At 63.6% G+C, this 57671-nt stretch carries 49 protein-coding genes and 3 pseudogenes (2 of these 52 cut by a window edge); 22 read left to right on the plus strand and 30 right to left on the minus strand.

The features are described from left to right. From YU9_RS0114590 to YU9_RS41440, 5 genes are all read right to left on the minus strand, one after another. On the minus strand, positions 1-816 hold the beginning of the coding sequence (locus YU9_RS0114590; protein ID WP_051380390.1) for a DEAD/DEAH box helicase family protein. Its footprint begins 1056 nt before the window's first position; the window shows 816 of its 1872 coding nt (coding positions 1-816); it begins with the start codon at positions 814-816; its stop codon lies beyond the left edge, outside the window. Positions 817-973: 157 nt separating this feature from the next. Further along, complete coding sequence (locus tag YU9_RS41430) at positions 974-1624, minus strand: hypothetical protein (protein WP_051380391.1); 651 nt, start codon at positions 1622-1624, stop codon at positions 974-976. A 593-nt stretch (positions 1625-2217) separates the two neighbouring features. After that, positions 2218-2379, minus strand: coding sequence for a DNA-directed RNA polymerase sigma-70 factor (locus tag YU9_RS41435; RefSeq protein WP_036017282.1), 162 nt, complete (start codon positions 2377-2379; stop codon positions 2218-2220). A gap of 789 nt (positions 2380-3168) precedes the next feature. Then, positions 3169-3837: a tyrosine-type recombinase/integrase gene (locus YU9_RS0114610; RefSeq protein ID WP_198028242.1), complete on the minus strand. Its 669-nt coding sequence runs from the start codon at positions 3835-3837 to the stop codon at positions 3169-3171. Between the two features lie 201 nt (positions 3838-4038). Continuing rightward, positions 4039-5283 (minus strand): AAA family ATPase, encoded by a 1245-nt coding sequence (locus YU9_RS41440; RefSeq protein ID WP_051380392.1) that lies wholly within the window; start codon positions 5281-5283, stop codon positions 4039-4041. A 181-nt stretch (positions 5284-5464) separates the two neighbouring features. Here YU9_RS41440 and YU9_RS44600 point away from each other — a divergent pair, with 181 nt between their 5' ends. The 3 genes from YU9_RS44600 to YU9_RS0114625 all read left to right on the plus strand — a co-directional run bounded on the left by YU9_RS44600 (position 5465) and on the right by YU9_RS0114625 (position 7125). Next, positions 5465-5647: a hypothetical protein gene (locus tag YU9_RS44600; RefSeq protein ID WP_051380393.1), complete on the plus strand. Its 183-nt coding sequence runs from the start codon at positions 5465-5467 to the stop codon at positions 5645-5647. Between the two features lie 684 nt (positions 5648-6331). Continuing rightward, positions 6332-6559 carry a DUF2945 domain-containing protein gene (locus YU9_RS0114620; protein WP_027573516.1) on the plus strand — a complete coding sequence of 76 codons (228 nt, stop codon included), beginning with the start codon at positions 6332-6334 and terminating at the stop codon, positions 6557-6559. A gap of 29 nt (positions 6560-6588) precedes the next feature. Then, entirely contained in the window at positions 6589-7125 is a 537-nt protein-coding gene (locus tag YU9_RS0114625; protein WP_027573517.1) for a DUF488 family protein, read from the plus strand. Between the two features lie 39 nt (positions 7126-7164). Here YU9_RS0114625 and YU9_RS0114630 read toward each other — a convergent pair whose 3' ends face one another. From YU9_RS0114630 to YU9_RS0114645, 4 genes are all read right to left on the minus strand, one after another. Next, positions 7165-7626 (minus strand): NUDIX hydrolase, encoded by a 462-nt coding sequence (locus YU9_RS0114630; RefSeq protein ID WP_027573518.1) that lies wholly within the window; start codon positions 7624-7626, stop codon positions 7165-7167. 246 nt (positions 7627-7872) lie between these two features. After that, positions 7873-8964, minus strand: a complete 1092-nt coding sequence (locus YU9_RS0114635) for an enolase C-terminal domain-like protein (protein ID WP_027573519.1) — start codon at positions 8962-8964, stop codon at positions 7873-7875. Between the two features lie 396 nt (positions 8965-9360). Further along, positions 9361-10584 (minus strand): ABC transporter substrate-binding protein, encoded by a 1224-nt coding sequence (locus YU9_RS0114640; protein ID WP_027573520.1) that lies wholly within the window; start codon positions 10582-10584, stop codon positions 9361-9363. A gap of 153 nt (positions 10585-10737) precedes the next feature. Next, positions 10738-11667: a carboxylesterase family protein gene (locus tag YU9_RS0114645; RefSeq protein ID WP_027573521.1), complete on the minus strand. Its 930-nt coding sequence runs from the start codon at positions 11665-11667 to the stop codon at positions 10738-10740. Positions 11668-12123: 456 nt separating this feature from the next. Between YU9_RS0114645 and YU9_RS49005 the strand changes: the two genes are divergently transcribed. Then, positions 12124-12264, plus strand: a complete 141-nt coding sequence (locus tag YU9_RS49005) for a hypothetical protein (protein ID WP_164936762.1) — start codon at positions 12124-12126, stop codon at positions 12262-12264. Here the strand turns inward: YU9_RS49005 and YU9_RS0114660 are convergent. From YU9_RS0114660 to YU9_RS0114670, 3 genes are read right to left on the minus strand one after another with little or no spacing between them, the layout of a single operon-like run. After that, positions 12261-13847 (minus strand): ATP-binding protein, encoded by a 1587-nt coding sequence (locus YU9_RS0114660; protein WP_027573522.1) that lies wholly within the window; start codon positions 13845-13847, stop codon positions 12261-12263. The two genes, YU9_RS49005 and YU9_RS0114660, sit on opposite strands and share 4 nt — an antisense overlap. Further along, positions 13844-14548, minus strand: coding sequence for a response regulator transcription factor (locus tag YU9_RS0114665; protein ID WP_027573523.1), 705 nt, complete (start codon positions 14546-14548; stop codon positions 13844-13846). The genes YU9_RS0114660 and YU9_RS0114665 overlap by 4 nt, the downstream gene beginning before the upstream one ends. Positions 14549-14563: 15 nt before the next feature. After that, positions 14564-16072 carry a DUF4173 domain-containing protein gene (locus YU9_RS0114670; protein ID WP_036017288.1) on the minus strand — a complete coding sequence of 503 codons (1509 nt, stop codon included), beginning with the start codon at positions 16070-16072 and terminating at the stop codon, positions 14564-14566. Between the two features lie 189 nt (positions 16073-16261). Here YU9_RS0114670 and YU9_RS0114675 point away from each other — a divergent pair, with 189 nt between their 5' ends. Next, positions 16262-17605, plus strand: coding sequence for a glycoside hydrolase family 3 N-terminal domain-containing protein (locus tag YU9_RS0114675; RefSeq protein WP_027573525.1), 1344 nt, complete (start codon positions 16262-16264; stop codon positions 17603-17605). Here the strand turns inward: YU9_RS0114675 and YU9_RS41450 are convergent. The 3 genes and pseudogenes from YU9_RS41450 to YU9_RS0114690 all read right to left on the minus strand — a co-directional run bounded on the left by YU9_RS41450 (position 17602) and on the right by YU9_RS0114690 (position 21470). Continuing rightward, positions 17602-19247, minus strand: a pseudogene (locus YU9_RS41450) (ABC transporter substrate-binding protein). The gene YU9_RS0114675 and the pseudogene YU9_RS41450 sit on opposite strands and share 4 nt — an antisense overlap. A 62-nt stretch (positions 19248-19309) precedes the next feature. Continuing rightward, positions 19310-20763: pseudogene (gene hydA, locus YU9_RS41455) on the minus strand (dihydropyrimidinase). A gap of 80 nt (positions 20764-20843) precedes the next feature. After that, entirely contained in the window at positions 20844-21470 is a 627-nt protein-coding gene (locus tag YU9_RS0114690) for a TetR/AcrR family transcriptional regulator (RefSeq protein WP_027573526.1), read from the minus strand. A gap of 102 nt (positions 21471-21572) precedes the next feature. On the opposite strand from YU9_RS0114690, the gene YU9_RS0114695 reads away from it, so the two are divergent. The 3 genes from YU9_RS0114695 (at position 21573) to YU9_RS0114705 (ending at position 22957) form a co-directional block, all read left to right on the plus strand. Next, a complete protein-coding gene (locus YU9_RS0114695) occupies positions 21573-22268 on the plus strand; it encodes a PspA/IM30 family protein (RefSeq protein WP_027573527.1) in 696 nt (231 codons plus the stop codon). A 41-nt stretch (positions 22269-22309) separates the two neighbouring features. Next, the gene (locus YU9_RS0114700; protein WP_027573528.1) at positions 22310-22585 is read left to right on the plus strand and encodes a YiaA/YiaB family inner membrane protein; all 276 of its coding nucleotides are present in this window, start codon (positions 22310-22312) and stop codon (positions 22583-22585) included. A gap of 165 nt (positions 22586-22750) precedes the next feature. Further along, complete coding sequence (locus YU9_RS0114705) at positions 22751-22957, plus strand: hypothetical protein (RefSeq protein WP_025033895.1); 207 nt, start codon at positions 22751-22753, stop codon at positions 22955-22957. A gap of 156 nt (positions 22958-23113) precedes the next feature. On the opposite strand, the gene YU9_RS0114710 is transcribed toward YU9_RS0114705, so the two are convergent. Then, the gene (locus YU9_RS0114710) at positions 23114-23959 is read right to left on the minus strand and encodes an SDR family oxidoreductase (RefSeq protein ID WP_027573529.1); all 846 of its coding nucleotides are present in this window, start codon (positions 23957-23959) and stop codon (positions 23114-23116) included. 180 nt (positions 23960-24139) lie between these two features. On the opposite strand from YU9_RS0114710, the gene YU9_RS0114715 reads away from it, so the two are divergent. The 4 genes from YU9_RS0114715 to YU9_RS0114730 all read left to right on the plus strand — a co-directional run bounded on the left by YU9_RS0114715 (position 24140) and on the right by YU9_RS0114730 (position 29490). Next, positions 24140-25636, plus strand: coding sequence for an aldehyde dehydrogenase family protein (locus YU9_RS0114715; RefSeq protein WP_027573530.1), 1497 nt, complete (start codon positions 24140-24142; stop codon positions 25634-25636). A gap of 118 nt (positions 25637-25754) precedes the next feature. After that, on the plus strand, positions 25755-26882 hold the full coding sequence (locus YU9_RS0114720; RefSeq protein WP_027573531.1) for an alkene reductase: 1128 nt from the start codon (positions 25755-25757) through the stop codon (positions 26880-26882). A gap of 154 nt (positions 26883-27036) precedes the next feature. Beyond that, positions 27037-27540 carry a GFA family protein gene (locus YU9_RS0114725; protein ID WP_027573532.1) on the plus strand — a complete coding sequence of 168 codons (504 nt, stop codon included), beginning with the start codon at positions 27037-27039 and terminating at the stop codon, positions 27538-27540. Positions 27541-27828: 288 nt separating this feature from the next. Further along, a complete protein-coding gene (locus YU9_RS0114730) occupies positions 27829-29490 on the plus strand; it encodes a thiamine pyrophosphate-binding protein (RefSeq protein WP_027573533.1) in 1662 nt (553 codons plus the stop codon). 107 nt (positions 29491-29597) lie between these two features. Here YU9_RS0114730 and YU9_RS0114735 read toward each other — a convergent pair whose 3' ends face one another. Continuing rightward, positions 29598-30977 carry an LLM class flavin-dependent oxidoreductase gene (locus YU9_RS0114735; RefSeq protein ID WP_027573534.1) on the minus strand — a complete coding sequence of 460 codons (1380 nt, stop codon included), beginning with the start codon at positions 30975-30977 and terminating at the stop codon, positions 29598-29600. 254 nt (positions 30978-31231) lie between these two features. On the opposite strand from YU9_RS0114735, the gene YU9_RS0114740 reads away from it, so the two are divergent. From YU9_RS0114740 to YU9_RS0114765, 6 genes are all read left to right on the plus strand, one after another. Continuing rightward, on the plus strand, positions 31232-32617 hold the full coding sequence (locus YU9_RS0114740; RefSeq protein WP_027573535.1) for a M20 family metallopeptidase: 1386 nt from the start codon (positions 31232-31234) through the stop codon (positions 32615-32617). Positions 32618-32704: 87 nt separating this feature from the next. Then, positions 32705-33616: an amino acid ABC transporter substrate-binding protein gene (locus YU9_RS0114745; RefSeq protein WP_027573536.1), complete on the plus strand. Its 912-nt coding sequence runs from the start codon at positions 32705-32707 to the stop codon at positions 33614-33616. 277 nt (positions 33617-33893) lie between these two features. Continuing rightward, entirely contained in the window at positions 33894-34625 is a 732-nt protein-coding gene (locus YU9_RS0114750; RefSeq protein ID WP_027573537.1) for an amino acid ABC transporter permease, read from the plus strand. 3 nt (positions 34626-34628) lie between these two features. Next, positions 34629-35321, plus strand: coding sequence for an amino acid ABC transporter permease (locus YU9_RS0114755; protein ID WP_027573538.1), 693 nt, complete (start codon positions 34629-34631; stop codon positions 35319-35321). A gap of 10 nt (positions 35322-35331) precedes the next feature. Beyond that, positions 35332-36063 (plus strand): amino acid ABC transporter ATP-binding protein, encoded by a 732-nt coding sequence (locus YU9_RS0114760; protein WP_027573539.1) that lies wholly within the window; start codon positions 35332-35334, stop codon positions 36061-36063. A 180-nt stretch (positions 36064-36243) separates the two neighbouring features. Further along, positions 36244-37104, plus strand: a complete 861-nt coding sequence (locus tag YU9_RS0114765; protein WP_027573540.1) for a D-amino-acid transaminase — start codon at positions 36244-36246, stop codon at positions 37102-37104. A 248-nt stretch (positions 37105-37352) separates the two neighbouring features. Here the strand turns inward: YU9_RS0114765 and YU9_RS0114770 are convergent, their stop codons facing one another. The 3 genes from YU9_RS0114770 to YU9_RS0114780 all read right to left on the minus strand — a co-directional run bounded on the left by YU9_RS0114770 (position 37353) and on the right by YU9_RS0114780 (position 40750). Continuing rightward, positions 37353-37814 carry a carboxymuconolactone decarboxylase family protein gene (locus tag YU9_RS0114770; protein ID WP_027573541.1) on the minus strand — a complete coding sequence of 154 codons (462 nt, stop codon included), beginning with the start codon at positions 37812-37814 and terminating at the stop codon, positions 37353-37355. Positions 37815-37843: 29 nt separating this feature from the next. Beyond that, positions 37844-39451 carry an MDR family MFS transporter gene (locus YU9_RS0114775; protein WP_027573542.1) on the minus strand — a complete coding sequence of 536 codons (1608 nt, stop codon included), beginning with the start codon at positions 39449-39451 and terminating at the stop codon, positions 37844-37846. A gap of 117 nt (positions 39452-39568) precedes the next feature. Then, positions 39569-40750, minus strand: a complete 1182-nt coding sequence (locus tag YU9_RS0114780; RefSeq protein WP_027573543.1) for an HlyD family secretion protein — start codon at positions 40748-40750, stop codon at positions 39569-39571. Between the two features lie 211 nt (positions 40751-40961). On the opposite strand from YU9_RS0114780, the gene YU9_RS0114785 reads away from it, so the two are divergent. After that, positions 40962-41873, plus strand: coding sequence for a LysR family transcriptional regulator (locus tag YU9_RS0114785; protein WP_027573544.1), 912 nt, complete (start codon positions 40962-40964; stop codon positions 41871-41873). 12 nt (positions 41874-41885) lie between these two features. Here the strand turns inward: YU9_RS0114785 and YU9_RS0114790 are convergent, their stop codons facing one another. Next, on the minus strand, positions 41886-45317 hold the full coding sequence (locus YU9_RS0114790; protein ID WP_027573545.1) for an indolepyruvate ferredoxin oxidoreductase family protein: 3432 nt from the start codon (positions 45315-45317) through the stop codon (positions 41886-41888). A gap of 153 nt (positions 45318-45470) precedes the next feature. Between YU9_RS0114790 and YU9_RS0114795 the strand changes: the two genes are divergently transcribed. After that, positions 45471-45926, plus strand: coding sequence for an Lrp/AsnC family transcriptional regulator (locus YU9_RS0114795; protein WP_027573546.1), 456 nt, complete (start codon positions 45471-45473; stop codon positions 45924-45926). Positions 45927-46117: 191 nt separating this feature from the next. Here the strand turns inward: YU9_RS0114795 and YU9_RS0114800 are convergent, their stop codons facing one another. Next, entirely contained in the window at positions 46118-46618 is a 501-nt protein-coding gene (locus YU9_RS0114800) for a hypothetical protein (RefSeq protein ID WP_027573547.1), read from the minus strand. Between the two features lie 67 nt (positions 46619-46685). Further along, positions 46686-47159 carry a hypothetical protein gene (locus tag YU9_RS49885; RefSeq protein WP_156951888.1) on the minus strand — a complete coding sequence of 158 codons (474 nt, stop codon included), beginning with the start codon at positions 47157-47159 and terminating at the stop codon, positions 46686-46688. 62 nt (positions 47160-47221) lie between these two features. On the opposite strand from YU9_RS49885, the gene YU9_RS0114810 reads away from it, so the two are divergent. Continuing rightward, complete coding sequence (locus YU9_RS0114810; protein ID WP_027573549.1) at positions 47222-48142, plus strand: LysR substrate-binding domain-containing protein; 921 nt, start codon at positions 47222-47224, stop codon at positions 48140-48142. A gap of 1 nt (position 48143) precedes the next feature. On the opposite strand, the gene YU9_RS0114815 is transcribed toward YU9_RS0114810, so the two are convergent. The 3 genes and pseudogenes from YU9_RS0114815 to YU9_RS47685 form a co-directional block, all read right to left on the minus strand. Then, complete coding sequence (locus YU9_RS0114815; protein ID WP_027573550.1) at positions 48144-48929, minus strand: fumarylacetoacetate hydrolase family protein; 786 nt, start codon at positions 48927-48929, stop codon at positions 48144-48146. Positions 48930-48944: 15 nt separating this feature from the next. Then, positions 48945-50310, minus strand: a pseudogene (locus YU9_RS51055) (LLM class flavin-dependent oxidoreductase). Between the two features lie 21 nt (positions 50311-50331). Continuing rightward, a complete protein-coding gene (locus YU9_RS47685; protein ID WP_245266386.1) occupies positions 50332-50490 on the minus strand; it encodes a hypothetical protein in 159 nt (52 codons plus the stop codon). A 310-nt stretch (positions 50491-50800) separates the two neighbouring features. Here YU9_RS47685 and YU9_RS0114830 point away from each other — a divergent pair, with 310 nt between their 5' ends. Then, entirely contained in the window at positions 50801-54907 is a 4107-nt protein-coding gene (locus tag YU9_RS0114830) for a GAF domain-containing protein (protein WP_027573551.1), read from the plus strand. On the opposite strand, the gene YU9_RS0114835 is transcribed toward YU9_RS0114830, so the two are convergent. The 4 genes from YU9_RS0114835 to YU9_RS0114850 all read right to left on the minus strand — a co-directional run. Further along, entirely contained in the window at positions 54881-55222 is a 342-nt protein-coding gene (locus tag YU9_RS0114835; RefSeq protein WP_027573552.1) for a hypothetical protein, read from the minus strand. The two genes, YU9_RS0114830 and YU9_RS0114835, sit on opposite strands and share 27 nt — an antisense overlap. A 230-nt stretch (positions 55223-55452) precedes the next feature. After that, complete coding sequence (galE, locus tag YU9_RS0114840) at positions 55453-56445, minus strand: UDP-glucose 4-epimerase GalE (protein ID WP_027573553.1); 993 nt, start codon at positions 56443-56445, stop codon at positions 55453-55455. 19 nt (positions 56446-56464) lie between these two features. Continuing rightward, complete coding sequence (locus tag YU9_RS0114845; RefSeq protein ID WP_027573554.1) at positions 56465-57268, minus strand: WecB/TagA/CpsF family glycosyltransferase; 804 nt, start codon at positions 57266-57268, stop codon at positions 56465-56467. Then, a protein-coding gene (locus tag YU9_RS0114850; RefSeq protein WP_027573555.1) for an exopolysaccharide transport family protein crosses the window boundary here: on the minus strand, positions 57261-57671 show its end. 1962 nt of this gene lie beyond the right edge of the window; 411 of the gene's 2373 nt are visible here — the last part of the coding sequence; its start codon lies beyond the right edge, outside the window; the stop codon is at positions 57261-57263. Before YU9_RS0114850 ends, YU9_RS0114845 begins: the two co-directional genes overlap by 8 nt.

Consider the following 57671-nt stretch of genomic DNA (forward strand, 5'->3'; position numbering starts at 1 on the left):
TCCAAAGCCAAAGACATGCTTCACCTGGTCGTCAGATGACGCAATGTAATCGTTCGCCTGTTCGGAGTTGAACCAACTCAAATCGATTCTACCGGCTTGCAGTATCTCATCGAATGAAGCCTTGCCGGATGCGGTCTGCCAAACGGCCTCAAGATGGTTATGAAGCTTGGTCAGTTGAGGAACGTGTTCCAAGTTCGACGAGTGCTTCTCCGCGAGCTTGTCTCGGACTGATTTGATAAGCCCGGTGTCCACGTCGAAGATGGTAACGTCAGCGGCCTTTTCATCGACGAACGTCAGCCTGCGAGGCTTGCCGCGATACTCTGTCGCCTTGTCAGCCCGCGACCCCATGTAAAACCTGTGGGTGGCAACGATGGCAGGGTAGTTGGCAAGGTCATCGACCGAGAAACGGTGTTCGGGGACAAACCCGTGTTGATGCTCGATGTTGTCCCGCGAGGCGCGGCTGTCATGGGCGCTGGTCCAGATAGCGACGTTCGCGTTGCCGAGGAGGGCTGACATCTCTCGGAACATGTCCTCCGCCTGCTGGATTGTCTCGACAAGGAAGAGAACGGAGCCTTCGGGGTGAACTTCGATGAAGGCCTTGGCAAAAGCCTGCGTATAACTGGACTTGCCGCTGCCTGTCGGGGCCGACACGACCCTGTACTGAGCGACGCCGCGTTCACTGTCCTCGATTGCCAAGAGACCAGCCGTGAAGATTGACTGTGAGACTTTACTGTCGAATGCCGTGATCTCGCGATTGCGTAGCCTCGCCTGCTCCTGAATGGCTGCTTCGTATGCGTTCTCTAACTGTGTCAGCATCGGCTCTCTCGGAACCAGCGGGCAGGAAGCCAGACTGGTGAGGGTGATGAATGGGGGTGTCGGATGGGACTTGGACGAGCCCGAAAACTCCTCACCTGCTAAAGAAAATCAGCATGTTGAGGGGGTTTAGGAGTTCTCCCTGTGGGAGCCACGCATCTCACTGCACTTCCCCAAGCGCCGCGTAGTAGGCCAGCCGCTCCTTGCGCTGGTCCTCCTCCTCACGCCGTTCAAGTTTGGCGATCCGCACTCCAGCAGGGCCGAACAGTTCCACCAGCAGCCCACTCAAATACTCGGCGGTTCTCGGCTCCAACTCCTTCATGGCTCGCCGCTCGCGACCATCGCTGGCCCCGCTCCAGTGGGAGAAGCTGGTGTTGGAGAGGGTTCGCACCCTTCTGACCAGTTGGGTGCGGAAGGCCGTTTCGTCCTTGAACAGGCGAGGGTCATAATCCTGGAGCAGGTACATCGCGATGACAGTGACAGCGACCTCGCGACCTGACACGCTGTCGGCCAGCCGAACCAGTTCCTTCATTCCCGCTCGCACGTAGCGATAGATCGTCTTGGGTAGCTCTGCTCGCCAGTTGTTCGTCACGATGTCCCACCGCTGATCACAGATGGACCAGAGCTTGGCATCGGGCTGTTTGGCGATCCTCGCCTGAACCTTCTCGATGAACGGTTTCAGGTCGGACTTGCTGATAGTCCGCTGTTCTTCGTGACCGTGACGGCGTTTGCGGGACCTATGCTTGGAACACAGGAGTGAGTGACCGGCGCGAGCGTTCGCGCAGCCGTTCACACGGCAGCGTGGTTTCATAGTGGACCTGTTAGTTGCCCTGAGATGTGCGGCCATACCCCAACAGACAGACGCGAACTGTTGGATCAGGCTGTTCCGAAAAGACGTGCACGAATCGCGCAAGTCGGAGCGAGATGGCTTCTCTATCCCGCCCAAGGCGGAATTATGGCGCAACTTAGGGTAAGTCGTTGACATTATTGCATAATCTATCCACTAGTGGATAGGTCTCGCTGGTGGAAGGGTCGCAGGAACGTAACTATCCTCACGCTTCAATGAGAGGCACCGCTATTCCTGACCGCCATCCCCAGAGAGCCCGTGGGGGTTGCCGACTGGAACTTTGCCTGCGCCTCGTGGTGGGGACGTGTGTCCCGCATGGTGGCGGCGATCAGCATCCGGTCACAGCGCCGCAGCAGCAGCCTCCCGCGACATTCGTCGCAGCAGCCCGCGACATCACCTGCTCAGTCCCAGCACCGCAGCCGACGCCTCGAACGTAACGTTGGCCGTGACCCGACAAGTTACAGGCGGGTCGTGTTCAGCAAGATGTCCGCTCTTGGAGATGCTGCGGTCCTGTCCAGTCAGTTCGGATGGTGTCGCGTGTTGACCCAGTTCAGACCTCAGTCTCCCTCGACCCAAATTCCTGCTTCGCTAAGGGCGCTCATAATCCGGTCGGGGTCGAGTACTCGGCTGTCACACAGCTCATTCAGCTCATCGAACGTAATCTTACCGTCACGTTGACCGATCTCGATGGCTCGTCGAATGATTTCTGGCACGCTCATGTTCTCTCCATTTCAGCAGCCTCTACTATACTGGGAGAGAGTCGGGTTGTGGCCCTTAGCCGGATAAGTTTGACTCTGTTGCGATGTCGGCTATCGGTGGCAGACCGGAAGCCGCGCCGCCCTAGCCGTGACCGCTGCTTTTGACCCATAGCCGTCGATTGCCCTTTTCGGCCTCCATGGCTTACGTTCGGAGCAAAGCACGATCCCGCAAACCAGCCGAAAGCCAGAATGCCTAGACTTGTGTCGTTCACACACTTCCTTGCGCTGATCGCTGTTGTTCAACCGACCGCTGCTTTTGCCCAAGACAAGGAATGCGTTCCAATTTCTTGCCGCGCAGTATACCGACTTACGACATGCGATAAGCCAAGGTCGGGCGCCACGATCTTTTCGGGACGCGTGGTCAGCGTGTCGAGAGAATGCTCGAATGATGTTGTCCAGGTGCAAATTGAGGATGGGGAGACGAACAGGGTGCCGCCAGTGGTCGAGATCATCGTTCGGCCCTGCGGGCACTTCGTGGGAAAGGTCGGTGATCTTACTCGGGTTGCTGTGATGAACCCAACACCCACCGTCCGGCGCTATGATCTCGCTTGCAGATACTATTGAGGTGCGATTTCCGCTTCTGGCCCTTTGCAGAACACCATCTCGCACTCAAGCGGCGTCCGCACTTGAACGCGAAGCAGACCCTCTGCATCGGCACTGACTACGAAGCGCTCATCGCCTTGTAGATCGCGCCCCGTGAACACCCAAGCTGCTTCGCAATCGCGGTCGCGCCAAGCCCTTGCGAGCGCCTTAGCTTCTCCAAAAATCTTTGAACCGATTGGGCGACAGCTCCGTGTACCTGACCGTGTGCTGAATGTTCTTGTGGCCAAGATAGGCTTGCAAGGCTCGCGTATCGTGTCCCTTGTTGGCCAGCGCGAAACCGCAGGCGTGGCGCAGCATATGCGGGTGGACCTTGAACGGCATTCCAGCCTCCACCCCAGCCCGCTCCATCATGCGAGCAAATCCGGCAGTGGTGAACGGGCCTGCCCGCTCGCTAGTGAACACGAACGGCGACTTCGGCTCCTGCTCCCGCTGCAAGCGACGCAAGGCCCGTAGCTCATCGCCCATGATGGGATGGGTGCTTGGTGTGCCCTGCTTCACCCTGCGAACGTGCAGGGTGGCGCTGGCGAAGTCGATCTGATCCCAGCGCAGGTCCACAAGTTCGGACACCCGCAACCCGTGCCGCCAAGCCACAAGGATCATGGTGCTATCGCGATGGCCCCAACGGTTGGTCTTTGCGGCCTGAACGACCTTGTCCACTTCCGTCTCGGTCAGGTGTTCGCGGCTGCGCAGGTCGGCGTTGGGGCGACGCTTCGGGGTGACTGTTCGTTTTTCGGTGGCTGGCGTGACGAGCTTGAGATGCGATTTCGCCATAGTTTGCTGCGCCTCCATGAAAATGACTGTTCGGATAATGATCATAAAACGAACAGTTGACAAGCTCCTTGGAAGAGGAGGGACTCCGACGAAGCTGCCATGGGATGGGCAACTCTGGCGCAAGCCGCTCGACACCCATTATCTCAATGGGGGCCGAGGGGGGTTGATCGCCCCGCGATCACCCGGAAGCCCTTTCACATTTTTGCTAAAGAATCTGGAGTTGCCAGCGCATCGGAAAAGCCGCCGTTATGCCGAAGCGGCTTCCTTGCTAAATTTACTCTCGGCTCGCTGGGTAGGATCACTCGAACGGGCTCTGGCCCAAATATGAGAGACAAATTCTCTAGCTTCTTTCAGCTCTGGGTCTGTCTCCAAATTTCTCTCCTCTAGCACTTTGGCGACAAAGCCGGGCCCATGGCCGCCTTCTATGCTTCGGCAGAATCCTTCTATTTCGCCGACAGGGACGATCCAAAGCCCGACTGCGGCCATTTTGGCGAGTAGGTCATCATAGTGCTTGATCGCCTGTCCAGCAGGTACGGCAGATCGACCAGCTCGTTTCACATCGTCCCATGGAGAAATTCCTTTAAAGACAGCCTTAATTTCTCTTTCTTTGCTCTTGGGGAACTCACCTGTGCCCCCTACGTCATTGAGCTTTTCGCGTAGTAGACCCGCGACCTGTTCGGCATTCATGGGCGGACGCCGTTGTTCAATGGCCGTCTTGAGCGCCTTGAAATTGCTGCTGGCGTCTGACCAATCCCCGCCCATCGTTTCGAATAGCTGCTTGCAGGTGTTCTCTTCCTTAAACAGATCAACGTCGGCGATAACCGAAACGGGCACGTCAAGCTGACGCAGCGTCTCCGCAAGCTGTGCCATTCGATGCTTTCCAGCCGTGTGGATAAACAGCACGTCTGCGCGGCGATCTCCAGAAATCGCCTTCGTGTTGAGAATGGAACTATAGAATAGGCAGTCTGCGTCTGCCTCGCAGATCACGACGTGCTGATAAAAAATGCCATCAAAGACACGGGAGTACCGGGCCAACGTGTCATTGACTATCGATGCTGTCTTCGACTTGCTCAATTCCTTGACGCGGTTGACGGCGCCATCGCGCTGAATGCGAATGATGCGCACCTTTTCCGCTCCGCCTGAAATTAGCCCATCCAAGATGTCAGTGCTGTGCGTAGCGATGAAGAGCTGGGACTTCGATGTACGCTTCGCCGCGATAAATTCGCCTACGAGTCGAGCTTGCGGGGGGTGCAAGAAGGCCTCTGGCTCATCCAGGAACTGGATCGAATGATGGTCCGACGCCAGCACATACAGCAATACGGACGCGAAGCTGCGCATACCGTCGCCTTGCTCTTGTAACGGAACGGCCTGAGTTCGTAGCCTCTCGATGAAAGTGCGTGAAAGCTCGTCTTCTCCAGAAGCAAGAAGCGGCCTCTCTCCGACGTACAGTGGAAACGATCCACCCCCCGCTCGAAACGGCATTAAGTCCATTCCAAAGGCGTGTAAATAGCTCGCTGATTTTTTTTGCGAGAACGTTGTCCATCAACAGCTGATGGATGGGATGAGACGGCGGTTCTGAAAAGAGCGCGATAGCGTTCGCAGGGTTTGCCCCGGAAAGCCTATCCTCTGTGCCAAGCCGTTTGCAAAAGAAACTTGCTACCGGGTGTCGGTCATGAGGTTGATCAAAATAGCTCAGATGGCTGTGATGAATGTTGTAGCCCATACCAGCGTAGCTATGCTGACCCGTTGGACCCATGGTCATGGCATTTCTGACAAGGTAATCTCGCAGCTCGGTTTGAGTGCCAAGGCGACGAAGCTCAACTGCGGTTATGACTTTCTGCGGTACATTCCTTGAAACGAACTGTTCTAACTCGCGAAGCGCTGCACTCTTGCCAGCATTGTTCGGCCCGACAAAGACGACTATTTCGTCTTCTTCGAAGGTAAGAACGTCCCCGTTGGAGAATGTAGCTGATGCTATCGAGAGCTTCGGCTTTGCGATCTGACCCTTCTGCTCTGTTTCTGTTGGCGGCGAAATTGCGTTCATGGTGTACCTTCGGCAGACAGGGCGTCCAGCGGCATGGGGTGATTAGTTGCAACATACCTCATCTCCACCGCAAGCTGCGCTATTCGTAATGAGTGATCCACAGCTCGCATTGATCCCCGGTGCCAAATTGGTCCCACATGGGCTGGGGCAAAGACTTGCTTGCCCACCGCAATCGCAATAGATTTGGTCTAACCAGTTGAAGGTTGGGGTTTTTCGGTCAAGGGCACTAGGCTCAGCATAGGGCACACGCGTTGACATGGTAGGGGTCACAGGTTCGATCCCTGTCGTGCCCACCATCCTTCGCTCGCAAAGCGAGAGAAGGATGCCACGCCGCAGCCCAAAAGGCGCAGGCGGGCTGCCGCCGCGAGCTTCCGCTCGGCAAGCCACCCGTCTTGAATGCGAAGCGTGTCCGGCGTAGCTCGCAGAGCGAAGACGGACTGGTGCGTCTAGTTCGTTATCCTGGAACACGCCCAAGTCCCTCGGCATTGTTCCGTCATGCCGAAGCCCTCCACAAAATCCTTCAAGCGCGGCGACCACGTCAGCTGGAATTCCGAAGCCGGCCGCGTGCGCGGCCATATCCTGCGCGTCCACACGGAGGACGTCGACTACAAGGGCCACACTCACCACGCCACGCCGGACGATCCGCAATACGAGATCAAGAGCGACAAGACCGACCACGTCGCCCTGCACAAGGGCCGGGCGTTGCGGTTGCTGCGAAGCTGAGCGGCACAAGGGGAGTCGATGAGCTCATCATGGCTCATCCGTTCTTCACCATCGGCCATGCCACACATTCGATCGAGGAATTCGTCGAATTGTTGCAAGGCAGCTCGGTTACCTTCGTCGCCGACGTCCGCACCGTGCCGCGCTCGCGCACCAACCCGCAGTACAATCGCGAGACCCTGCCGCAATCGCTCGCGGCCGTTTCGATCGGCTACGAGCACATGGCCTCGCTCGGTGGCCTGCGCAGCCGCAAACGCGAAGTGCCGCGCGAGACCAATGCGTTCTGGCAGAACGGCAGCTTTCACAATTACGCCGACCACGCCATGAGCCCGGCCTTTCGCGAGGGTCTCGCGCATTTGCGCGACCTCGGGCAGACGCAGCGCTGCGCCATCATGTGCGCGGAGACGTTGTGGTGGCGATGCCACCGGCGGATCATCACGGATTATCTGCTCGCCGCCGGCGAGACGGTGTTTCACATTCTCGGGCCCGGGCAGGTCAAACAGGCTGAAATGAATCCGGCGGCGCGGGTCGTGGCTGGCGGCCGCCTGGCCTACCCGGCCGAGAATTAGCCAACCGTCGCCGTCGAGGTTATGCGAGGCAGCATCGCTTCAATTCGTCTTGTTCCCGCGCAGCACGTCCTTCAGGCCGGTCGGATAGAGGCTCGGGCCGCCGTCCACGTCGAGATCGGCGAGGTCGAACCAGCGGGCCACGATCTCGGCCCCGTTGTCCTCCCTGAAGTCGATATGGTCCTGATCGCGGAACGCAGGCTCCGGAAACTCAACTTCGGAGATGAATATCACCTCGTGCCCGGTTGCTCCCTCGTGCACGAAGATATTCTCCAGCATCAAGGGCTCGCCCTTGAGGATGACGTCGATGCCGAGCTCTTCGTTGAATTCCCGCACCAGGGCGGCGCGCCAGCTCTCGCCGAACTCGATCTCGCCGCCGAGCGGACGCACGCCCTTGATCCGACCGGCATCGTCACGAACCTCGGCAGCGAGCAGGCGCCCGTCCCGCCAGTGCAGGCCGATTGCGACGACGCGGATGTGGGGATGCGGGCGCCAGGTGGTCATGGGGGATCGTTAGTCCGTGTCGCACGCTTTCGCAACGAGGGAGGGAGATCGTGTGCCCGGAACGGCGATATGGGAAATCCGTCACCCCCGCGCAACGGCGAAGCCGTTGTCGCTGGAGGTGGCCGCTTCTTCAGCGGCCCTCGAAGGGCGACGGCCCGATTGCATCCGGGCCGTGCACCCTTCGAGGCTCCCGGCGCGATGCTTTTGCATCGCGCCACTCGCACCTCAGGATGGCGGGACCCGTCATCACTCCACCAGATACTTCTTCACCGCCGCCTCGTCCCAGGCGATCCCGTTGCCAGGCTCCTCGCTCGGCAGCGCGAAGCCGTCCTTGATCTTGAGCCGCGCTGCCAGCACAGCGTCGGCCCAGTCGACATATTCCAGCCAATGCGCCGTCGGCGTCACGCAGAGCAAATGCGCGCTCACTTCCGAGAACAGATGCGTCGACATCTCGATGCCGGAGGCATGCGCCAGCGCGGCGGCGCGGAGCCAGCCGGTAACGCCGCCGATGCGCTGGACGTCGGGCATCACGTAATCGCAGGCTTCCGCCGAGAGCGCGGACTGCATCGCAAAAGCGCTGTCAAAATTCTCCCCGATCTGGACCGGCGTGCGCAGCGCATCGGCAATGCGGGCGCAACCGGCATAATCGTCATGGCGGATCGGCTCCTCGATCCAGGCGAGGCCCTCGTCGTCGAGCATCTCACCGCGGCGGACGGCCTCGGTCACCGTCAGTGCCTGGTTGTAGTCGCACATCAGCGTCACCTGGTCGCCGACGGCCTTGCGCACCGCGCGCACCACCGCGAGGTCCTCGCGCGCATCGGGCCGGCCGATGCGGATTTTGGCGGCCTGAAATCCTTCGGCCAGCAGCTTGTGGGCTTCCTCGACAGCGGCGCCGGCCGGCATAATGCCGAGCCCTTTCGAATTGTAGGCGCGCACCGGCTTCGGCGCGCCGCCAAGCAGGCGGGCGAGCGGCAGGCCGCGTGTGCGGGCCAGCGCGTCCCAGGCCGCCATGTCGATGCCGGATTGCGCCAGCCGTTGCAGCCCGGCGAGGCCCAGCAGGGTGAAGCGCTGGGCCAGCTTGCGTTCGATCTCGAGCGGCAGCAGCTCGTCGCCGGCGAGCAAGTCCGACATTTCCGCGACCATCGCCGTCAGCGGTTTCAAGGCAGACGGCGTGATCGAGAACAGATAGGCATGGCCCACCGCGCCCTGGTCGGTCTCGCAGTCGATCAGCACCAGCGGCGCTTTGGCGACCGCGCCGGTCGAGGTCTGGAGCGGCAGGTTCATCGGCACGATCACGGGGCGCGCGTGGAAGCGCTTGATGCGGATGGCTTCGGTCATGGGATCTCCCGGCGGAGCGGATGGACGGGCCGATCTTAAACATCCGTGATGAAACGAAAAGGCGCCTGACCACTACTTCGGCGGCACCGACCGCATGGACCACACCATCATCGGTGCGGAGGCGAACTTCGCCGCGCGCCTGCAATCCATCGCCGAGCCCCGGCGGCATGAGTTTGCCGCGAAACGCCGTCTCTCACCCTCCCCTGGAGGGGGAGGGTCGATCGCGCGCAGCGCGAGCGGGGTGGGGTGATCTCTCAACACGGGCAGCGTTCGATACGGAGAGACCGTCACCCCACCCCGACTCACATTTCGCTGCGCTCAATGTGAGTCGACCCTCCCCCTCCAGGGGAGGGTAAGCGCCGACCTCTCGCGAGGCTCAAGCCTGCCTAATTCACTTCACCGCGCCGCACCTTCCGTGAACGCTGTCTCGATCACCTCGCCGAACGGCTGCCACGAACGGCCGTCGAACTGGACGAGCCGCATCTGCCTGATCGGCAGATAGTTGCTGGGGGAGGTGTTCATCCTGACGTTGGGCAGCGCCACGGACGGATGATGGTCTCTGAGTGACGCCGCCTGACGCATGATGTTGTCGCGCGAGAAATCATCGCCGCATTGCTTCAGCACCTGCGTCAGCGCCTCGGCCGCGGCGTAGCCATAGAGCGCGGCGCTGTTGTTGGTGCTTTCGACCTGATGGTATTTGTCCATGAAGGCGAACCAGTCCTTCATGGCGGAATCGTCCTTCCAGGCGGGATCGCTCGGATCCTTCAGAAAGGCCGCCGAGATCACGCCCGCCGAGTTCTCGAGGCCCGCGGGCGCCATCGCATTGGCGATCGAGGCGGAGGCATCGTTGACGATGAAGACCGGGTGCCAATGGAGGGACGCAGCCAGCTTGATCACCTTGGACGCGGTCGACGGAACGCCGAGAAAGACGAAGATGTCGGCGCCGGCGCGCTTGAGGATCGAGACGTGCCCCTCGAGATGCTCGTCGGCAAGGTCGAAGGCGATGTCGACGAGGACGTGACGGTTGAGATCGCCAAGGCCTTCCTGGATGCCCTTGTAGAGCATGCGCCCGAACTGGTCGTTCTGCCAGAGCACCACAATCTTCTTTCTGGGATAATAGGCCTGGATGTAGTTGGCGTAGATGCGCCCTTCCGACCTGAACGACGGCTGCCAGCCCATGGTCCAGGGAAACGCGCTCGGCTGGCTCAGCTCCTCGTCGCCGGAGGCGACGAACAGCTGCGGGATCTTCTTCTCGTTCAGATACCGGCGCGTGGCGAGATTGCCGGGCGTGCCGAACGAGCCGAACATCAGGTGGACGTCCTCGCTCTCGACCAGATTGCGCGTCAGCTCCATCGCAGTCGCTGGGTCGGAATTGTCGTCGCGGGTGATAAAGCGGATCTTGCGGCCGTTGATGCCGCCACGCGCGTTGACCATGTCGAAATAGGCGGCCTCAGCCTGGCCGATGGCACCGAACTCCGACAGCGGTCCCGAATACGGCATGACATTGCCGATGCGGATTTCCTTGTCGGTTGCGGGTTGCTCGGCGTGTTGCAGTGACATCGCCCCAAGCGAGGCCAAAGCAACGATCAGAACGAACAGCAGTCTGCCGGTGACGCGCATGCTCGACACCTTGTCGTTGGCCCCAACGAGGTCGGCTCAGTCCGCAGCGAGGCGGGTTGGTGTAGGTCGAGCATTTGTCAATCGTGTGGCTTCGGCGGCTCCGCTTCAACGTGGCGCAGGGCCGAACGAAATGGCAGGCGTGTTGACACGCCGCTACGGCAGCCCCCGCGCTTCCAACTGATGCACCAGCAGCAGCGTCGGCTCCGCAAGACTGTCGCCGGAGCCGTCGAGGCCGAAGGCGCTCGCGATGCCGTCGCGGCTGCGCAGCAATGCGCTGCGTGGGCAATGGCCGGCGCCGCAGAGCGTCCTCTTCAGGGTCTCGCCCTGCGCCACGAGGCCGACGGAATCGTCCGCGGCCCAGGCCAGCACGATCGGCACGTCGACATTGAGGATGCCGGGGAAGACTGATCGCTTGTCGTACTGGACGGCATCTAGGCCGAGATAGGCCTTCTCGCTGTCGCTGGCGTCCTTGCCGACGCGGTAGATCCCGGACACCAGCACGACGCCGGCGACGTCGGCGCCGTCGGTCTGCAGCTCGGGATGCGCCAGCAGGGTGGCGACATGGAAGGCGCCGGCGCCGTAGCCGACCGCGACGATTTCGCGGGCATCGCCGTTGAAGAGGTCGATATTGCCGTGGACCCAGGACAGCGCCGCCGCCACATCGGACGCGCCGGCCGGCCAGGTCGCCGACGGCGCCAGGCGATAGTTGACGCGGACCCCGATCATGCCGTTGCGCGCGGCAAAGCACATGGCCTGGTCCTGGATCTGGCGGGCCAGCTCCGGCGCGGCGCGGTCGCCGGTGAAGGTGTCGCCCGCCACGAACAGCAGCACCGGCCGCGGTGTGTCCGCCTTGGTGGCGCTGGCCGCGACATCGAGCACATTGGCCTCGCTCTCGCCATAGCGCAGGCCGCGCGAGAAGGTGACCTGCTCGCACAGCCGGGCGGTGCCGCCGAAGGTAGTGTCGGAATCGGTGAGGCCCGCCTGCACGAGATCGGACGGCGGCGAGAGCCGGCCCGGCACAGGTCCGTGCGCGGAGGCCGTGGTCATGGTCAGAAGCAGGAAAAATGTCAGATAATTCTTCATGGTGATGCCGGCCTTGCGGGGCTCATATTGGCTCGCTGATCTGGCCTGTCTTTTCAATTCGCCTCATTAGTCAGCTGGCCTTGAGGCGAATTCGCGGCACCTTTGGCCGGCACGCGTCTGGCGCGAACGGCGCTCTCCTCGTATGCAGCCGCATTTGGAACACAAGGTCGCACGGCCCCAGGGGATTGCGCGGAGCGACCGTTTTGTCTCGATCGGTCAGGCCGTTGTCCGGCGCCGCCCAGCCTCGAGCCGGAAACGGCCTTCTACTGTGCATGGGGTTGTTTTCGCAGTTTTTGTTTTGGATGACCCGTCAGGCCCGCTTCATCGTCCGGAAGGTGAGGGAGCAGCGGGTCGCCTCGACCGGCGGGATGCTGTGCTCCTCGCATTACCGTGATGGAACCTAATCGCGGCTGGTGCGACTTACAGATGACGCGGGAAGAAACGTGCGAGGCTGTCATGGCAGAGAAGCATACCGCCGATCCGGTTGAGATCATGCGGGCGACCGGTCATCCTGAGCTGGAATACGCCGCCGGCTGGACCATTGCTGGTCTCGTCACCATCGGCGCCATCGTTGCCGCCTGGGTGTTCGCGATCTAGGCCAGAGAGAATTGGAGCTCGAAGGTCGCACCCTCGTCGGTCGGCTTCAGCCTGATCGAGCCGCCATGGCTCGCCATCACCGCACGCGCGATCGCCAGTCCCATCCCGGTGCCGCCCTGGTCGCGGCGGGTGGTGAAGAACGCGTCAAAGATCCTGTCGCGGTTCGGGGCCGAGATCGCCTCGCCGTCATTGCTCACGGTCAGCCGCAGGGTCGTACGTTCGTCCGCCGCCTCAAGCCTGATCGTCTGCGCCTTGTGCCGCATCGCGTTGTCGGCGAGATGCGACAGCACGATCAGCGCCTTCTCCGAGGACATGCCGATCGTCCGGTCGAGGCTGCCGCTGGCCTCGATCGAGCTTGCCGGAAACCTGGTCCTGAGATCGGCGATCACGGGCGCAAGCTCGGTGCGCTCGTTCTGCGGCAGGCTCTCGGCGCGGGCGAGCTCGCGCAACCGCTGCGCCATCGCCTCGAGGCGCTGGGTGTCGGACAGGATGTTGGCGATAAACGTCTTCTGCTCGGCCGGCGTCAGGCCCTCGGCCCTGCCTTGAAGTGAATCCTGCAACAGCTCGGCCGCGCCCTTGATCGAGGTCAGCGGCGATTTCAGCTCGTGGGTCAGGTGGGCCGAGAACGTCGCGATGTAGTCGGAGCGCCGTGCCAGCTGCTCGGCCATGCCGAGGAAGCTGTGCGAGAGCTGCGCGAACTCGCGCGTGCCGTAGTGCTTCAGCGGTTGGAACGCCTCGCGGTCGCCGCGGCCGATTCTGACGGCGCGATCGATCAGCTCGCGCATCGGCAGCGTGATGGTGCGTGAGAACACGAGGCCGATCGCGATGGTGCCGAGAACCACGGCGAGCCCCGCCAGCACGAACTTGGCCCGCTCCTGATAGAGATGGTCGAAGATGTTGCTCGGCGTCCGCGTGGTGTAGATCACCCCGGCGACACGGTTGTTGACGATCACGGGCATCGCCGAGAACACGTGCACGCCGAGGCCGCGGCTGAAGGAATAGATCGGCGGCGGCGGCTTGTCCGGCACGCGGTTGCGCAAGGTGGCGCGGTATTGCCCGTGCAGGGCGTCAGCGACCTCCTCGATATGCGCGAGTGACTGCCCGACCTCCTGCCGCCCGGCAATCACCACGCCTTGGGGATCGAGGATGCGAAAGCCCGCCAGTGTCACCTTCTGGGTCTCGCGGATGACCGGCGTCAGTTTTGCGCCGATTTCGACATAGGCTGCTTGCGCCGGCTGGAGCGCGGGCAGCGCATCGGGCCGCCGCCGCAAGAGGTCGTTCGCGGTCAGATCAAGCGAGGGGCGGATCGGCGTGACCTGGTCGCCGGGATCGGGCAGCACGCCCGGCGGCACCTCGGCCCCGAGCATGAGGCCGCCGTCGAGCCTTGCCGCGACTTCCTGTGCATAGATCGTCGCCAGCACGCGGCTCTGTGCGATCAACTCGGCCTGGGTCTGGCGGATCAGCTGGTTGTCGTAGAGGCGGAAGAAGAACAGGCCGACCAGCGGCAGGATGGCGACGGTGGCGAGCACCGTGAAGATGACGAGCCCAAGCGACGGCCGCCATTTGTCTGGCGCCGTGCTCATGCCTCTTTCTCGCAGCGGCCGAGCTTGAAGCCGACGCCGTGAATGGTCTCGATGACGTTGTCGCAGGCGAGCGCCGCGAGCTTGGCGCGGATGTTGCGGATATGGCTGTCGATGGTGCGGTCGGAGACCTGGATGTTGAGCTGATAGGCGGCCCGCATCAGCTGCTCGCGATTGAACACCGACGTCGGCCGGGTCAGGAATGCGCGCAGGATGCCGAACTCGATCGCAGTCAGCTTCAGCGGCGTGCCGGCAAAGGACGCCAGGTGCTGCTCGGGATCGATCAGGAGATTGCCTTGCGTTAGCGCGGCCGGCCCGGCCTTGGCCTCGCCATTGCGCGCACTGAGGCGGCGCAGGATGACATTGACCCGCGCCACCAGCTCGCGCGGGCTGAACGGCTTGGTCACGTAGTCGTCGCCGCCGATCTCGAGGCCGAGGATGCGATCGATCTCCTCGTCGCGCGCCGACAGGAACAGGATCGGCACGTCGGACCTCTTGCGGATCTCGCGGCAGACGTCGAGACCGTCGAACTCGGGCATGCCGATGTCGAGCACGATCAGATCGGGCCTGTCGGCGGCAAAGCGGCTGAGCGCCTCCTTGCCGTCGCGCGCCTCGATCACGTCCATGCCGGCCTTCCTCAGCGCGACGCGGATGACCTCGCGGATGTGGCCCTCGTCGTCGACGATGAGAATGCGATGCGCCAAGAAACTCTCCGCTTCTTATCCTGCCGACCGGCTGCCGGCTCGATCGTTCGCCTGGGCGTCCAGCCTGCGCTGGAGCCGCCAGTTGCGAAAGCTCCAGCTTCGCCAGGCCAGGTCCTGACGCTGCTGTTCTACAAGGCGGTCGCGGCGTGACACAAGGCAGCCCTCGCTGGCGCCCGGCCGCAGCGCGATCGCCTTGTCGATGGCGGGCAGCGCTTGCGGCCCGAGCGTCAGGAGATAGTTGATGTCGACCTGCACGCCTTTGCCCGATGCTTCCCGGCTGTGGGCGACATTGTAGTCGGCGATAAGGGCGTCGAAGTTCACGAGCGAGCAGCCATAGAGCACGATCGCGAGCGCGATCAAATTGGCGCCGACGAGCCACAGGCTGGACCGGTCAAGCGCGATGCGGACAACGATCAGGATCAGGCCGAGCGCCACCAGCCCCATCCAGATGAAGGCCGCGATCCGCCAATAGGTCAGCATGTAGATGTCGACGTAGAGATCGAGGCGAAGGATGGAGGAGGCGACCAGCAGCACGTTCTGTCCCACCCAGAGATAGACCAGCGGCCGGATCACCTTCGATTTCTCGGCCGGCCCGCCCGGTCGGATCGCGACCAGCACGAAGGCCGCGGCGAGCAGGGCGGTCGCGATCAGTGGATAGGCGCCGCGATGAGCATAGGCCGCGTAGGTCAAATTGTCGGGCAGTGCCACATGGCCCCAGAGATAGATGCCGTCGAGACCGGACTGCGCCGCGAACAGCAGATTGAACAGGATCAGCGATCGCAGAATGGTGGAGGGGCCTAAAAACTCCGCCGAGACGAAGGGCGCGAGGGGCTCCGGTTCTGCGACTTCGGTTGCGGCGGCAACAGCGATCTTCCGGCGCCGCCAGCGCACATGGATGAATGGCCAGACCAGCGTCAGCATCAAAGCCCAGAACAGCACGCGCGGGACACTGATATACTCCAGGATGATCTTCGGATTAAGCAGGGACACCCATTGCTCGATCACCGGATTGGCCGCCGCGAACAGCGCGACGAACACCGTGCTCAGGACCATCGGCGTCAACCACAGCGCGATGCCCCGAGTGAAGGCCGACATATTGAAGATCTGGAGCGCATCGGGAAAGAAGCGCAAGAAGCCGAACAGAACGAAGTTTCGCAATGCGCGGGCGCGATCCGCGAGCCCGATCGTCTCCGGATTGGTCGCTAGCAGCAAGGCGATGAGCAGCGCCGCGATGAGGATTAGAAACGAGAGCGTGTTGAGCTCTTCGACGGTCGGTGCCAGGCCGAGTGCGACGATCGCGCCTCCGATCGCAGCGCGCCGAACATCGAGCGTCGCATGGTTGGCGAGCAGAGAGGCACAGGCGATTGCGGCCGCAAAGATCGCCAGCGACAAGCCGATCCGCTGGCCATAGAAGAGCCAGTCAGCGAGCGCGGCGAGCAGCAGCGCCATCGCGAGCTTGGCCGACAGGCCGGAAGGCTTGATGGATTGGATGTCCGTCCTCGACGTCGAAGCCAGGCTCGTCATGTCCTGAAGACCTTTCGTGATAAGTGGCATCACGAAGTCTGAACGGCACTTGTGCAGAAGGCGGGATCATCGTCTGCACGGTTTCAGGAGTCTTTTGCAGATTTCGTGCAGGCGCGCGTTTGCCTCTCGTACAGCGCAAATCGCTTTGTTAGGTGCGAAGCATTCGCCACTTCCAGCGCGTGACGCATCATGCAATTTCTCCGCCCTATCGGTCTCATCCTGCTCTGGCTGGCCGCGCCTGTCGCTGCATTCGCAGCCGCAAACAAGAACGATCCCTATCTGCTCGTGTTGCGCGGCGCCGGAAACGTTGCGCTTGTCGTCGCAAGCATTGTCGTCGTGGTCGTCCTGCTGCGGAGAGGGCGCTGGCGCACCATCGCCGGCAAGGCGCTCGTCATGCTCTGGTGCCTGCCGGCAGTCCTGATGTCCGCCGCGCATCTCAAGTTCGAGCTGCGCAAGCACGAGGTTCTCGGCGCCAGCGCCGCCGAGGCGCACCAGCTAGGGCCCCACTTCATGGTCGGCTATTCGTCATTTCCCGAGGTCGCGCGTCTCGCCGGGCAGGGCCTGATCGGCGGCGTCTATGTCACCCGGCACAACATCCGCGACCGGACCGTCGAGGCGCTGCGCGCCGAGATCGCGGCGCTCCAGGATATCAGGCGCGCCGCCGGCCTGCCGCCGCTGGTCGTCGCCGCGGACCAGGAGGGCGGCATCGTCGGGCATCTCGCACCGCCGCTGACGAAAGTGCCGGCGCTGGCGACACTCGCTGGGCTGGCTCCCGACGACCAGCAGGCCAAAGCGGAGGAATTTGGCCGCATCCATGGACGCGAGCTCGCCGGGCTCGGCGTCAACCTCAATCTCGCGCCGGTGCTGGACCTCAAGCCACCGGCGCGACGTAACCGCCTCGATTTCCACACGCTGATCGGCCAACGCGCGATCGCGAGCGATCCCGCCGTCGTCAGCACCATCGCGAGCGCCTATGTGCGCGGGCTGGAAGAGTCCGGCGTCGGCGCCACGCTCAAGCATTTTCCGGGCATCGGCCGCGTGCGCACCGACACGCATCATTTCAGTGCCAATCTCGATACACCGGTGAAGGAGCTGGAGGCAACAGACTGGCTCCCGTTCCGCGCGGTTCTGTCGCATTCGCGCAGCGCGCTCATGGTCGGCCATGTCACGCTCACCGCCGTCGATCCCGATCGCGCCGCGTCACATTCGAAGCGCGTCGTCGAGGGAATCATTCGCGAGAAGTGGGGTTACCAGGGCGTGGTGATGACCGACGACCTCGTGATGGGCGCGATCTACCAGAACGATGTCTGCAAAGCCGTGGTGGAAGCGATCAACGCCGGTGTCGATCTGCTGCTGGTCGCCTATGACGGCGCGCAGTTCTACCGCGTCTTCGCCTGTGCGCTGGAGGGATCACGGCAGGGCAGGCTCGATGCGGTGATGTTGCATGCGAGCGCGGCGCGGCTGGAGCGCGGCTCTCCGATCGCGCAGGCGCGGACCTCTTCGGGTGAAATCAGCGTCGCTCGTCAGGACTAGCCCTTGGCAAATTGACGATAGTCCGGCTCGCGGTGAAACCAGAATTCGTAGCCGCTGACGCTCTTCTGCATGGCGACGTCGTGGATCGGCTGGTTGAGCGGAATGACGGGAACCTCGCGCATGCAGAGCGCGATGAAATCCTTCACGGTCTTGTCGTACTCTGCGGCATCCGTGGTGAAGCGTGCCTTGTCGATCAGCGCGTCCATCTGCTTGTTCTGGTAGGAGGAGATGTTGAAGATCGAGTTGTTGCCGTGGAAATTCCAGTAGAAGTAATATTCGGGATAATCCAGCCAGCCGCTGAAGCGATTGAGCGCGAGCGGCAGCTCCTTCTTGTTCAGCGTCGTGCGCCAGTTCGCACCGGGGATCTTTTCGATTCCCGCCTTGATGCCGATCTTGGCGAGGTTCTCCTGGATCAGGATCGCAGTCGGCTCGCCGACGGTTGCCGTACCCGTGTCGAGCGACAGCGTCGTCTCCAGGCCGGATTCGAATCCTGCTTCCTTCAGCAGGGCCTTGGCTTTGTCGAGATCGGTGACGTAGGGAAACGGCTGCGGCCAGACCGGCTTTGAGACTTCGGCGGCCCCGCCATACATGGGAATGGCGCGGCCGAAGAAGGCGCTGGTCTGGATCTGTTCATAGGGCATCGCCCAGGCGATGGCCTGACGCAGCTTGGCATTGTCGAACGGCGGCTTCGCGGTGTTCAGCGCCACGTACCAGAGCGCGTTCGGGATCGGCACGCCCGAGACCTTGACCTTGCCTTCCTTGATGATCTGCTCGAAATCGCGCGGCGCAAAGCCGCTGGAAATGTCCGCATCGCCACGCTCCAGCATGGCGCGGCGGGTGCCGGCGGAGGGGACATCGCGCGCGATCACGCGCTTGACCTTCGGCAACGGTCCGCTTTTCCAGTCATCAAAGCGCGCCAACACGGTCTCGCTGCCCGGCTTCCAGCTCTCGATCTTGTAAGCGCCACCGCCGGCCTCGTTGTTCCTGAGCCAGGCCAGCGCCCACGGGTCTTCCGCCGTCGCGTTCTTCTTCGCGAGCTCGGAATTGATGATGAAGGGCACGACGACGGCGACGTTGAACAGCAGCAACTTGTCCTTGCGGACATAGTCGATGCGGAAGGTGTGGTCGTCGACCACCACGAACTGCTCGGGCTTCTCCAGCGATCCCGCCGACATCTGGAAGGTCGGGAAGCCGCCGACCTTCACGGCGCGGTCGAACGACCATTTGACGTCTTTCGCGGTCACCGGCGTGCGAATTTCGCGTCCTTGCGAAGCTTGAAGGTGCAGGACATGCCGTCGGCGGCGACCTCCCAGCTCTCGGCGAGCTCCGGCGCGAGCTTCTCACGGTCGTACGAGACCGTTCCATCGGGCAACGTCTTCGAGGCGTAGCTCAGCAGGCGGTCGTAGCAATTCCAGGAGAGACCATTGACGGTCTGGTTGGAGCCGACGCCCTGCATGTCCAGCGAATTCGGTCCGAGCTCCTGCACCACCAGCAGCGTCTCGCTACGTCCCTGCGCCCAGGCGAGAGACGGAGCGAATGCTGTTATTCCGGCGGCGCCGAGACCGCGAAGCACCACGTCGCGCCGGGTCATGTTATGGGGTGCATCGCTCATCGCCGCCTCCGTCAGAGAATTGTCTGACATCGAGAGGCAAGCCGTGTGCCATCACCGCGCATCGACTATCAAATGCCTTGCGCCCGAACGCACTACGGCGTGACCGCGCCGCGTGCGACAGCGCGCGGGGCGGTCAGCTCCTTCCAGGTCGAATTCGCCACGTGCACCGGCGAGAAGGCGGGACGTTCGACGTAGCGCCCGTCGCCCGCCTCGGCCCGCAGATCGCCGTCCTTCCAGGCGATACGGCCGCGCGACAGCGTCACAGCCGCACCGCCCGTACAGGAAAAGCCTTCGAATACGTTGTAATCGATCCGGCTCATCTGCCGTTTGGCGCTGATGGTCTTGCTCGCCTTGGGGTCCCACACCACGATGTCCGCATCCGAGCCGACGGCGACCGCGCCCTTGCGCGGATAGATGTTGAGGATGCGGGCGATGTTCGCCGACGTCACCGCGACAAATTCTTCCTTGGTCAGCCGCCCCGTGGTGACGCCCGCGGTCCACAAGAGTGCGAGCCGATCCTCGAGGCCGCCGGTGCCGTTCGGGATCTTCCTGAAATCGCCGCGCCCGAACCGCTTCTGCTCCGTGGTGAAGGCGCAATGGTCGGTCGCGACCACCTGGAGCGAGCCGGCTTGCAGGCCGGACCAGAGGCTGTCCTGATGCGACTTGTCGCGGAACGGCGGCGACATCACCCGCTGCGCGGAATGATCCCAGTCCTTGTTCTGGTACTCGCCAGCATCGAGCAGCAGGTGCTGGATCAGCGGCTCGCCGTAGACCCGCTTTCCCGCAGCCCGCGCGCGGGCGATCGCCTCATGGGCCTCGCGGCAGCTGGTGTGGACGATGTAGACCGGCGTGCCGGTCATGTCGGCGATCATGATGGCGCGGTGGGTGGCTTCGCCTTCGACCTCCGGCGGCCGTGAATAGGCGTGTCCCTCCGGGCCGGTGACGCCGCGTGCGATCAGGGCCTCCTGCATCAAGGCGACGACGTCGCCGTTCTCCGCATGGACAACAGGCATCGCGCCGAGATGGGCGCAGCGCGCGAACGAGTTGTAGAGCTCGTTATCGTTCACCATCAACGCGCCCTTGTAGGCCATGAAATGCTTGAAGGTGTTGATGCCGTAGGTTTTGACCACGGTCTCCATCTCGTCATGGATCTGTTTCGACCACGACGTCACCGCCATGTGGAAGCCGTAGTCGCTGGCCGCCTTCTCGGATTTGTGCCGCCACTCCTGATAGGCCGCGAGCATGGACTGCCCTGGATCGGGCAGGCAGAAATCCACCACCATGGTGGTCCCCCGCTTAGCGCCGCCTTGGTTCCCGAATCGAAATCGTCGGCGGTCACCGTGCCCATGAACGGCATTTCGAGATGGGTGTGTGGATCGATCCCGCCCGGGATGACGTAGGCGCCGCCGGCATCGACGATCTCGGTGCCTGTGGCCGCCTCGATCGACGGGCCCACCGCCACGATGGTCTCGCCGTCGATCAGCACGTCCGCGCGGCGCGAATGATCGTGATTGACGACGGTGCCGCCGCGGATGAGGAGGGGCATGAGAGGCTCCGGGAGAGGTGAGGGGTGTTTCGCGGTGAAGCCTAAGCGCACCACTTGCGAGGCGACAGACGAAATTTTAGTCAGGCGCCGCTGATCCTTTTCACTCCGCGCGCGGCCAGCCCATCGATCATCGCGCGCACGAGGGTTGCGATTTCCTTGCGCAGCGCCGGCAGGGGAACGGCGACCAGCTTCTGCTCAAGTCCCAGCGCCACCATGCCGTGCACCGCCGAGAACAGGCTGCGCGCGGTGATGCCGAGCTCCTCCTGGCTGCGCTTGGGAAACAGCACGGCCAGCGGCTGGTAGATGTGGCGGAACAGCTGCATCTGGTCGTTGACGGACCAATCGGGGAGGATCTTGTCGGCTTCCATGCGGTGCTCGAACAGCGCGCGCCAGAGCTGGAGGTTTTCGGCCGCGAAATCACAATAGGCGAGCGCGATGCGGATCAGCGTCTCCTGTGGCGACGGGTCGCTCGCGCTTTCCGCCGCGCTGAGCGCCTCATCGAGGCGAAGCAACGTGCGCGAGCCGACGCGCAGGATCAGCTCGTCCACGTCGGTGACGAGATTGTAGACCGCGCCATTAGCGCAGCCGATCTCGCGGGCCAAATCGCGGGTTTTCAGACCCGCCAACCCCCGCTCAGCGATCATCTGCTCGGCCGCCTGGATCAGGTCGACCCGCAATTTCTCTCGACGTTCCAGAGCTTTAGTCATTCCAAACCAAATTCTTGAGCGTTGCTCAAATATTTATTGAACGATGTTCAAGGTCTCTGCTACAAAGCTCTTGTGAGCAATGCTCATAACAGGGAGTTGCCAATGTTCAAGACCGTCGTGACGCTTTTCCGCGGCAGCGTGGCCGCCGCGGGCGAGGAGCTGGAAGACCGCACGGCCCTTCTGATCCTCGACCAACAGATGCGCGATGCAGCCGCCGCCGTCGAACGCAGCAAGCGGACGCTGGCGCTGGCAATCGCACAGGATCAGCAGGAGGGCCGCAAGCTCGAGGCGACCGTCGCCCGCATCGCCGATCTCGAGACGCGCGCGGTTGCCGCGCTCGAAGGCGGCCGTGAGGATCTTGCCAGGGACGCCGCCGAAGCCATCGCGGGCTTGGAGGCCGACCGCGACGCGGCGATGACGGCTCGCGCCTTGTTCGCGACCGAGATCGCGCGGTTGAAGCGGCACGTCGCGAGCGCGGAGGCGCGCATCACCGATCTCGATCGCGGCCGTCGTGTGGCCCGAGCCTCGGAGGCGGTGCGTTCGCTTCGCCGCAGCGGCATCGAGGCGGCACGTCCTTACGAATCCACGCTGCCGGAGGCGGAGAGCACCTTGCGGCGGCTGCGTGAGCGGCAGATGGAGGCCCAGGCCGCCGACGATGCGCTGGTCGAGCTCGATGCGGCTACCGGTCCGCTCGCCACCGCCGAGAGACTCGCCGAGCAGGGCTTTGGCCCGCGGCTGAAGACGACTGCGGACGATGTGCTGGCGCGATTGAAGTCCAAGCATCCGCCGGCGGCCTGATCTCACAATCCGACCATCATTCGAACCAACAGGAGACCATCATGAACCAGAACGGCCAGCCCCACAGCAGCGCCTGGGTGACTTTTACTTACGTGTCCTTCGCAGCCTCCGCGTTCCTCGTGGCTGTCGGCGTCTTCTTCCTGCCGATCGACCTCTGGATGAAAGGCTATCTCACCATGGGCATCGTTATGCTGATCCAGACCTGCATCACCCTAACCAAGACCGTGCGCGACAATCACGAGAGCAGCCGGCTGGTGAACCGCATCGAGGACGCAAAGGCCGAGCGGCTGCTGATGGAGGTTTCCAAGGCAGCTTGAGCGCCGCCGGCTACGACCATGAGCGGCGGAGCACATACTCCGCCGCTCTTACGTCCGGCAGTTATCCGGAATGACGTCTTGACGGGCCCGCGGTCTTCATCACGCATTGTGCTTCGAATGCAGGTGCGATATGGCTCTCGCGCTTTCCAGAGGCGGAGATGAGCTTTGTCGAAACAGTCCCTGCGCGAGGAGGCCGAACGCCTGATCCGCGAATCGATGGAAAAGAAGACCATCGTCGTCAAGCAGGGCACGACCCGCATCGAGGCCGTCTGCGGCAAATGCGGCGCGCCGAACCGTGTGCAGGCGGAGAAGGGGCAGACCCGGGTCAAGTTCGCGTGCAAGAACTGCGGGCATAAGCAAGAGACGTTGTAGGGCGTTTGCGCGAACTTGTCGCGGCGTGAATACTGCAACCCCTCATCCTGAGGAGCCCGCCGAAAGCGGGCGTCTCGAAGGATAGAGGCCCCAGCCGGGCCTGCATTGGTTCGAGACGCGCGCAAGGGCGCGCTCCTCACCATGAGGCTCTGATTGCTACTCCGCCTCCACGAACTTCTTGAACGCATCCGCGTAGTCCGGATGCCAGCGCGACAATGGCGGGCGGTTCTCGACGATGTCGCCGACGGCCCAGAGCATACGCTTCTCGTCGAGCGCGCGCGGCACGTCATTGTCCGGACAAAGAATGTAGAAATCGCCGCCCTCCAGCCGCGCCAGCATGAAATCGACCGTCTGCTCCGGCGTCCAGGCGCTGGCCGGCTTCTCGGTGCGTCCCTTTGCGGTCAGGCCAGTGAAGACGAAGCCCGGGATCAACAAATGTGCTGTAACGCGACAGTCCTTTGTGTTGCGCAGCTCGTGCTGGAGAGCCTCGGTGAACGCTTTAACGCCGGCCTTCGAGACATTGTAGGCGGGATCGCCCGGCGGCGTGGTGATGCCCTGCTTGGAGCCGGTGTTGATGATGAGGCCGCACCTGCCGCGTGCGATCATGTTCGGCGCGAAGATCCGCGAGCCGTTGATGATGCCCCACATGTTGACGTCGATGATGCGCTGCCAATTGTCGGGCTCGCCGAACAGGGTGCTGCCCGGCTGGATGCCGGCATTGTTCATGAGGATGTCGGTCCCGCCGAACCGCTCGCGTACCGCGCGCTCCAGTTCCGTCATGCTCTCGACCTTGCCGACATCGACGGCCAAGGTCATCACGTTTGCGGCAACCGTGACCGATGACAGTTTTGTTGCAGCTTCTGCCAACCGTGTCTCGTCGACATCCGCGATACACACCTTCATCTCGGCGCGCGCAAAGGCGATGGCGGCGGCAAATCCGATGCCGGACGCGCCACCCGTGATTACGGCAACATTGTCTTTGACGATGGCGGGATGTGACATGGATCGTCTCCGTGGAGGACTCTCGTCGAGCTATAACATGGCAGCAGTGCGACCCTGCACAAGTCGGCATGGGAGGTCTTCGTTTCGCGCTGCCTTTACGCCTATCTGCCACGGCTGTATCCTCGATCGAACGATCCCGCCCAGATCGAGCCAATCAATAATCTGACAGGGAGTGCAGCCATGGCTGTGTCGCAGGCAATTCCGATCACGCGCCATCCGTTCGCAAACGGGTCCTACAAGCAGATGCTGATCGACGGGAAGTGGGTCGACGCCGCCTCCGGCAAACGCTTCGAGACCCGCAATCCCGCAACCGGCGAGCTGCTCGCAACGGTCGCCGAGGGCGACAAGGAAGACATCGACCGCGCGGTTGCCGCCGCCCGTCGCGCCTTCGAGGGGCCCTGGAGCAGGGTCAAGCCGTTCGAGCGGCAGAACCTGCTGCTCAGGCTCGCCGACCTCGTCGAGAAGAATTTCGACGAATTGTCGCAGCTCGACACGCTAGACATGGGCGCCCCGCTCAGCCGCACCCGCGCCTATCGCCTGCGCGCTCTCGGCATGCTGCGCTATTACGCCGGCCAGACCACCGCGATCCACGGCGAGACCATCGAGAACTCGCTGCCCGGCGAGATCTTCTCCTACACGTTGAAGGAGCCAGTCGGCGTCGTCGGCGCCATCATTCCCTGGAACGGCCCGCTCACCGCGACGATCTGGAAGATCGGCCCGGCGATCGCGACCGGCTGCACCGTGGTGCTCAAGCCTGCCGAAGAAGCACCGCTGACTTCGCTGCGCATCGCCGAGCTCGCGATGGAAGCCGGCGTGCCGCCCGGCGTCATCAACGTCGTGCCAGGCTATGGCGAGACCGCGGGCGCGGCGCTCGCTTCGCATCACGACGTCGACAAGGTCGCCTTCACCGGCTCGCATGTCACCGGCCAATCGATCATCCGCGCCTCCGCCGGCAACCTCAAGCGCGTGTCGCTCGAGCTCGGCGGCAAGTCGCCGGACATCGTGTTCGCGGATGCCGATCTCGATGCTGCCGTACCGGGTGCCGCGATGGCGGTGTTCGCCAATTCGGGGCAGATCTGCAGCGCCGGCACGCGCCTGTTCGTCGAGCAGGCGATCTATGACGAGTTCGTCGGCCGCGTCGCCGAGTTCGGCAAGAAGCTGCAGGTCGGCAACGGCCTCGATCCCAATGTGCAGATCGGCCCGCTGGTCTCCGAGCAGCAGCTCGAACGCGTCACCGGCTATCTCGACATCGGTCAGAAGGAAGGCGCAAAGGCGCTTGCCGGCGGTGGACGCGTCACCGAAGGCGCGCTGTCGAAGGGCTTCTTCGTCTCGCCGACGGTGTTCGCAGGTGTTGAGGACAACATGCGCATCGCGCAGGAGGAGATTTTTGGTCCCGTCATCTCCGCGATCGCGTTCAAGGACATGGACGAACTGGTCAAGCGCGCCAACAACACCACATTCGGCCTCGGCTCCGGCCTGTGGACGCGCGATGTCAGCAAGGCCCATGCGGTGGCGAAGCGCCTGCGCGCCGGCTCGGTGTGGGTGAACTGCTACCAGGCGATGGATCCGGCCGTGCCGTTCGGCGGCTACAAGATGAGCGGTTACGGCCGCGAATCCGGCAAGCAGCACGTCGAGGAATATCTCAACGTGAAGGCTGTCTGGATCAAGACCGCCTAAGATCCATATCCCTTCCGTGTTCCGCGGGAGGGAATATCTGCTTTTCGTGGGGCGGCGCCTTTTCCGGTCGCTGCCCCTCGCTATATGATCCGCGTCCTTTCATAGGTTCGGGGCCCACATGAAATTCGAGGTGTTGTTTCGACCGTTGCAAGTCGGTCCGTACAAGCTTGCACACCGCGTGGCGATGGCGCCGTTGACGCGCATGCGGGCCGAGCGCGAGAGCTTTTCGCCACGGCCCCTCAACGCCGAATATTACGGCCAGCGCGCGACGAAAGGCGGCCTGATCATTGCCGAAGCCTCGCCGGTGCTCTCGCACGGCCGCGGCAACCCGGCGACACCAGGCATCTATTCGGAGGCGCAAGTCGCGGGCTGGCGCAAGGTGGTCGATGCCGTGCATGCCAAGGGCGGCATCATCTTCCTCCAGCTCTGGCATGTCGGCCGCGTCTCGCACTCTTCTTTCCACGGCGGTGCGCTGCCGGTGTCGGCTTCGGCTATCCCGATCAAGGCCGAAGGCATGAAGGCGATGACGGCCGACGGCAAGATCGCCGATTACGAGACGCCACGCGCGCTGGAGACCGAGGAGATCAAGGACATCATCGAGGCGTTCCGCCAAGGTGCGAAGAACGCACTGGCCGCGGGCTTCGACGGCGTCGAAATCCATGGCGCCAACGGCTATCTGCTCGAGCAATTCCTGCAATCGCGCAGCAACCAGCGCACCGATCAATATGGCGGTTCGATCGAGAACCGCGCGCGCCTTCTGCTCGAGGTCACGCAGGCCGCGATCGATGTCTGGGGAGCGAACCGCGTCGCCGTACGGCTGTCGCCCCATGGTATCGCCAATGATTCCGGCGAGCCCGATCCGATGCCACTCTACACGCATGTGGTGAAGGCGCTCGACAAGCTCGGTCTGGCCTATCTGCATTTCATCGAACCGCGCTCGAGCGGCGCGGGCCGCGCCGATGTCCACTGGGAGAACGTGCCGTCGGCGATGGTGCTGTTCCGCCCACTCTACAGCGGCGTGCTGATGACCGCCGGCGGCTTCACCGGCGAGACCGCGAATGCGGCGATCGCCGAGGGCCATGCCGACATCATCGCTTTCGGCCGCATCTTCATCTCCAATCCGGATCTGCCGCGGCGCCTGGAGCACGACTATCCGATCACGCCGTACAACCGCGCGACGTTCTACGGCGGCGAGGAGAAGGGATATACGGACTATCCGGTTTACGACGAGCTGGCGCCGGCCTGATCTCGCCCGTCATTCCGGGGCGATGCGAGCATCGAACCCGAAATCCATCTAACGTCCTGGCTTGCCGTCCAATGGATTCCGGGTTCGCGACTTCGTCGCGCCCCGGAATGACGATCGTGTATTGTCGACTTCCTAACGACATCCAGGAGACACCATGTCCAAAGCCGCAGCCGCCGCAGGGATAGCCACCGGCCAATGCCTCTGCGGCAAGGTCACCTTCGAGATCGACGTTCCCGCGCGCTGGGCCTGGCACGATCATTCTGCCGCCAGCCGGCGCGCCCATGGAGCGGCTTATGCCACCTATGTCGGAAGCTGGAAGAAGCGCTTTCGCATCACCTCAGGCAAGACCGCGCTGACCCGCTACGAGGACAAGATGACCAAGACCGCGCGCAGCTTCTGCTCGCATTGCGGCACGCCAGTCATGTACGAACGTCCACGCGGGCCGCACATGGTTAACATTCCCCGCGCGCTGTTTAGCGAACGCACCGGCCGTCAGCCGCTCTATCACATTGCGATCGAAGAGCAGCAGGAATGGGCCTATACGGGCGAACCCCTGGTGCCGCTGAAAGGCTTTCCCGGCGTGGTCTGGCAGCGCTCGAAAAAGAAGAAGCGCGCGGGCGGCGAGGATCCATTCGAGCTGGGGCGAGAGGAGATGTAGCGCGAGCCGCGCCCTCCGCTCTCGTGCCCCGGACGCAGCGCCTCCCCGGCGATGCGAAGCATCGTCCGGTGCGGCGGTGCGCTGCTGAGCCGGGGCTCATGCCTCGGCGAACTCGCCGCTAGTCTGGGTCCCGGCTCTGCGCCGCAGCGCTATGCGCTGCGTCGCGTCCGGGACACGAGAGTGGGGCTTCCACGCAACGCAGCCATGACCGCGCTTCCTTGCGCGCCTCCTCTGGCTTCGGCCATCATGCCTTAAGTCCTTGCGGCAACGTCCGCTCCTGGAGGAAACATGAAGAACAAGATCACCGGCCGATCCGCCTTTCTCGCGCTGCTCAAGGACGAGGGCATCACGCACCTGTTCGGCAATCCCGGCACCACCGAATTGCCGATCATGCATGCGCTGAAGGATCATCCTGATCTCACCTATGTGATGGCGATGCAGGAGAGCCTGGTGGTCGCGATTGCCGACGGTTACAGCCGCGCCTCGGGCAGGCTCGTCGCCTGCAACGTTCACGTCGCGCCCGGCCTCGGCAACGCCATGGGCTCGCTCTATAACGCCCAGTTCACGGGCACACCGATGATCCTGACCGCGGGCCAGCAGGAGCAGGGCCACGGCCTGATGGAGCCGGTGCTTTATGGGCCGCTGGTGCGCATGGCCGAGCCGCTGGTGAAATGGGCGGTCGAGGTGACGCGGCTGGAGGACCTGCCGCGCATTGTGCGCCGCGCCGCCAAGGTCGCGACCACGCCGCCGACCGGGCCGGTGTTCATTTCGCTGCCCGGCGACATCCTCAACAGCGAAGCCGGGATCGATCTCGGCCGCTCCACCCGCATCGACGCGCGCGTCAAGCCGTCGGAGGAGGCGTTGAAGACCTTTGCCGCGCGGTTACTGAAGGCCGAGCGTCCTGTCATCGTCACCATGGACGAGGTGGTGAAGAGCGACGCGTTGAAGGAGGCAGCTGAACTCGCCGAGCTGCTCGGCGCGGCCGCTTACCAATCCTCGACGCCCTATGGCTCGCACTTCCTCTCGGAGAGCCCGAGCTTCGTCGGCACGCTCGCGCGTGTACAAAAAACCGCGCGCGATACGCTTGCACCGTACGATCTGCTGATCGCGCTCGGCGGCGATCCCTTGCGCATGTCGGTCTATAGCGAAGTGGATGCGCTGCCTGAGGGCCTTGGCATGGTGCAGATCGGTCTGGTCGATTGGGAGATCGCCAAGAATTATGGCGCCGAGATCGCGCTGAAGGCGGATTTGAAGGAAACGCTGCGCGCGCTGATCCCGGTGCTGAAGGAGATGGGCGGCGCGACACTTGCTAGCCGCGCGAAACAGCGCCTCGCCGAGCTCGCGCCGAAGAACTGGACCGCGCGCCGCGCCGCGCTGGTCGAGCAGATCAGCAAGAGCGCTGGCCGCGCGCCGATCGATCCCGACTTCCTGGTGCTGCAAACGGTCGAGGCGATGCCCGATCATGCCATCCTCGTCGACGAAGGCCTGACCTCCAGCCGCCAAGTGACGGCGCTGCGGCCGCACCGCGACCGCTATGGCTATCACGGCCTTGCTTCAGGCGGCATCGGCTGGGGCCTGCCGGCATCCGTCGGCGCCAGCATTGCCAATCCTAATCGTCCCGTCGTGTGCTTTTCGGGCGACGGCAGCGCGATGTACTCGATCCAGGTGCTCTGGACCGCGGCCCACCACAAGCTGCCGCTCAACGTCGTCATCGCCAACAATGGCGGCTATCGCATCATCAAGCAGCGGCTGCTCGCCTTCCACGGCGACGACAATTACGTCGGCATGGATTTTGTCGATCCGCCGGTGGATTTCGCCGGCGTTGCCAAGGCGCTCGGCTGCGAGGCGATCAAGATCAGCGATCCCCGTGAATTGAAGGCGACGCTGGCGTCGGCGTTCAGCCGGCCGGGGACGAAGCTGATCGAGGTGATGGTGGACGGGAAGGTGTAGGGCTGGCTCTGTCCACCGTCAGCACTTGCGACGAAGCAATCCAGAATCCCTCCGAGGTGAAAGCCTGGATTGCTTCGCTTCGCTCGCAATGACGAGGAGGAGGCAGCCTACCCCTTCCTCCCCACCCGATACCCCGCCGCCGGATGCGGCGCGTCGAGCCTTGCACGCCCGCCGCCGAATAGCTTCTCCCGCAGCGTGCCTTTCGCATACTCGCTCTTGTACCGCCCGCGGCGGGTCAGCTCCGGCACCAGCATGTCGGCGATGTCCTCGAAATCGCCGGGCGAGATCGCGAACGCGACGTTGAGCCCGTCGACGTCGGTCGCCTCGAACCAGTCCTCGATCTTGTCCGCGACCATCTCCGGCGTGCCGACCACGACCGGACCGGCGCCGCCGATGCCGACATGCGCGATGACGTCGCGCACGGTCCAGATGCGATCAGGATCAGCGCGGGTGACGTTATCCATCGCGCTGCGGCCGGCGTCGTTCTGGACGTGGCGCACTTGCTGGTCGAGGTCGTAGCCGGAGAAGTCGACGCCGGTCCATCCCGACATCAGGGCGAGCGCGCCCTCGGGGCTGATGTGGCGGCGGTAGTCGGCGTATTTTTCCTTCGCCTCTGCCTCAGTCCGCCCGAGGATGATCGTCATCATCGAGAACATCAGGATCTCCGCCGGATTGCGGCCAAGCGCGGCAGCCTCCTGGCGGATCGCGGAGACGCGCGGCGCGATCACCTTGGCCGATGGCCCCGACATGAACACGCATTCGGCATGGCGCGCGGCGAACTGCCGGCCGCGCGGCGAGGTGCCGGCCTGGTACAGCACGGGCGTGCGCTGCGGTGACGGCTCGCTGAGGTGAATGGTGTTGTTGATACGGTAGTTCGCGCCCTCATGATTGACGCGATGAACTTTTGCGGGATCGGTGAAGATGCCTCGTGACCGATCGCGCAGCACGGCGCCATCCTCCCAGCTGCCTTCCCAGAGCTTGTAGACGACCTCCATATATTCGTCGGCGATGTCGTAGCGGTCGTCGTGCCCGGTCTGCTTGTCCTTGCCGGCGCCGCGCGCGGCGCTGTCGAGATAGCCGGTGACGACGTTCCAGCCGATCCGCCCCTCGGTGAGATGGTCGAGCGTCGACATCCGCCGCGCGAACGGGTAGGGCGGCTCGAAGGATAGATTGCTGGTGACGCCGAAACCGAGATTTTGCGTCACCGCGGCCATCGCCGAGAGCAGCAGCAGCGGCTCGTTTGACGGCGTCTGTGCTGCATTGCGCAAGGCTGCGTCAGGGCTGTTGCCATAGACATCGTAGACCCCGAGCACGTCCGCCAGGAACAGCCCGTCGAAACGGCCGCGCTCCAGCGTCTTGGCGAGATCGATCCAGTAGGGCAGGCGGTTATAGTCGGCGGTGCGGTCGCGCGGATGGGTCCACAGGCCCGGTGACTGGTGTGCGACGCAATTCATCGCAAAGGCGTTGAGCCTGATCTGTTTGGCCATGCTGGTCCCCTCGGCGCCCTGTACTGAGCGCTCTTCGAATGATAGATGTGCGCCCCAATCTGGCGAAGTTCTTGCATATCTTTGGGGACTGGCAAGGTCAAAATCTGCGGTGCTGCCGCGGTCGGCAAGCCAATCTCAAGAGAGCAAGAACGAAAGCACAAGAACTGCCCAAGAACGATCCAACTCCCCGCCGCTTCCGACGGCCTATGTAGCCCGCTACGTTCGCCAGCGTCGAAACCTTGAAAACGAAAGCAATGACCAGAGCCGACGCCATCGCCCGCGCCCGTGAGGATTTCAAGTCCGGCGCGTTCCTCGCTGAACTCGACCGCCGCGTCGCCTACAAGACCGAGAGCCAGAATCCGGCGCGCGGCGCCGAGCTGCGCGCCTATCTGGAGCACGAGATGCAGCCGGCTTTTGCCGCGCTCGATTTTTCCAGCCGCATCGTCGAATCCCCGAGCGGCAAAGCACCATTCCTGTTCGCCGAGCATCACGAGAGCGCGTCTGCGCCGACCGTGCTGATCTACGGCCATGGCGACGTGGTCGACGGCATGGAGGGCGAGTGGCGCGAGGGGCGCGACCCCTGGCGCACGACGGTTGCGGGGACGCGCCTCTACGGCCGCGGCACCGCCGACAACAAGGGCCAGCACAGCATCAACATGGCGGCACTCCGTGCGGTGCGTGACGCCCGCGGCGGCAAGCTCGGCTTCAATGCCAAGTTCATCGTCGAGATGGGCGAGGAGATCGGCTCGCCTGATCTCGGCAAGGTCTGCGATCTCCATCGCGATGCGCTCAAGGCCGACCTGTTCATGGCCTCGGACGGCCCGCGCCTATCCGCCGACCGGCCGACGCTCTTTCTCGGCTGCCGTGGCGGCATCCGCATCCACCTCGACTTGAACCTGCGCGACGGCGGGCACCATTCCGGTAATTGGGGCGGCGTGCTCGCCAACCCCGCGACCATCCTGGTCAACGCGATCTCGACGCTGGTCGATGGCCACGGCCGTCTCCAGCTCGATGCCTTGAAGCCGCCGCGGCTCACCAACCAGATCCGCAGCTATCTCGCCGACGTGCAGGTGGTGCCGACAGCGGACGAGCCGGCGCTGGCCGAGAATTGGGGCGAGGAGGGATTGTCGGCGGCCGAACGGCTCTACGCCTGGAACACGCTGGAAGTGCTGGCGATGTCGTCGGGCAATATCGAGAAGCCGGCGAATGCCATTCCCGGCCACGCCAACGCCGTGCTGCAACTGCGTTTCGTGGTCGGCACCAAAATTGACGGGCTGATCGAGGCGATTCGCGCGCATCTGGTCCAGAAGGGTTTTCCCATGGTCGAGGTCCGGGCGGCGCAGAGCTTTGCTGCATCGCGCACCGATTTCGATAGCCCCTGGATCAAATGGGCGGCGGATTCGGTGCAGGAGACCACAGGCAAGGCGCCGGCCGTGCTGCCGAACTTTGGCGGCTCGCTGCCCAATGACGTGTTCTCCGAGATCCTGGGCCTGCCGACGATCTGGGTCCCGCACTCCTATCCTGGCTGCTCCCAGCATGCGCCCAATGAGCACATCCTGCTGCCATTGACCGAAGAGGCCTTGACGGTGATGGCCGGGCTGTTCTGGGATCTCGGCGAACTGCCGGCGGCGTTAACCTGAGCCGCTGATCCCGCCGAAAGTTACATTCTAATCCGGCTCGATTTGTGCTTGCATCCGGGACGCATCATCCGAAAGGGGAAGAGAAAAGTGAAACATTTCCGCCACATCGGGCTCGCGCTCGCCGCGACCTTCGCCGTCAGCCAGGCCGGGGCCCAGGAGCTGACCGGCACGCTGAAGAACATCAAGGACACCGGCGCGATCACGCTGGGCTTCCGCGACTCCTCGATCCCATTCTCCTATCTCGACGACAACCAGAAGCCCGTCGGGTTCGCGATGGACATCTGCTACAAGATCGTCGACGCCGTGAAGAAGGAGCTCAAGCTCGACAAGCTCGAGGTCAAGCTCAACCCGGTGACCTCGGCGACACGCATTCCGCTGATGGCCAACGGCACCATCGACCTCGAATGCGGTTCGACCACCAACAATGCCGAGCGCCAGAAGCAGGTCGCCTTCACCAACACCCACTTCCTGACCGCCAGCCGCTACGTTTTCAAAAAGTCGAGCGGCCTGAAGTCGATCGATGACCTCAAGGGCAAGACCGTGGTCTCGACCGCCGGCACCACCAACATCAAGCAGCTCACCGAGGCCAACGTCGCCAAGAGCCTCGGCGCCAACATCATCCCCGCCAAGGACCACGCCGAAGCCTTCCTGATGGTCGAGACCGACCGCGCGGTCGCTTTCGTGATGGACGATATCCTGCTCGCCAGCCTCGTCGCCGGCTCGAAGAACCCGGATGACTACACCGTCTCCAAGGACGCGTTCTCCAAGCCCGAGCCCTACGGCATCATGCTGCGCAAGGATGACCCCGCCTTCAAGAAGGTGGTCGATGCGGCAACCGCTGCGCTCTATACCTCGGGCGAGGCGGAGAAGATCTACAACAAGTGGTTCACCCAGAAGATCCCGCCAAAGGGCCTGAACCTCAATACGCCGATCTCGGCCGAGCTGAAGAACGAGTTCGCCAAGCCGACGGACTCGCCGAACCCGGACGACTACAAGTAGAATATACTGTCGCTGTGAATGCGATGGCCCGTTCGTTGCATTAGTGGCACAGCACGTTTCGCCTCTCCCCGCTTGCGGGGAGAGGCCGGAATTCAAGCGCAGCTTGAATTCCGGGTGAGGGGGCTCTCCGCGAGTCCTACAATCACCTCCCTTGCGGAGGGGCCCCCTCACCCCAACCCTCTCCCCGCAAGCGGGGCGAGGGGGCGCACCGACTGCGCCGTTGCAATTTGATGTGGTCTCATCCAGCCTAAGCTGTGATGTTCGCGCGGGGGGACACGTGAACTACAACTGGAACTGGGGAATCTTTTTCCAGCCGAACCCGATGGGGACCGGCACCTATCTCGACATGCTGCTGTCGGGTTTGGCGCTGACCCTCAAGACCGCGGCGCTGGCTTGGGTGATCGCGCTGATCACCGGCTCGATCGTCGGCGTCATGCGCACGCTGCCGTCGAAGGGGGCGAACTGGTTCGGCTTCGCCTATGTCGAATTCTTCCGCAACATGCCGCTCTTGGTGCAGCTGTTCCTGTGGTTCTTCGTGCTGCCGGAACTGTTGCCAAGAGGCGCCGGCACTTGGTTGAAGCAGCTACCGAACGCGCCGTTCTGGACAGCTGCGATCGGCGTCGGCTTCTTCATGTCGGCCCGCGTCGCCGTGCAATTGCAGGCCGGCATCGGTTCGCTGCCGCGCGGGCAGAAGATGGCCGCAACCGCGCTGGGTCTGACCACCGTGCAGGGCTATCGCTACGTGCTGCTGCCGATGGCGTTCCGCATCATCCTGCCGCCCTTGACCTCTGAGTTTCTCAACACCATCAAGAACACCGCGGTCGCCATCACCATCGGCCTGCTCGAGCTGACCGGACAGGCGCGCTCCATGCAGGAATTCTCGTTCCAGGTGTTCGAGGCCTTCACCGCCGCGACCATCCTCTACCTCCTCGTCAACGCCGTCGTCGTCACCGCGATGCGCTTCCTCGAGCGCTGGGTCGCGATCCCCGGCTACATCACGGGGAAATAAGCGATGTTCGGCAATCTCGATTTCGACGTCATCCGCCGCGCGCTGCCGTATCTGTTCTACGAGGGCATGACGTTCACCCTGACGTTGACGGGCCTCGCAGCCCTCGGCGGCCTCATCTTCGGCACGGCGCTCGCTCTGATGCGCCTCTCCGGCTTCAAGCTGCTCGGCCGGATCGCCGGCGTCTATGTCGACTTCATGCGCTCGCTGCCGCTGGTGCTGGTGATCTTCTGGTTCTACTTCCTGGTGCCTTACATCGGGCAGTGGCTGACCGGTGCCTCGCGCCCGATCAGCGTCGGCGCGTTCGCGTCCTCGCTCATCACCTTCATCATGTTCGAGGCGGCGTACTTCTCCGAGATCATGCGTGCGGGCATCCAGTCGATCTCGCGCGGACAGCCGGCCGCGGCCAGCGCGCTGGGGCTGACCTACGCCCAGACCATGCGCTACGTCGTGCTGCCGCAGGCCTTCCGCAACATGCTCCCGGTGCTGATCACGCAGACCATCGTGCTGTTCCAGGACACCTCGCTGGTCTACGTCCTCTCGATCACGGACTTCCTCGGCGCGGCGAGCAAGGTGGCACAGCGCGACGGGCGCCTCGTCGAAATGTATCTGTTCGCAGCAGTCGTCTACTTCACCATTTCCTGTATCGCGTCCTACGGCGTCCGCCGGCTCCAGGCGCGCATCGCCATCATTCGTTAGGGCTAGCCGCATGATCGAAATCAGCCACGTCAACAAATGGTACAGCCCGAGTTTCCAGGTGCTGACCGACTGCACCACCAGCGTCACCAAGGGCGAGGTGGTCGTGGTCTGCGGCCCCTCCGGCTCGGGCAAGTCGACGCTGATCAAATGCGTCAATGCGCTGGAGCCGTTCCAGAGCGGCGACATCCTGGTCGACGGCACCAAGGTCAACGATCCCAAGACCAATCTGCCGAAGCTGCGTTCGCGCGTCGGCATGGTGTTCCAGCACTTTGAGCTGTTCCCGCACCTCAAGATCATCGACAATCTCTGCCTGGCGCAGGAGAAGGTGCTGGGGCGGTCGCATGACAAGGCGCAGACCAAAGGCATGCAGCTGTTGGAGCGCGTGGGACTGAAAGAGCAGGCGCAGAAATTTCCGGCGCAGCTCTCCGGCGGTCAGCAGCAGCGCGTCGCCATCGCCCGCGCGCTCGCCATGGATCCGATCGTGATGCTGTTCGACGAGCCGACCTCGGCGCTCGATCCTGAAATGGTCAGCGAGGTGCTCGACGTCATGGTCGATCTCGCCCGCGAGGGCATGACCATGATGGTCGTCACCCACGAGATGGGCTTCGCCCGCAAGGTCGCCAACCGCGTGATCTTCATGGACCGCGGCGAGATCGTCGAAGACGCAGCGAAGGACGATTTCTTCGGCAAGCCCCGCAGCGACCGCGCGCAGAAGTTCTTGTCGAAGATTCTCTCCCACTAACCGGTCGTCATCCCGGGGCGCGCGTAGCGCGAGCCCGGGATCCATCAGGCGGCGTACGCGGGCGAAATGGATTCCGGGCTCGTCGCTTCGCGCCGCCCCGGAATGACGAATAGAGGGGTGATCCGTCCCCCTAACTGGCGTATAAGCGCGCCAATCCCCTTTCCCGCCAGGAGACCTGCCTTGGACCCGCTCGCCTATGTCAACGGCTCATTCGTCCCACTCTCGGAAGCCAAAATCTCGGTCCTCGATCGCGGCTTCCTGTTCGCCGACGGCATCTACGAGGTCTCCGCCGTGCTCGACGGCAAGCTGGTCGACAACGCCTCGCATCTGGCCCGGCTGGAGCGTTCGGTCGGCGAGATCAGCTTGAGGCTGCCGGAGACGATCGAACGCATCACCGAGCTGCAGAAGGAGCTGATCGCGCGCAACAAGCTCGTGAACGGCCTCGTCTACCTCCAGGTCACGCGCGGCGCCGACAAGGGCCGCGACTTCCCATTCCCCAAGGGCGACGTCAAGTCGAGCCTGGTGATGTTCACCTCGGAGAAGGACATCATCAACGCTCCCGTCGCAAAGACCGGCATCAACGTGATCACGGTACCCGACATCCGCTGGGAGCGCCGCGACATCAAGAGCGTCGCGCTGCTGGCGCAAGTGCTGGCGAAGCAGGCCGCGGCTGAAGCCGGTGCGGGCGAAGCCTGGATGCTGCAAGACGGCTATGTGACCGAGGGCGGCTCGTCCTCGGCGTTCATCCTGACCAAGGACGACGTCATCGTCACCCGCAAGAACTCCAACACGATCCTGCCGGGCTGCACCCGCAAGGCCGTGATCGCGCTTGCCGAGGAGCGTCAGCTTCGTGTCGAGGAGCGGTCCTTCACGGTTGCCGAGGCGCTCGCCGCCAAAGAGGCGTTCATCACCAGCGCATCCTCCTTCGTGCAGCCGGTGGTCGCCATCGACGGCAAGACGATCGCCGACGGCAAGCCCGGTCCGATGGCAAGGCGGCTGCGCGAGATCTACGTGGAGTTCGCCAAGGCGACGGCGGTTTAAGGCTATTGCGAGCTGGACGGACTTTTCGCTCGGCCACGTATTGCCTTGCCCCTCACCCGGATCGCTAAGCGATCCGACTTCTCCCCGCGGACGAGCGGGGAGAGGTTCAGCATATCTCGAGGGACGTCGAACCTGAATTGCTGCTGTGAGGGATGCACTGCTCTCTCACTCCCTCGCCCTGTTCTTACGGGGAGAGGGTGGGCTGAGGGGCTGTCTCCACAGAGACGTGAACGTTCTGTTGGGCCAACTCACGCCACCGACGCCTTCACCTTCACCGGATGCACGGCGCGGAACGCGATCGCGATCCTGTTCCAGGCATTGATGGCTCCGATCAGCATGGTCAGGTTTACCGTCTCCGCGTCGGAGAATTGCGCGCGAACCTGCGCGTAGACGTCGTCCGGCGCGTGCGTCTCTGAGATCAACGTTACGGCTTCCGTCCAGGCCAGCGCGGCGCGCTCGCGCTCGGTATAGAGCGGGGATTCGCGCCAGGCATTGAGCAGGTAGATGCGCTGCTCGGTCTCGCCGCGCTTGCGCGCGTCCTCGGTGTGCATGTTGATGCAGAAGGCGCAACCGTTGATCTGCGAGGCCCTGATCTTGACGAGCTCGATCAGCGATTTCTCCAGGCCGGTCGACTGGATCTGCTCTTCCAGCGCCATCAGCGCCTTCATGGTGTCGGGTGCGGCCTGGTAGAAGTTCATACGGGGCTTCATGGTCGTTCTCCTTGCTTGCTGGGTTGAAATCAGTGGGCACCACCGGCCGAGGTCTGGCCGGGCTTCTTCAGGAAGAGCACGGCGAGCAGCGCCACGATCAGCGCCATGCCGAGCAGATAGAATGTGTCGCTGAAGGCGAGGACATAGGCCTGCTTCTGCACGATGCGGCCGATCGCGACATAGGCGCGATGCGCGGCGTCGGCATGGTCGAGGACACCGTGGTTGACGAAAAACTGGGTGAGTTGCTCCAGCCGCGTGCGCGTCGCCTGCTCGAACACCGAGACCGACTGCATCAGCACGTTGGAGTGATACTGCTCGCGCTTGGTCAGCACGGTCTGGAGCAGCGCGATGCCGACGGCGCCGCCGAGATTGCGCATCATGTTGAACAGGCCGGAAGCCGAGGCCGCATTCTCCGCTTCGATGCCAGCGGTTGCCACGGCCGACAGCGGCGCCATGACCAGTGCCTGGCCGATCGCGCGAACGACGTTCGGCCACAGCAGCTGGTCGGCGGCGTAGTCGTTGGTCATATAGATGTTCATGAAATTGGACGCCGCAAACAGCGCAAAGCCGATGCCGATGATGATCCGCGCGTCGAAGCGCTGCATCAGGCGCGGTACCAGCGGGATCAGCACGAGCTGCGGCAACCCGGTCCAGGCCAGCACCATGCCGATCTGCTCGGCATTGTAGCCCTGGATGCGCGCCAGATATTGCGGCAGGATGAACACGGAGCCGTACAGCGCGATGCCGAGCAGGAAGTTCGCGAGCATGCCGAAGCCGAAATTGCGGCGAACGAGCAGGCGCAGGTTCAACAGCGGCTTCTTCACCGTGAGCTCGATGATGAGGAAGGCGGTCAGCGCCACGGCGGCGATGATCGACAGCTTGACGATGAAGGGTGAGCCGAACCAGTCGTCCTTGTTGCCTTCCTCCAGCACGGTCTGGAGCGCGGAGAGGCCGATCGCCATGGTGATGATGCCGGCCCAGTCGCCATCGCGCAGGAGGGACAGCTTCATCGGCTTGGCCTCGAGCGCGTACCAGAGCATGCCGACCATGATCGCGCCAGGCACCAAATTGACGTAGAAGATGTACTGCCAGCCGAAATTCTCGGTGAGATAGCCGCCGATGGTCGGGCCGATCGCCGGCGCGAACGTCGCCGACAGCGCGAACAGCGCGAGGCCCACCGGCTGCTTGCCGCGCGGCAGCAGCATGATGATCAGCGTGAAAGCCATCGGGATCAGCACGCCGCCGGTGAAGCCCTGGATGGCGCGCAGAACGATCATCTGCGACAGATCCTGCGCCAGCGCGCAGGCTGCGGACAGAGCCAGGAACAGGATCGCATTGGTGAGCAGATAGATGCGGATCGAGAAGACCTGCGCGAGCCAGCCCGACAGCGGAATCACCACGATCTCGGCGATCAGATAGGAGGTCGAGATCCAGCCGCCGTCATCGATGCCGGCGCCGATCGCACCCTGGATGTCGGCGAGCGAGGCGTTGACGATCTGGATGTTCAGCACCGCCATGAAGGCGCCGAGCGTGGCGCCGATCACCGCGATCCAGGTTTTCGCGGGCACCGCCCGAGCGGCGGGCGCGGGAAAGTTGGTGGCGGCTGCGGCGTTGAGGGCGGGTTGAAGCGTGCTCATGGAAGCCTCGTCTCGAGTACGGAGACAGGATGCGATAGGCGGACGATTTCGATAATCGAGGAAGTTTGGGAAGGATCATCCGGCAGGATTTGACAATCCCGCCGGAGCCTTCCGGCGTCAGCTCCCGTCCGGGCGGGACGCGTTGCCAGCGAGACGCTTGGCCGTCTCGCGTTCGGCCAGCACCGCCTGTTTGGTGTCGATGGTCGGCACCGCGGACATGCCGGGGCGCAGCAGGCCGGTGAGGCTGTGGTCGTCGAGCACGATCTTCACCGGAACGCGCTGCACGATCTTGGTGAAATTGCCGGTGGCGTTATCGGGCGGCAACAGCGCGAATTCGAGCCCGCTCGCCGGCGACAGGCTGTCGACATGGCCGTGCAGGGTCCGATTACGAAAACTGTCGACGTGCAGCTCGACCGGCTGGCCGGGCCGCACATGTGTGAGCTGGGTCTCCTTGAAATTGGCAACGACATAGACCGCATCGAGCGGCACCACAGCCATCAATTGCGTGCCGGCTTGCACATATTGACCGACGCGTAAGCTGCGGGCGCCGACCGTGCCGTCCACAGGCGCGGTGATCTCGGTATAGGACAGGTTCAGCGCTGCCTGCTGTGCGACCGCACGGGCACGTTCGAGCTGGGCTGCGGCCTGGGCGCGCTGGGAGGTGAGCACGTCAATCCTGCGCTGTGCAGCCACAAGGCCGTACTTCGCGTGCTGCAATTGCGCGCTGCTGGCACGCAGCGCCGCATCGGTCTGCTGTGCGCGCTGAATCGTGCCGGAGCCCGACTTCATGAGGTCGTCGTATCGGGCGCGCTCCTCCTGTGCGAATTTCAGATTGGCGTCCGCAGCAGCGACATCAGCCGTGCTTTGCTCGATGATCGGCTGTTGCAGTTCGAGCTGGGCATCGATGTTGCGCACGGACGCTTCGGCAGCCGCAACATCGGCGCGGGCCTGGTCGAGTGCCGCCTTGAAATCGCGGTCGTCGATCTTGGCCAGCAGCTGGCCTGCCTTGACCTTCTCGTTGTCGCCGACCAGCACCTTTGCGATGTAGCCGGAGACCTTCGGCGCGATGATCGTGGAGTCCGCCTTCACATAAGCGTCGTCGGTGGTCTCGAGATAGCGGCCGTTGGTCCAGTAATCGTGTCCGTAGTAGGCCACGGCTGCCGTCCCTGCGAGGAACGCGAGCACCAATGCCGCGCGCCGGACCATGTTCCGGGCCGGGATAGCTGGCGGCGCCTTGGCGTAATCGCGAGTGATTTCAGTCGCTTGCTGGAAGGTCTCGGTGCGGGGCATCTCGGACATTGCGGTCTCCTGTCGGGTCGCTGAGATTATCGGTCTTGCCGGCCCGGATGATAATTGGCAAAATTCTGGAAGGATTATCCATTAGAGGTGGATAATCGGAGCCGTCGCCTCGGTTCGGATGTCTACCGGGTCAGGCTCGCGACTGCGCCAGAGTGATTGCTGCCTCTGTCGCGCGATTGCTGCTGATGCGTACATCCTCGTGCAGGAAGCCATGGATCGATTGACCAGCCTCGAAGTGTTCAGCCGGGTGGTCGAGACCGGCGGCTTCTCCGCAGCAGCCCGCAAGCTCGACATGTCGACGACCATGGTGAGCAACCACGTCCAGGCGCTGGAGGACCGGCTCGGGGTGCGGCTGCTCAACCGCACCACGCGGAAGGTGAGCCTCACCGAGGTCGGCAAGGCCTATTACGACCGAACCACGCAGATCCTCGCCGATCTCGAACAGGCCGATGACATCGCGAGTGAATTGCAGTCGGTGCCTCGCGGCACGCTGCGCATTCACGTCGCCACCCATATGGTGCCGTTCGTCGCGCCGGTCGTGGCGAAACTGCTGTCGACCTACGCGGAGCTCAAGATCGATCTGCGCATGGGCGAGGCCGATGTCGATCTCATCGAGGAAGGCTACGACGTTGCCCTGCGCATGATCCCGCCGCCAGATTCGAGCCTGATCGTGCGGAGCCTTGCCACCTGGCGTCACGTGCTGTGCTGCTCCCACGATTACATCGAGAAGCACGGCCGGGTGCAGAAGCTCGACGAACTCACCGGGCATAATTGTGGTCGGCACTTGAACTACCCGTTTGGCGACGAATGGCGCTTCCTTGATCGCAAAGGCACACCGGCCTCCGTGCGTATCTCGGGCAGCTTCGTCACCAATAGCGGGGAGGCGCTGCGGAAGGTCGCGCTGGAGGGGGCTGCCGTCTGCCTGATGGCCGGGTTCCTCATTCAGGACGATCTCGAAGCCGGCCGCCTTGTGCGCCTCTTGCCGGAATATCGGACGGTCGAGCTCTCCATGAACGCGGTCTATCCGCACCGTCATCATCTGTCGGCGAAAGTCAGGACCTTCATCGACCTGCTCGTGCATCACAGCGCCGAGCAGCAGAAGCTGATCAACCCGTATTCGTGAGCGGCGCTGCGCTCAGGCCGCTCGCGCCGCTCTCGGCCGCGCCAGCAGGGATTCGACCTCGGTCTTGACCGATGCGATCGCAGTCTCTTTCACGGGCCCATAGCCGCGAATGTTCATGGGAGCCTTGGCTACGGCAATGAGATCTGCAAGGCGCGCTGCGTCGAGCTCACCCAGTATCCGCTCGATCAGCCCTTCATACCACCCGATCAATTCCCGCTCACCGCGCCGTTCGGCGGTGTAGCCGAACGGATCGAACGGCGTTCCGCGCAACCCCTTCAAGCGCGCGAGCATGGCCAGAGGCATTTGGATCCACTGGCCGAAGGCGCGTTTGCGCGGACGTCCCCGTGCATCGCGCCGCGACTTCAGGAACGGCGGGGCGAGGTGGTACTGGATGGTGAAGCCGTCCTCGAACTCGCGCTTCAATTCGTCGAGGAAGCCGCTTCGCATGTGCAGCCGCGCCACCTCGTACTCGTCCTTGTAGGCCATCAGCTTGAACAGCGCGCGCGCGACGGCCTCAGTCAGCGCCTCGCTGTTCAGGCCGGCTTCGGCATCGCGCACTCTTGCGACGATCGTCCGGTAGCGCGCCGCATAGGCCTCGTTCTGATAGGCCGTGAGGAATTCGGCGCGCCGGTCGACGAGCTGGTCGAGCGTCTCGGCTTTGGGCGCATCGTCCGCGTCAGGCAGAAAGGCCGGATCGGTCGCGGCGATCCGGCCCCAGGCAAAGGCCTGCTTGTTGCGTTCGATGGCGACGCCGTTGAGCTCGATCGCGCGCAGCATCGCCTGCAACGAGAGCGGGACCAGACCGCGCTGCCAGGCGAAGCCCAGCATGATGATGTTGGCATAGACGGCATCGCCGAGTAGGCGTTCGGCCAGCGCATTGGCATTAATCGTGTCGAGATTGTCATTGCCGATGACCTGACGGATTGCGCGCAGGCGGGCGGGCGAAGCGAGATCGGCGTCGCGGAAGCGGACCACGTCGCCGGTCGGCATCTCCGCGGTGTTGACAGCGGCGCGCGTGCCGCGGCGATAGGTGCCTAAGGCTTTCGGGGAGGAGCTGACGACGAGATCGCAGCCAATCAGCGCATCGGCCCCGCCCTGGTCGATGCGGACTTGATGCAGTGCCTCGGGACCTGATGCAAGACGGATGTAACTCAGCACGGGCCCAAATTTCTGCGCAAATCCGGTGAAGTCGAGCACCGAAACGCCGCGGCGTTCGAGATGCGCGGCCATGCCGATCAGCGCGCCGACGGTGATCACGCCGGTGCCTCCGACGCCGGTCACCAGCAGGTCGTAGGGACGGTCGAGCGTGGCGGGCGCGGGCAAAGGAAGCGCGGCGGCGCGGCCGGCCGCGTCTATTTGGCTGGCACTTTTCTTTCGTCGGGTGGCACCTTCGACCGTGACGAAGCTCGGGCAGAAGCCGTTGAGACAGGAGAAATCCTTGTTGCAGGCCGACAGGTTGATCTGGCGCTTGCGGCCAAACGGCGTCTCCCTTGGCTCGACGCTGAGACAGTTGGATTCGACCGAGCAGTCGCCGCAGCCTTCGCAGACGAGATCGTTGATGTAGGCAAAGCGCTTGGGATCGGCCATCTGTCCGCGCTTGCGGCGGCGCCGCTTCTCGGTGGCGCAGGTCTGCTGATAGATCAGGACCGAGACGCCGGGGATGTCGCGCAGCTCGCGCTGCACGGCATCCATGTCCTCGCGCGGATGGATGGTGACGCCGGACGGCAGGTCGGTTGGCGAGAACTGTGCGGGATCATCCGACACGAGCGCGATGCGCATCACACCTTCGGCGCGGACGCTGTGGGCGATGGCATGGACGCTGACGGGGCCGTCGACCGGCTGGCCGCCGGTCATCGCCACGGCATCGTTGAACAGGATCTTGTAGGTGATGTTGGCGCCGGCCGCGATCGCCTGCCGGATCGCCATCGAGCCGGAGTGATAGTAGGTGCCTTCGCCAAGGTTCTGGAAGATGTGCTTGTGGCCGGTGAACCGCGACGATGCCGCCCAGTTCACGCCCTCGCCGCCCATTTGGATCAGCGACGAGGTCTCCCGGTCCATCCAGCTCGCCATGAAGTGGCAGCCGATGCCGGCCAGCGCCTTCGATCCCTCCGGCACTTTCGTCGACGTGTTGTGCGGGCATCCCGAGCAGAAATAGGGCGTGCGCGTTGCACCCGTGACGTTGATCGTGCGCGCCGCTTCCGGCATCAAGGCGGCTGCGCGTGCCGCGAGATTGAGGCCCGGAAACATCGGGTCGAGCCGGCGCGCAAGCACAGAAGCGAGCGCCCGCGGCGACAATTCGCCGATCCAGGAGATCAGCCTTGCGCCGGTCTCGTCATGCTTGCCCACCATGCGCTCCGGCTTGCTGCCGGGATAATCGTAAAAGTATTCCTTGAACTGGCTCTCGATGATGCCGCGCTTCTCCTCGACCACGAGGATCTCACGCTTGCCTCTCACGAAGTCCATGGCGTCGTGCAGCGCCAGCGGCCAGACCATGCCGACCTTGTAGACGTCGATGCCGATGCTGCGGCAGGCCGCTTCGTCGAGGTCCATCAGCCGCAGCGCTTCCATCAGGTCGAGATGCGCCTTGCCTGTCGTGACGATGCCATAGGTGGAGCCAGGAATGTCGTAGATGTGGCGATCGATCGGGTTGGCCTTGGCGAAGGCATAGACCGCGTGCTTCTTCGCCTCCAGCCGTTCCTCGATCTGCGGACCCGGCAGGTCGGGCCAGCGATAATGCAGGCCGCCCGGCGGCGGCGTGAAGTCGGGCGTGCGGAAGACGCGCGGCGGGCGCAGCACGAAGGATGCGCCTGATTCCACGATCTCCGAAATCGCCTTGAAGCCGACCCACATGCCGGAGAAGCGGCTCAGTGCATAGCTATATTCGCCGAACGCGAGATATTCGCCGACGCTTGCGGGGTGCAGCGTCGGCATGAACCAGCTCATGAAGGCGACGTCGGACTGGTGCGGCATCGAGGAGGAGACGCAGCCATGGTCGTCGCCGGCAACCACCAGCACGCCGCCATGTGGCGAGGAGCCATAGGCGTTGCCGTGCTTGAGCGCATCGCCGGAGCGATCGACGCCGGGGCCCTTGCCGTACCAGAGCCCGAACACGCCATCGACCTCGCGATCCCCTTGCGTCTCGACCTGCTGCGAGCCGAGCACCGCGGTCGCCGCGAGGTCTTCGTTGACGGCCGGCAGGAATTCGATGCGATCCCGCTTCAGCCGTTCCTCAATGCGCCACAGCTCGAGATCGATGCCGCCGAGTGGCGAGCCGCGATAGCCGGAGATGAAGCCTGCGGTGTTGAGGCCGTTCGCCCGGTCGCGCCGCGCCTGGTCGAGCGCGATGCGGACGATGGCCTGCGTGCCCGTGAGGAAGACGCGGCCCTCCTCGCGCTCGTAGCGGTAGGAGAGCTCGTACGTGTCGAGTGACGGAATGGCGTCCATGGAGGACCTCGCGCGGCATCCTGCCCAGCGATGGAAGGCTATGCCTGGGTCGCTGGTAGGTCTTACCTATTTATTCCGTGTTGAGCGTCATTTCGGTAGAATTTTGCGCCTCAAGATCATTTCTGGTAGATCTCTATCGAATAGGGGGCGTCCATGATCGAAGAGCAGGACAAGCGCATTCTCGCCCATCTCCAGAAGGACGGCCGTGCGACCAACCAGCAGCTCGCGGATGAAGTCGGCATGTCCACCTCCGCCTGCTGGCGCCGGGTGCGGGCGCTGGAGGAAAGTGGCGTCATCCAGGGCTATGCGGCGCTGGTCGCACGCGAGCAGGCGGGCTTTGCGATGTCCGCCATCCTCCACGTCTCGCTGGAGCGGCACGATGCGAAGTTCGTGGACGAGTTCGTTACGCGGGTGACGAAGCGCCGCGAGGTGCTGGAATGCTTCGCGACCACGGGCGATGCCGACTATCACTTGCGCGTCGTCGTGCAGGATATGGCGGCCTACAACCGCTTCCTCGACGAGTTCATGTTCCGCATTCCCGGCATCCGCTACGTCCGCAGCAATGTCGTGCTGAAGGAGATCAAGACGAGTGTGGCGCTGCCGTTTTGAAGAAATGTCGCCGGGATCTGCAGGTCATACCGTCTCCGATCACCGGCGCAGTTGGCGCAACGAGAGAAGCGGCGCAATCATGGTGCGGAAACAGCATCGGTGCTCATGTGCTCACCCTATCTGGAACGTCGTGGTTGCGGACGCATGTCAGGCTCGCGGCCGGCATGTGACCGATCGCGGCCTCTCTGAGGTCACGAACTTTTTGCCTCTCCTCCGGCCCTGAGCAGAATCATGAAGGCAAGGGCGTGGCCGACGAGCAGCAGTGGTACGTAGAGGGTGGGGATATAAATGCCGGCGCCGAACAGGCCCGGATCCGGGATCTTTGTCGCGCCCATGTAGTACGCATTCAGGAGGTCAAGTGTCCCCCAGACGTTGAAGATCCAGACCACCGGGATGGCGATCGACCATCGCCACGAGAGAGCCGCCATCGACAGAAGCGCAAGGACGGCGGCGATAAGATCGCCCCATCCCACCTCGGCGGCGAAGCGCGAACTCAACTGGGCAGAGACGAACCCGGTCACCATGAAGTTCATTCCCAAGAATCTGAACGCATGGAAAGCTGCGATGAGTCTCAGGGCGTCATAGCGCGGCATCACGCGGATCGCCGGCCAAACATAGATGGCAGCGACCACCGAGCTGGTCAGGAAAGCGCCGGCGACGCTGAGAACGAATGGAAGATTGAAGTTCGGCACGTTCGGATTCCCTATGGTTGACCATGCTGTCGAGCCGGGACGATGCCTATCGGCGACATGGCGACGCTCAGGGTTTGGCCATGAGCAGGCGGAGCGGCATGAGCGGACCGACCGCGATGTATTCGTGATCGATGAGATTCTGCTTCGCCAGCGGCAGGCCTTCCATGATGGCGTGGCCTTCGGCGACATCCTTGACGTTCAGCAGGAAGACGGCTCCGCGCCCATCGGACCGCGAATACCATTCGCGAACCATCCCGTTGAGATAGAGCTGGGTGGTTTGCCTGATTTCATCGGGCATCACGGCCATGACCTGTTCGCGTGTGATGCCGGGCCTGACAGTCAGAACGACCATCACGCCGGTTGTCGGTGGCGTGGTTTGTGCTTGGGCAAGGGATAGCTCTGCCATGGAGGTAACACCTGTCAGTGTGAGGGCGAGTGCCAGGACGATGTTGCGGATTGCCTTCATCGGTTTCATCTCTCTGATCACGGCCATTGCTGCGATGTCGCAAATGTCAGGCGCGCCCCCAGCGGCGCGGCGCATTTGCGATCTTGATGTAAGGCCGTCCTTGCGAGAGCGACTATTCGCTATAATATTGATAGGCCATGAAGCAGAACTTCACAGTCCGGCAAGGTGCTCTCGACGGTGTGGAGGCGTTCCTGAGCGTCGCCCAGCACCGCAGCTTCCGCCGGGCGGCCGCTGAGCTCGGAGTAACGCCGTCGGCGATCAGCCAGGCGGTGCGCGCACTCGAAGCCCGCGTCGGCGCCGTGCTGTTCCTGCGCACAACTCGCAGCGTTAGTCTGACCGAGGCCGGCGAGCGGTTCTTTGCGCGCGCGAGGCCCGCCTTCGAGGAGCTCGTCGCGGCAAGCGGGGCCGCGCGCGACCTCGGACAGCGGCCGGCCGGGCTCTTGCGTCTCACCGTGCCGCGCTCGGTCGTGCCGATTCTGCTGGAGCCCCTGGTCGCCTCGTTCTGTCAGGCATTTCCGGAGATCGAGGTGGAGCTTGCTGCCAGTGAAGAGCTGGTCGACCTCGCCGCCGGAGGTTTCGATGCCGGCATCAGGATGGGGCAGTTCATCTCCCCGGACATGGTCGCGGTCCGCCTGACGAAACCGTTGCCTTTCCTGATCGTCGGCAGCCCGGCCTACCTCGAACGCCGCGGCCGGCCCCGGCGGCCGGACGATCTGCGCGAGCACGCATGCCTGAGATTGCGGCGATCAAACGGTGCGCTCGCACCGTGGTCGCTCAACGACGGCGGTCGTTCGATCGAGATTGCTGTTGCGGGACCCTTCATCGCCAACGACTTCCCGACGATGTTAGGTGCCGCCGTCGAAGGCGTCGGCCTTGCGCAAGTGCCAGGGCCGCTGGCGACCGACGCCGTCAGAACGGGAAAACTCGTCGCCGTGCTGGAGAAATTCGCGCCGATGACGCCGGGGGTGTTTCTCTACTATCCCAGCCATCGACAAATCATGCCGAAGCTTCGAGCCTTCATCGATCATGTGAAGGGCCGATCCCGGGCCGCGCGCTGAGCTATTGCCCCTCCCGCACAAACCTGTTGCGCAATATCCCGACACCAGTGATCTCGATCTCCACGACGTCGCCGTGCTTGATGTCGGGCGAGGCGCCGTCGGTGCCCATCCAGATCACGTCGCCGGGCCACAGCGTGAAGTACCTGGTCAGCTCGACCAGGAACGGCACCACGCCGAAGATCATGTCACGGGTAGCGAAGCGGTTGATCTCGCGGCCGTTGACCCGGACGATCGTCTCCATCCTGTCGAGATCGGCCTCGGTTTCGATCCAGGGGCCCATCGGCTTGAACGTGTCGGCGTTCTTGGAGCGCCATAGGCTGCGATCGGCCTTCTGCCAGCTGCGCTCGCTGACGTCGTTGCCGATGGTGTAGCCGAACACGCAATCCATGGCGTTCGCTTCGGTGAGATGCTTCACCTTCCTGCCGATGACGACGACGAGTTCGCCCTCATAGTGGATCTTGTCCGTTGCAAAGGACGCGATCACGACGTCCTCGTCATGTGCGATCAACGCATTCTGTGCGCGATAGCCGATCTCGGGCCGGTCGGGCACGGCCGGCACCTCGCCGCGCTTGTCGGCGGCCTCCTTCAGGTGCTTGAGATAATTCAGCCCAACGCAATAGAAGGTGCGCGGGATCAGCGGTAGCTCGATCTTCACGTCGCCAAGCGGATGCGTGCGCGAGATGCGCTGCCATTCGCCAAAGGGATCGCCGTCGACCGCGATGATCTGATCGCCCTCGACGAGGCCCCAGGACGTCTTGCCAGCGGCGGTGAATTTCAGCCAGCGCATGTCGTACCCTCGTTGTTATTCCGCGGCGTCGCGCGGCTGCACCTTCCAGGCGCCGGCCGCCGGCCGCTTGAGCCCGAGATTTTCCCGCAACGTCTTGCCGCGATAGTCCTTCTGGAACAGCCCGCGCCGCTGCAATTCCGGTACGACGTGTTGCACGAAGTCCACGTAGGAGCCGGGCACGTAAGTCGCGGCAATGACAAAACCGTCGCAGCCGCGCTCGACGAACATTTCCTCCAACTTGTCGGCGATCTCCCCGGGACCGCCGACCATCGCATCCTGGACCTGGCCGCGGCCGGAGAAGGTGACGAAGTCGCGCGCGCTCGGGTTGCTCTTGCCTGACGTCTTCAGCACGCCGTCGCGGATGCCGAGGATGCCCTGCATGCTCTTCAACTCTTCCGCGGTCAGCGGCTCGTCGATGTCCTTGGAGGCGAAATCGTAATTGAGCGCTTCGGCCAGCAGCGACAGTGCGTCGATCTCGAGCGGCAGTTTGTTGATCAGCGCCATCTTGTCTTCAGCTTCCATCTTGGTCGCGGCGCAGACCGGCGTCGTCAGGTTGCAGAGGAACATCTGGTCGGGATCGCGGCCGGCTTTCGCAGCCTCGTTGCGAACGGAAGCAGCCTTCCTTGGCGGCGGCGAGGTTGCGCGCGGCGGTGAAGATCACCTCGCCCCAGCGGCCGGCAAAGCGCTGACCGCGGCCGGATGCGCCGGCCTGGATGATCACCGGATGGCCCTGGTTCGAGCGCGGCACGGTGAACGGTCCGCGCGACTTGAAGGCCTGCCCCTGGTGATCGAGCCGCTTCACTTTGGCCGGGTCGGCAAAGCGGCCGCTCTTCTTGTCCATGATGAGCGCGCCGTCTTCCCAGGTGTCCCAATGGCCGAGCACGACCTCCATGAACTCGTCGGCGCGGTCGTAGCGGGAATCGTGTTCGGGATGGGAGTCGCGGCCCATGTTGAGGGCTTCGCCGTCATTGAGCGAGGTGACGACGTTCCAGCCGGCGCGACCGCCGGACATCAAATCGAGCGTTGCGAAGCGGCGGGCGACGTCGAAGGGCTCGTAGTAGGTGGTCGAGCAAGTCGCGCCCAAGCCGAGCCTCTCGGTGACCATGCCCATTGTGGTCAGCACGATCAGCGGATCCATCTTCACGCAGCGGATGCCGTATTCGACGGTGTGGGCGTGGTCGTTGCCATAGCGGTCGGGCATCGCCAGGCGATCGTCGAAGAAGGCCATGTGGAACTTGCCCGCTTCGAGAATCCTGGCGATCTCCTGATAATAGTCCGCCGACATCGAATCGTCGCGCGAGTCCGGATGCCGCCAGGAGCTCGGCAAGTTCGTGCAGTTCTGCGCCTGGAGGAAGCCGACCAATACCATCTGCCGATTCATGCTGCTGTTCTCCTGATACCGTCAGGCCAGATCGAGGGCCGTGTCGAGCCGGTATTCGCTCGCCAGCGCCCGCAGCTTGCCCCAGGTCGCATCCTCAATCTCGTCGCGCAGGCGCTGCTGCTCGCGCAGGCCCTCGATCTCGCCGGGATAGCAGACGATCTTGCCGCGGCAGCAGCACACCTTCTTGCGATACTGGCGTTCCCTCGGTTTGGTGCCCTTAAGTAGGCTGCTTATTGGGTGCCATCGTCTCAAAGCGCAGCAGCGATATCAATCTCCCGTAAACCAACACAGGGCTGCAAATTCGTAAAGAGAACGCGTCTTTGGTCGAAGGCACGTCCCGCGCGGCGGTATTTCCGGCAGTTTTGTACTGCTCGTTCGCTGCTCGTTCACTTTGATCGACGGTTTGCAGTGCGCAATAACGACCACTTAGGCGATCGCCACTCATAAAGTCACCGGGAGAAATAGGCAGAAATGCCCGGGAGCTAAGATCGTGACGACGACACTCGCGCGCACTTTTGCGGCGTTGAGCGCCATCAATGAAGCGATCCTCTACGCGAGATCGCCGGACGAGCTGTACCAGAAGGTCTGCGATGCCGGATTTTCGAGCGGGGACTTTCTGGCCGTTGCCGTCTTCCTGGTCGAGCCGGACGGCCGGCGACTGCGCTTCGCGGCCGGCTGCGGGGATGACATTCCGCGGCTCCGTTCGATTGTGATCACGACGGAAACCGGCACGCCTGAAGGATCTGGCGTCGGCGGCGAGGCGTTTCGCGATCAGAAGCTGTGCGTCAGCAACGACTATCTGAACGATCCGCGCTCGCTGGCGTGGCGCGAGGGCGCCGCCAAGGCGCATATCGGTGCGGCCGCGGCGCTGCCGCTGCTCTGCAACGGTAAGAGTGTCGGCGTCTTGTACGTGACGCGGAGCGAGGCCAACTCGCTGAACGAGCAGATGGTGTCGCTGTTCGAGCGCATGTCGGCGAATATCTCCTATGCAATCGAGAACTTCGAGCGAGAAGGAGCACGCCGGTACAGCGAGGCGGCGATGCGGCGGCTCAATCGCATGTTTGGAGCGCTGAGCGCGACGAACGAAGCAATCCTCAAAGCCAATACCGAGTTGGATTTGTATCAGCGGGTCTGCGACGCAGCAGTTCATGGCGGCAAATCGCTGGCGACTTTCGTGCTGCTGCGCGCGGAGAACTCGCACTGGCTGACACCGGTGGCCGCAACCGGACAAAATCTCGACCTGGTCAGGCAGGCGCGCTACTCGATCAATCCCGACAATCCTCACGGTCGGGGCATCTCCGGCCAAGTCTTTCGCACGCAGAAGGCGATGGTCGAAGACGATCTCGTCGGTCGCACCAAGGGAACGACCTGGGAGCGGGCCAACATCAATGCCGGCGCGGTCGCCTGCGTCGCCGCGCCACTGATCAAGCGTGGAACCAGCGTCGGCGTGATGTTCTTCTTCGTCAGCAAGTCCTGGGCGAAGGATGAGGGCATCGTCGCGCTGCTGCTGCGCATGACCGAGAACGTGTGCTTTGCGCTCGAGAACTTCGATCGCGACGAGGAGAAGGCGCAGATCGCGCGCGAGGAGGAGCGGCTCGCGCGCATGTACGCCGCGCTGAGCGCCACCAATGAAGCGATCATCCGGGCCGCATCGCGTGCCGAACTGTTCGATCTCGTATGCGAAGCTTCGGTGCAAGGTGGCAAGTTCGGCTCGGTGACGATCGCGCTTGCCGAGCCTGCCTCCGAGCTGCTGCGGGTTGTCGCCTCGGCAGGGCCCAACTCGGACGAGGTACGCAGGCTCAAATTCGCCACCACCGACCGCGTACCCGAGGGACGCGGCCTGACCGGCACGTGCTTCCGCACCGGGCAGCCGTGCCTCACCAACGACTTGTTCGCCGACGAACGCCTCAAGCCCTGGCACGACAGTGCCCGCCGCACGGGCGTCAAGTCCTCCGCTGCGCTGCCGTTGCTCAACGGCGAGCGCGTCGAGGGTGTGTTCCTGTTCAATTCCCTCGAGATCGGCACGTTCACACCTGAATTGGTCGAACTGCTGGAGCGTCTCGCCCGCAATGTGTCATTTGCGATCGCAAATCTCGACCGCGTCGAGGAGAAGGCGAAGGCCGACAAGCAGCGAGACCGGCTGAGTGGCATGTTCGCGGCGTTGAGCGCGACCAACGAAGCCATCATGCGCGCCGAGAGCCGCGAGGAGCTGTTCGACGTCGCATGCCAGGCGGCCGTGCTGGGCGGCATGTTCGCCTCAGCCACGATTGGAATCGTCGATGAGGAACGTGAGCTGGTCCGGGTCGTCGCCGTGAAGGGACGGCTTCAGGAGCGAATGGTCGGGCGCACGTGCGCGATTTCCCCAGATCATCCCGAGGGCCAGGGAATCATCGGAACCTCGCTGCGGACGTGCCGGCCCAGTGTCATCAACGACTATATGAACGACCCGCGCTCGGCACATTGGCACTCCACGGCAGTCGAGGACGGGACCCGCGCCGCTGCCAGTTTCCCGCTTCTGCGCGCCGGTCAGGAGCCGATCGGCATTCTGCTGTTCCTTGCTCCGGAGGAGGATACATTCACACCCGATCTGGTCGAGCTGCTCGGACGCCTCGCAGAGAACGTCTCCTTCGCGCTCGACAATTTCGATCGCGCCGAGGAGAAGGCCCGCACCGAGGCGCAAAAGGAGCGCCTGACGCGCATGTTCGCGGCATTGAGCGCCACCAATGAGGCGATCATGCGGGCGAAGTCGCGCGCCGAGCTGTTCGACCTCGTCTGCCTTGCGGCATCGAATGGTGCCAAGTTCACCTCGACCACGATTGCGCTGGCCAGGGCCGGCACGGACCAGCTCGAGATCGTCGCCGCCGCGGGTCCATCCGCCGACACCACGCGCAACGTCCGTCTCTCCATCGATCCCGAGCGGCCCGAAGGGCGCGGAATGAGCGGCACGGCCTTCCGGACGCGGCAGCCCTGCATCAGCAACGATTATCTCAACGACGACCGCGTCCGTGTCTTCCACGCCATCGTGCGCGGGGACGGCGCGCGGTCGGGCGCCGCGTTTCCGCTCATCGCGCACGACCAGGCCGTCGGCGTCATGATCTACATGTCGACCGAACCGGCGACCTTCACGCCTGAATTCGTCGAGCTGTTGCAGCGTCTCGCCGACAACGTGTCCTTCGCAATGGAGAATTTCGATCGCGCGGACGAGAAGAACAAGGCCGACGAGCGGATCGAATACCTCGCCTCGCATGACAGCCTGACCGACCTGCCGAACCGCGAGACATTCAACGGGCTGCTGCGCGAGGCGATCGACGCGGCGCAACGCCACGATCATCGCTTTGCGGTGCTGTTCATCGATCTCGACCGCTTCAAGGTCATCAACGATTCGCTGGGTCACGAGGCCGGCGACCTGCTTCTGCTCGAAGTGGCGAATCGCTTGCGCGGCGCATTGCGCACGAGCGACGTGGTCGCGCGCCTCGGCGGCGACGAGTTCGTGGTGATCCTAGACCAGTGCGGCGAGATCGAGGACGTCCAGCGCATCGCGACCGAGCTGCTCGCCACGCTTGCCGAGCCCACGGAGCTGGCCGGCCACGAGTGCCATACCACGGCTTCGATCGGCATTGCGATGTATCCGGCCAACGGTTCCGACGCGCAGACGCTGACCAAGAACGCCGACATGGCGATGTACCTCGCCAAGGAGGACGGCAAGAACGGCTATCGTTTCTTCTCCAAGGAGGTGAAGACGCAGTCGATCGAGCGGCTGTCGCTCGAGAGCGCGCTGCGCCGCGCGCTGGAGCGCGAGCAGTTCTCGCTGAACTACCAGCCCAAGGTGGACATGGAGACCGGTCAGATCACGGGAGTCGAAGCGCTGTTGCGCTGGACGCATCCTGATCTCGGCAACGTCTCGCCGGCACAGTTCATTCCGCTTGCGGAGGAAACCGGGCTGATCGTGCCGATCGGTCGCTGGGTGCTGAATGAGGCCTGTGCACAGGCCATGGCCTGGCAGCGCCGCGGCCTGCTGCCGCTGTCGATGGCCGTCAACCTGTCGCCGCGGCAGTTTGCCGACGAGCATCTGTTGCAGGACGTCGACGAGGCGCTCGCGGCCTCCGGCATGTCGCCGGTGCTGCTCCAGCTCGAGGTCACCGAGAGCATGATGATGCGCAATGTCGGCCGCGCGCTCAAGGTGCTCGACTCCATCCAGAGCCGCGGCATCCGTCTCGCCATTGACGATTTCGGCACCGGCTATTCGTCGATGTCGCTGATGAAGCACTTTCCGATCGACACCATCAAGATCGACCGCTCCTTCGTGCGTGACCTGCCGCAGGACTCGGAAGATCAGGCGATCGCACAGGCGATCATCAGCATGGGCAAGGCACTCGGCATGACCGTCGTCGCCGAAGGCGTCGAGAATGCCGAGCAGGAGGCGTTCCTGCGGACCCATGGCTGCGACGAGATGCAGGGCTTCCTCATCTCCAAGCCGCTTCCGGCGCGGCAGATGGCCGAGCTGCTGCGGCCGATGGTGCTGCCCGTCGCGCCGCCGCTCCAGCCGCAACCGGCCGACGAAGGTGCAGCGTCACGGCTGAAACGCGCTGTCGTCTGACGGCTGCGGGTGCAACTCGCGGACCTCGTGTTCTCGTCCGTCGGCCTTGCTCGGAAAATCATGAGGCCCCGTCAGTGATGTCTGCTCGGTGAACAGCGCGAGAATGCTGCGCGCGCCCTCGGCGAAGCTCGTCCCTGCGCTCACATTCAAGGCGCGGCAGCATGTTTCGCTCATCGGCTCCTGGTCGTCGACCACGGCCATGGCTGGCCCCCACCACCAGGCAGGCGCAGGCGAGCGCTCATCCTCGGGCACGATATGCCAGCGGACGTACTCCTCCATCACGCGCTCGAATTCCAGGCGTGCAGCCTGATGCATGTGATCGATGCTCCCAGAATCCGCGCCTGATGACAGGCCGACGCGCGGATTGATCGTGGCCTTGGACGCTCGGAAAAATCGGCTCGCGCAACTTGGCCGAGCCACGCATGCCGACATCGTCGTCGGCAATGCCGGAAAATGCGGCCGTCGGCGATACGCCAACGGCAGCAGCGAGTATTCATTCTAGCCGTTTGAAGGCACGGCAGGCAAGGTACGGATGTTACGGCTGCCTAGCGCGACCTGAACGGATGCGCCTTCTGGTGCCAGGCCCAGGCCGTGCGGATGATCGTAGGCAGGTCGGAGTGACGCGGCACGAAGTTCAGCACCTTGCGCGCGGCAGAGGGATCCGCGACCAGATAAGTGGGATCGCCGGCGCGCCGCGGCTTGACGGTGTGCGGCACCTCCCGTCCGGTCTCCTGCCTGATGGCATCGAGAATCTCGCGCACGGAAAAGCCGGAGCCCGTGCCGAGGTTGAAGCTGCCGCCGGCATGCCCTTGCTCCAGAAGCCTCAAGGCCGCGACATGCGCCGCCGCGAGGTCCGTGACGTGGATGTAGTCGCGGATCGCGGTGCCGTCGGGCGTGTCGTAGTCGTCGCCGAACACCGCGAAGTCGACATGACCCTGAAGCGCCATCATCGCGCGCGGAATGAGGTGGGTTTCGTTGTCGCGCAGCTCGCCGATGCCGCCGGCCGGATCGGCGCCGCTGGCATTGAAATAGCGCAGGCAGAACGCACCGAAGCCATAGGCCGTGCGATAGTCGGCGAGCATGCGCTCGATCATCAACTTCGATGCGCCGTACGGATTGATCGGCGCGCAGGGAAAGTCTTCCGGCAGCGCCTTGGAATCGGCGTTGCCATAGACGGCGCCGGTCGAGGAGAACACGATGCGATGGCAGCCCGCGTTGCGCATCGCCTGCAGCAGCGACAGGGTGCCTTGCACGTTGTTGATGTAGTATTTCTGCGGGTCGGTCATGGACTCCCCGACGAGGCTCGCCGCCGCGAAATGCATCACCGCGGTGATCTTGTGGTCGGCGAAGGCGCGCGCCAGCGCCGTGCCATCGAGCAGATCGCCCGTCACCAATGGGCCGGCGACGAAGCTGCGATGACCTGTCGAGAGATTGTCATAAACGACGGGCTGATAGCCGGCGGCGGTCAATGCGCGGCAGGCATGCGAGCCAATATAGCCCGCGCCCCCGGTGACGAGGACGGTCGGTCGGTCGGTCATATCGTCTTCTGCTCTTCTCTTAGCGGAGGGGGCGGTTGCGGCTGAAGAGAAGATAGAGCGCGCGGGGGTTGGTGGTCAAATAGCGCCAGAGCAGACGGCGTGGCTCGAGCAAGGTGCGCCAGGCCCATTCGAGCCCGATCTTCTGCATCCATTGCGGCGCGCGGGAACGGCTCCCCGACAAAAAATTGAACAGGCCGCCGGATGTCTTGATAACGCCAACATTGGTCAGATGCGGCGTGAATTCCTTCACGAATGCCTGCTCGTTGGGCACGCCGAGCGCGACCCACAGATAGTCCGGCGCCAGGGCGTTGATCTCCTCGACCTTGGCACGCAGCGCCTCGCCGCGCAGATAGCCGTGGCTGCGCCCGACGATCTTGAGGCGTGGATACATCTTCTGGACGTTCTCGACCGCGGCGGCGTTCTCGGCCTCGCTTGCGCCGAACATATAGAACGTGCGGCCGACCGCTTCCGCCTTGCGCGCGACGACGTGGAACAGGTCCGTGGTCGCAACGCGCTCCGGCAGCGGGAACCAGGATTGCAGCTTCGAGGCCGCGACCAGCGGTTGACCGTCGGCGTTGATCAGGTCCGCGGCGCGGAACAGGCGCTCGGTCTGCGGCTCGGTCGAGCAACGCGCCAGCACCTCGCCATTGGCCGAGGTCAGGAACAGGGGACGGCCGATGCGACTGCCAGGATCGGTCGCCTCGATCATGAAATCGGCGGTGGCTTCCAGGTCGAGCGCGGCCATACGAAGGCCGCCGACGGTGATCCGCGGCACGTCGGCAGTTGCTGCCCGTCCGTCGAGGTTGACGCGACGCTCAAGCATATTGTCTGCCTCGCTGGCGCGTTTGGATTGCAGGGGTGAGCTCGTCGAGCACGACGCCGACGAGCTTGCGCTCGGCGGAGCCCAGCGCGGTCAAGATCTCTTCCAGGCTGTCGTTGACGTCGAGGCTGGTCGGCAGCACGGCCACCAGCGAGTCGATGTCGTCGAGCAGCTTGCGGCCGCCGGCCGAGAGCGGCATCGCCGGGCCGTCGAGGATCACGAGATCATAGCCGCCGGCGGAACCGGCCTGCGCGATCGCCTTGCGGATGGCGTCGGCAGCCTTGCCGGCATCGCCCTCCGCGGCCGGCAGCACCGAGATGCCGTTGACCGTCTTGATCTCGCGTGCGTCCTTGCTGCCGATCGAGAGCCAGCCGAGCCGGCTCGGTTCGCTCTTGCCGGGACGGGT

This window comes from Bradyrhizobium sp. WSM1743 (genome assembly GCF_000473065.1).
Lineage (GTDB): Bacteria > Pseudomonadota > Alphaproteobacteria > Rhizobiales > Xanthobacteraceae > Bradyrhizobium.

Bases quoted from the DNA above. Each gene is read 5' to 3' on its own strand.
- YU9_RS41430 (WP_051380391.1), bottom strand. From the start codon at position 1,624: ATGAAACCACGCTGCCGTGTGAACGGCTGCGCGAACGCTCGCGCCGGT.
- YU9_RS41435 (WP_036017282.1), bottom strand. From the start codon at position 2,379: ATGAGCGTGCCAGAAATCATTCGACGAGCCATCGAGATCGGTCAACGT.
- YU9_RS0114610 (WP_198028242.1), bottom strand. From the start codon at position 3,837: ATGATCATTATCCGAACAGTCATTTTCATGGAGGCGCAGCAAACTATG.
- YU9_RS41440 (WP_051380392.1), bottom strand. From the start codon at position 5,283: ATGGACTTAATGCCGTTTCGAGCGGGGGGTGGATCGTTTCCACTGTAC.
- YU9_RS44600 (WP_051380393.1), top strand. From the start codon at position 5,465: ATGAGGTTGATCAAAATAGCTCAGATGGCTGTGATGAATGTTGTAGCC.
- YU9_RS0114620 (WP_027573516.1), top strand. From the start codon at position 6,332: ATGCCGAAGCCCTCCACAAAATCCTTCAAGCGCGGCGACCACGTCAGC.
- YU9_RS0114625 (WP_027573517.1), top strand. From the start codon at position 6,589: ATGGCTCATCCGTTCTTCACCATCGGCCATGCCACACATTCGATCGAG.
- YU9_RS0114630 (WP_027573518.1), bottom strand. From the start codon at position 7,626: ATGACCACCTGGCGCCCGCATCCCCACATCCGCGTCGTCGCAATCGGC.
- YU9_RS0114635 (WP_027573519.1), bottom strand. From the start codon at position 8,964: ATGACCGAAGCCATCCGCATCAAGCGCTTCCACGCGCGCCCCGTGATC.
- YU9_RS0114640 (WP_027573520.1), bottom strand. From the start codon at position 10,584: ATGCGCGTCACCGGCAGACTGCTGTTCGTTCTGATCGTTGCTTTGGCC.
- YU9_RS0114645 (WP_027573521.1), bottom strand. From the start codon at position 11,667: ATGAAGAATTATCTGACATTTTTCCTGCTTCTGACCATGACCACGGCC.
- YU9_RS49005 (WP_164936762.1), top strand. From the start codon at position 12,124: ATGGCAGAGAAGCATACCGCCGATCCGGTTGAGATCATGCGGGCGACC.
- YU9_RS0114660 (WP_027573522.1), bottom strand. From the start codon at position 13,847: ATGAGCACGGCGCCAGACAAATGGCGGCCGTCGCTTGGGCTCGTCATC.
- YU9_RS0114670 (WP_036017288.1), bottom strand. From the start codon at position 16,072: ATGACGAGCCTGGCTTCGACGTCGAGGACGGACATCCAATCCATCAAG.
- YU9_RS0114675 (WP_027573525.1), top strand. From the start codon at position 16,262: ATGCAATTTCTCCGCCCTATCGGTCTCATCCTGCTCTGGCTGGCCGCG.
- YU9_RS0114690 (WP_027573526.1), bottom strand. From the start codon at position 21,470: ATGACTAAAGCTCTGGAACGTCGAGAGAAATTGCGGGTCGACCTGATC.
- YU9_RS0114695 (WP_027573527.1), top strand. From the start codon at position 21,573: ATGTTCAAGACCGTCGTGACGCTTTTCCGCGGCAGCGTGGCCGCCGCG.
- YU9_RS0114700 (WP_027573528.1), top strand. From the start codon at position 22,310: ATGAACCAGAACGGCCAGCCCCACAGCAGCGCCTGGGTGACTTTTACT.
- YU9_RS0114710 (WP_027573529.1), bottom strand. From the start codon at position 23,959: ATGTCACATCCCGCCATCGTCAAAGACAATGTTGCCGTAATCACGGGT.
- YU9_RS0114715 (WP_027573530.1), top strand. From the start codon at position 24,140: ATGGCTGTGTCGCAGGCAATTCCGATCACGCGCCATCCGTTCGCAAAC.
- YU9_RS0114720 (WP_027573531.1), top strand. From the start codon at position 25,755: ATGAAATTCGAGGTGTTGTTTCGACCGTTGCAAGTCGGTCCGTACAAG.
- YU9_RS0114725 (WP_027573532.1), top strand. From the start codon at position 27,037: ATGTCCAAAGCCGCAGCCGCCGCAGGGATAGCCACCGGCCAATGCCTC.
- YU9_RS0114730 (WP_027573533.1), top strand. From the start codon at position 27,829: ATGAAGAACAAGATCACCGGCCGATCCGCCTTTCTCGCGCTGCTCAAG.
- YU9_RS0114735 (WP_027573534.1), bottom strand. From the start codon at position 30,977: ATGGCCAAACAGATCAGGCTCAACGCCTTTGCGATGAATTGCGTCGCA.
- YU9_RS0114740 (WP_027573535.1), top strand. From the start codon at position 31,232: ATGACCAGAGCCGACGCCATCGCCCGCGCCCGTGAGGATTTCAAGTCC.
- YU9_RS0114755 (WP_027573538.1), top strand. From the start codon at position 34,629: ATGTTCGGCAATCTCGATTTCGACGTCATCCGCCGCGCGCTGCCGTAT.
- YU9_RS0114760 (WP_027573539.1), top strand. From the start codon at position 35,332: ATGATCGAAATCAGCCACGTCAACAAATGGTACAGCCCGAGTTTCCAG.
- YU9_RS0114770 (WP_027573541.1), bottom strand. From the start codon at position 37,814: ATGAAGCCCCGTATGAACTTCTACCAGGCCGCACCCGACACCATGAAG.
- YU9_RS0114775 (WP_027573542.1), bottom strand. From the start codon at position 39,451: ATGAGCACGCTTCAACCCGCCCTCAACGCCGCAGCCGCCACCAACTTT.
- YU9_RS0114780 (WP_027573543.1), bottom strand. From the start codon at position 40,750: ATGTCCGAGATGCCCCGCACCGAGACCTTCCAGCAAGCGACTGAAATC.
- YU9_RS0114785 (WP_027573544.1), top strand. From the start codon at position 40,962: ATGGATCGATTGACCAGCCTCGAAGTGTTCAGCCGGGTGGTCGAGACC.
- YU9_RS0114790 (WP_027573545.1), bottom strand. From the start codon at position 45,317: ATGGACGCCATTCCGTCACTCGACACGTACGAGCTCTCCTACCGCTAC.
- YU9_RS0114795 (WP_027573546.1), top strand. From the start codon at position 45,471: ATGATCGAAGAGCAGGACAAGCGCATTCTCGCCCATCTCCAGAAGGAC.
- YU9_RS49885 (WP_156951888.1), bottom strand. From the start codon at position 47,159: ATGCGCCGCGCCGCTGGGGGCGCGCCTGACATTTGCGACATCGCAGCA.
- YU9_RS0114810 (WP_027573549.1), top strand. From the start codon at position 47,222: ATGAAGCAGAACTTCACAGTCCGGCAAGGTGCTCTCGACGGTGTGGAG.
- YU9_RS0114815 (WP_027573550.1), bottom strand. From the start codon at position 48,929: ATGCGCTGGCTGAAATTCACCGCCGCTGGCAAGACGTCCTGGGGCCTC.
- YU9_RS0114835 (WP_027573552.1), bottom strand. From the start codon at position 55,222: ATGCATCAGGCTGCACGCCTGGAATTCGAGCGCGTGATGGAGGAGTAC.
- galE (WP_027573553.1), bottom strand. From the start codon at position 56,445: ATGACCGACCGACCGACCGTCCTCGTCACCGGGGGCGCGGGCTATATT.
- YU9_RS0114845 (WP_027573554.1), bottom strand. From the start codon at position 57,268: ATGCTTGAGCGTCGCGTCAACCTCGACGGACGGGCAGCAACTGCCGAC.